61 protein-coding genes, 1 CRISPR repeat array and 1 riboswitch (1 of these 63 running past the window's edge) are annotated in these 55886 nt (G+C 53.8%); of the genes, 38 read left to right on the top strand and 23 right to left on the bottom strand.

From position 1 onward, the window contains the following. The 23 genes from rplP to yegQ all read left to right on the top strand — a co-directional run. Positions 1-76, top strand: partial view of a 50S ribosomal protein L16 gene (gene rplP / locus HP566_RS19410; protein ID WP_007112000.1) — the final stretch only. The gene continues 338 nt to the left of window position 1, outside the view; only the last 76 of its 414 coding nucleotides appear in the window; the start codon falls outside the window, past its left edge; it ends in the stop codon at positions 74-76. Beyond that, positions 76-267, top strand: a complete 192-nt coding sequence (gene rpmC / locus HP566_RS19405; protein ID WP_016915779.1) for a 50S ribosomal protein L29 — start codon at positions 76-78, stop codon at positions 265-267. Before rplP ends, rpmC begins: the two co-directional genes overlap by 1 nt. A gap of 1 nt (position 268) precedes the next feature. Then, positions 269-529 carry a 30S ribosomal protein S17 gene (rpsQ, locus tag HP566_RS19400; RefSeq protein ID WP_009099001.1) on the top strand — a complete coding sequence of 87 codons (261 nt, stop codon included), beginning with the start codon at positions 269-271 and terminating at the stop codon, positions 527-529. Between the two features lie 50 nt (positions 530-579). After that, positions 580-951, top strand: coding sequence for a 50S ribosomal protein L14 (gene rplN / locus HP566_RS19395; protein ID WP_009723896.1), 372 nt, complete (start codon positions 580-582; stop codon positions 949-951). Between the two features lie 14 nt (positions 952-965). Beyond that, a complete protein-coding gene (rplX, locus tag HP566_RS19390; RefSeq protein ID WP_009723895.1) occupies positions 966-1280 on the top strand; it encodes a 50S ribosomal protein L24 in 315 nt (104 codons plus the stop codon). Between the two features lie 18 nt (positions 1281-1298). Then, positions 1299-1838 carry a 50S ribosomal protein L5 gene (rplE, locus tag HP566_RS19385; protein WP_249978950.1) on the top strand — a complete coding sequence of 180 codons (540 nt, stop codon included), beginning with the start codon at positions 1299-1301 and terminating at the stop codon, positions 1836-1838. Positions 1839-1848: 10 nt separating this feature from the next. Next, positions 1849-2154, top strand: coding sequence for a 30S ribosomal protein S14 (rpsN, locus tag HP566_RS19380; protein WP_009099007.1), 306 nt, complete (start codon positions 1849-1851; stop codon positions 2152-2154). A 32-nt stretch (positions 2155-2186) separates the two neighbouring features. Continuing rightward, positions 2187-2579, top strand: a complete 393-nt coding sequence (rpsH, locus tag HP566_RS19375) for a 30S ribosomal protein S8 (protein WP_016915783.1) — start codon at positions 2187-2189, stop codon at positions 2577-2579. 9 nt (positions 2580-2588) lie between these two features. Next, a complete protein-coding gene (gene rplF, locus HP566_RS19370) occupies positions 2589-3119 on the top strand; it encodes a 50S ribosomal protein L6 (protein WP_249978949.1) in 531 nt (176 codons plus the stop codon). 9 nt (positions 3120-3128) lie between these two features. Then, positions 3129-3479 carry a 50S ribosomal protein L18 gene (gene rplR / locus HP566_RS19365; RefSeq protein ID WP_018917724.1) on the top strand — a complete coding sequence of 117 codons (351 nt, stop codon included), beginning with the start codon at positions 3129-3131 and terminating at the stop codon, positions 3477-3479. A gap of 11 nt (positions 3480-3490) precedes the next feature. Then, entirely contained in the window at positions 3491-3991 is a 501-nt protein-coding gene (rpsE, locus tag HP566_RS19360; RefSeq protein WP_007111990.1) for a 30S ribosomal protein S5, read from the top strand. A gap of 6 nt (positions 3992-3997) precedes the next feature. Further along, positions 3998-4180, top strand: a complete 183-nt coding sequence (gene rpmD, locus HP566_RS19355; RefSeq protein WP_249978948.1) for a 50S ribosomal protein L30 — start codon at positions 3998-4000, stop codon at positions 4178-4180. A gap of 3 nt (positions 4181-4183) precedes the next feature. Further along, positions 4184-4618, top strand: coding sequence for a 50S ribosomal protein L15 (gene rplO, locus HP566_RS19350; RefSeq protein ID WP_249978947.1), 435 nt, complete (start codon positions 4184-4186; stop codon positions 4616-4618). Next, positions 4619-5950, top strand: a complete 1332-nt coding sequence (secY, locus tag HP566_RS19345; protein WP_016915787.1) for a preprotein translocase subunit SecY — start codon at positions 4619-4621, stop codon at positions 5948-5950. Positions 5951-6001: 51 nt separating this feature from the next. After that, entirely contained in the window at positions 6002-6115 is a 114-nt protein-coding gene (gene rpmJ / locus HP566_RS19340) for a 50S ribosomal protein L36 (protein ID WP_008959154.1), read from the top strand. Between the two features lie 121 nt (positions 6116-6236). Further along, complete coding sequence (gene rpsM / locus HP566_RS19335; RefSeq protein WP_249978946.1) at positions 6237-6593, top strand: 30S ribosomal protein S13; 357 nt, start codon at positions 6237-6239, stop codon at positions 6591-6593. Between the two features lie 39 nt (positions 6594-6632). Continuing rightward, positions 6633-7019, top strand: coding sequence for a 30S ribosomal protein S11 (rpsK, locus tag HP566_RS19330; protein ID WP_009723883.1), 387 nt, complete (start codon positions 6633-6635; stop codon positions 7017-7019). Positions 7020-7031: 12 nt separating this feature from the next. Continuing rightward, entirely contained in the window at positions 7032-7652 is a 621-nt protein-coding gene (gene rpsD / locus HP566_RS19325) for a 30S ribosomal protein S4 (RefSeq protein WP_249978945.1), read from the top strand. A gap of 125 nt (positions 7653-7777) precedes the next feature. Then, positions 7778-8773 (top strand): DNA-directed RNA polymerase subunit alpha, encoded by a 996-nt coding sequence (locus HP566_RS19320; protein WP_009099031.1) that lies wholly within the window; start codon positions 7778-7780, stop codon positions 8771-8773. A gap of 39 nt (positions 8774-8812) precedes the next feature. Beyond that, a complete protein-coding gene (gene rplQ / locus HP566_RS19315; protein ID WP_249978944.1) occupies positions 8813-9199 on the top strand; it encodes a 50S ribosomal protein L17 in 387 nt (128 codons plus the stop codon). Positions 9200-9390: 191 nt separating this feature from the next. After that, positions 9391-10758 (top strand): D-alanyl-D-alanine carboxypeptidase family protein, encoded by a 1368-nt coding sequence (locus tag HP566_RS19310; RefSeq protein WP_249978943.1) that lies wholly within the window; start codon positions 9391-9393, stop codon positions 10756-10758. A 101-nt stretch (positions 10759-10859) separates the two neighbouring features. Next, positions 10860-11735, top strand: coding sequence for a DMT family transporter (locus HP566_RS19305; RefSeq protein ID WP_249978942.1), 876 nt, complete (start codon positions 10860-10862; stop codon positions 11733-11735). A 129-nt stretch (positions 11736-11864) separates the two neighbouring features. After that, positions 11865-13235, top strand: a complete 1371-nt coding sequence (yegQ, locus tag HP566_RS19300; protein ID WP_249978941.1) for a tRNA 5-hydroxyuridine modification protein YegQ — start codon at positions 11865-11867, stop codon at positions 13233-13235. 99 nt (positions 13236-13334) lie between these two features. Here the strand turns inward: yegQ and thiE are convergent, their stop codons facing one another. From thiE to HP566_RS19285, 3 genes are all read right to left on the bottom strand, one after another. Then, positions 13335-13949, bottom strand: a complete 615-nt coding sequence (gene thiE, locus HP566_RS19295) for a thiamine phosphate synthase (protein ID WP_249978940.1) — start codon at positions 13947-13949, stop codon at positions 13335-13337. After that, positions 13939-14769 carry a hydroxyethylthiazole kinase gene (gene thiM / locus HP566_RS19290; protein ID WP_249978939.1) on the bottom strand — a complete coding sequence of 277 codons (831 nt, stop codon included), beginning with the start codon at positions 14767-14769 and terminating at the stop codon, positions 13939-13941. Before thiM ends, thiE begins: the two co-directional genes overlap by 11 nt. Before the next feature lie 25 nt (positions 14770-14794). Next, positions 14795-14887: riboswitch (TPP riboswitch) on the bottom strand. A gap of 60 nt (positions 14888-14947) precedes the next feature. Beyond that, positions 14948-15322, bottom strand: a complete 375-nt coding sequence (locus tag HP566_RS19285) for a DUF2237 family protein (RefSeq protein WP_249978938.1) — start codon at positions 15320-15322, stop codon at positions 14948-14950. Positions 15323-15481: 159 nt separating this feature from the next. Between HP566_RS19285 and gloA the strand changes: the two genes are divergently transcribed. After that, positions 15482-16015, top strand: coding sequence for a lactoylglutathione lyase (gloA, locus tag HP566_RS19280; protein ID WP_249978937.1), 534 nt, complete (start codon positions 15482-15484; stop codon positions 16013-16015). A gap of 2 nt (positions 16016-16017) precedes the next feature. Further along, a complete protein-coding gene (locus HP566_RS19275; RefSeq protein ID WP_249978936.1) occupies positions 16018-16383 on the top strand; it encodes a DUF6164 family protein in 366 nt (121 codons plus the stop codon). Here the strand turns inward: HP566_RS19275 and HP566_RS19270 are convergent. Further along, entirely contained in the window at positions 16364-17044 is a 681-nt protein-coding gene (locus tag HP566_RS19270; protein WP_249978935.1) for a cupin domain-containing protein, read from the bottom strand. The two genes, HP566_RS19275 and HP566_RS19270, sit on opposite strands and share 20 nt — an antisense overlap. A 99-nt stretch (positions 17045-17143) precedes the next feature. Then, positions 17144-18307, bottom strand: coding sequence for a class C beta-lactamase (ampC, locus tag HP566_RS19265; protein WP_249979044.1), 1164 nt, complete (start codon positions 18305-18307; stop codon positions 17144-17146). 177 nt (positions 18308-18484) lie between these two features. On the opposite strand from ampC, the gene HP566_RS19260 reads away from it, so the two are divergent. Beyond that, positions 18485-19363: a LysR family transcriptional regulator gene (locus HP566_RS19260; RefSeq protein WP_249978934.1), complete on the top strand. Its 879-nt coding sequence runs from the start codon at positions 18485-18487 to the stop codon at positions 19361-19363. Between the two features lie 88 nt (positions 19364-19451). Here the strand turns inward: HP566_RS19260 and HP566_RS19255 are convergent, their stop codons facing one another. From HP566_RS19255 to HP566_RS19235, 5 genes are all read right to left on the bottom strand, one after another. Next, positions 19452-20459, bottom strand: a complete 1008-nt coding sequence (locus HP566_RS19255) for a metal ABC transporter solute-binding protein, Zn/Mn family (protein WP_249978933.1) — start codon at positions 20457-20459, stop codon at positions 19452-19454. 33 nt (positions 20460-20492) lie between these two features. Further along, positions 20493-21383 (bottom strand): metal ABC transporter permease, encoded by an 891-nt coding sequence (locus tag HP566_RS19250; RefSeq protein ID WP_249978932.1) that lies wholly within the window; start codon positions 21381-21383, stop codon positions 20493-20495. Beyond that, the gene (locus HP566_RS19245; RefSeq protein WP_249978931.1) at positions 21367-22101 is read right to left on the bottom strand and encodes a metal ABC transporter ATP-binding protein; all 735 of its coding nucleotides are present in this window, start codon (positions 22099-22101) and stop codon (positions 21367-21369) included. The genes HP566_RS19250 and HP566_RS19245 overlap by 17 nt, the downstream gene beginning before the upstream one ends. Beyond that, the gene (locus HP566_RS19240; protein WP_249978930.1) at positions 22098-22247 is read right to left on the bottom strand and encodes a hypothetical protein; all 150 of its coding nucleotides are present in this window, start codon (positions 22245-22247) and stop codon (positions 22098-22100) included. Before HP566_RS19240 ends, HP566_RS19245 begins: the two co-directional genes overlap by 4 nt. A gap of 159 nt (positions 22248-22406) precedes the next feature. Beyond that, positions 22407-23072, bottom strand: a complete 666-nt coding sequence (locus HP566_RS19235; RefSeq protein WP_249978929.1) for a hypothetical protein — start codon at positions 23070-23072, stop codon at positions 22407-22409. Between the two features lie 155 nt (positions 23073-23227). Here HP566_RS19235 and cas1f point away from each other — a divergent pair, with 155 nt between their 5' ends. The 6 genes from cas1f to cas6f all read left to right on the top strand — a co-directional run bounded on the left by cas1f (position 23228) and on the right by cas6f (position 31931). Further along, positions 23228-24199: a type I-F CRISPR-associated endonuclease Cas1f gene (gene cas1f / locus HP566_RS19230; RefSeq protein ID WP_249978928.1), complete on the top strand. Its 972-nt coding sequence runs from the start codon at positions 23228-23230 to the stop codon at positions 24197-24199. Next, positions 24199-27543, top strand: coding sequence for a type I-F CRISPR-associated helicase Cas3f (cas3f, locus tag HP566_RS19225; RefSeq protein WP_249978927.1), 3345 nt, complete (start codon positions 24199-24201; stop codon positions 27541-27543). The genes cas1f and cas3f overlap by 1 nt, the downstream gene beginning before the upstream one ends. 427 nt (positions 27544-27970) lie before the next feature. Further along, the gene (gene csy1, locus HP566_RS19220; protein ID WP_249978926.1) at positions 27971-29356 is read left to right on the top strand and encodes a type I-F CRISPR-associated protein Csy1; all 1386 of its coding nucleotides are present in this window, start codon (positions 27971-27973) and stop codon (positions 29354-29356) included. Beyond that, positions 29343-30317, top strand: a complete 975-nt coding sequence (gene csy2, locus HP566_RS19215) for a type I-F CRISPR-associated protein Csy2 (protein ID WP_249978925.1) — start codon at positions 29343-29345, stop codon at positions 30315-30317. Before csy1 ends, csy2 begins: the two co-directional genes overlap by 14 nt. Before the next feature lie 15 nt (positions 30318-30332). Continuing rightward, entirely contained in the window at positions 30333-31358 is a 1026-nt protein-coding gene (csy3, locus tag HP566_RS19210) for a type I-F CRISPR-associated protein Csy3 (RefSeq protein WP_249978924.1), read from the top strand. A gap of 3 nt (positions 31359-31361) precedes the next feature. Beyond that, positions 31362-31931 (top strand): type I-F CRISPR-associated endoribonuclease Cas6/Csy4, encoded by a 570-nt coding sequence (gene cas6f / locus HP566_RS19205; RefSeq protein ID WP_249978923.1) that lies wholly within the window; start codon positions 31362-31364, stop codon positions 31929-31931. A 129-nt stretch (positions 31932-32060) separates the two neighbouring features. Beyond that, positions 32061-36706: a CRISPR direct-repeat array (repeat unit 28 nt; unit sequence GTTAGCTGCCGCCCAGGCAGCTCAGAAA). Between the two features lie 87 nt (positions 36707-36793). On the opposite strand, the gene HP566_RS19200 is transcribed toward cas6f, so the two are convergent. Both HP566_RS19200 and HP566_RS19195 read right to left on the bottom strand, forming a co-directional pair. After that, positions 36794-37111 (bottom strand): hypothetical protein, encoded by a 318-nt coding sequence (locus tag HP566_RS19200; RefSeq protein WP_249978922.1) that lies wholly within the window; start codon positions 37109-37111, stop codon positions 36794-36796. A gap of 74 nt (positions 37112-37185) precedes the next feature. Then, entirely contained in the window at positions 37186-38124 is a 939-nt protein-coding gene (locus HP566_RS19195) for an alpha/beta hydrolase (protein ID WP_249978921.1), read from the bottom strand. A 103-nt stretch (positions 38125-38227) separates the two neighbouring features. On the opposite strand from HP566_RS19195, the gene HP566_RS19190 reads away from it, so the two are divergent. Next, positions 38228-39253 (top strand): acyltransferase family protein, encoded by a 1026-nt coding sequence (locus HP566_RS19190; protein ID WP_249978920.1) that lies wholly within the window; start codon positions 38228-38230, stop codon positions 39251-39253. A gap of 77 nt (positions 39254-39330) precedes the next feature. Here the strand turns inward: HP566_RS19190 and HP566_RS19185 are convergent, their stop codons facing one another. Further along, complete coding sequence (locus HP566_RS19185) at positions 39331-39906, bottom strand: hypothetical protein (RefSeq protein ID WP_249978919.1); 576 nt, start codon at positions 39904-39906, stop codon at positions 39331-39333. A 543-nt stretch (positions 39907-40449) separates the two neighbouring features. Here HP566_RS19185 and glnA point away from each other — a divergent pair. From glnA to ntrC, 4 genes are all read left to right on the top strand, one after another. Beyond that, entirely contained in the window at positions 40450-41856 is a 1407-nt protein-coding gene (gene glnA, locus HP566_RS19180) for a glutamate--ammonia ligase (RefSeq protein ID WP_249978918.1), read from the top strand. 106 nt (positions 41857-41962) lie between these two features. Beyond that, positions 41963-42463, top strand: a complete 501-nt coding sequence (locus HP566_RS19175; protein WP_249978917.1) for a DUF4124 domain-containing protein — start codon at positions 41963-41965, stop codon at positions 42461-42463. Positions 42464-42652: 189 nt separating this feature from the next. Next, the gene (glnL, locus tag HP566_RS19170; protein ID WP_249978916.1) at positions 42653-43699 is read left to right on the top strand and encodes a nitrogen regulation protein NR(II); all 1047 of its coding nucleotides are present in this window, start codon (positions 42653-42655) and stop codon (positions 43697-43699) included. After that, positions 43692-45119 (top strand): nitrogen regulation protein NR(I), encoded by a 1428-nt coding sequence (ntrC, locus tag HP566_RS19165; RefSeq protein ID WP_249978915.1) that lies wholly within the window; start codon positions 43692-43694, stop codon positions 45117-45119. Before glnL ends, ntrC begins: the two co-directional genes overlap by 8 nt. A gap of 70 nt (positions 45120-45189) precedes the next feature. On the opposite strand, the gene HP566_RS19160 is transcribed toward ntrC, so the two are convergent. From HP566_RS19160 to HP566_RS19120, 9 genes are all read right to left on the bottom strand, one after another. After that, positions 45190-46158, bottom strand: coding sequence for a tripartite tricarboxylate transporter substrate binding protein (locus tag HP566_RS19160; protein WP_249978914.1), 969 nt, complete (start codon positions 46156-46158; stop codon positions 45190-45192). 49 nt (positions 46159-46207) lie between these two features. Beyond that, positions 46208-47725: a tripartite tricarboxylate transporter permease gene (locus HP566_RS19155; protein ID WP_249978913.1), complete on the bottom strand. Its 1518-nt coding sequence runs from the start codon at positions 47723-47725 to the stop codon at positions 46208-46210. 1 nt (position 47726) lies between these two features. Further along, complete coding sequence (locus HP566_RS19150) at positions 47727-48194, bottom strand: hypothetical protein (RefSeq protein WP_249978912.1); 468 nt, start codon at positions 48192-48194, stop codon at positions 47727-47729. A gap of 310 nt (positions 48195-48504) precedes the next feature. Further along, the gene (locus HP566_RS19145) at positions 48505-49368 is read right to left on the bottom strand and encodes a ChaN family lipoprotein (protein ID WP_249978911.1); all 864 of its coding nucleotides are present in this window, start codon (positions 49366-49368) and stop codon (positions 48505-48507) included. A gap of 87 nt (positions 49369-49455) precedes the next feature. Beyond that, positions 49456-49983 carry a YqiA/YcfP family alpha/beta fold hydrolase gene (locus HP566_RS19140; protein ID WP_249978910.1) on the bottom strand — a complete coding sequence of 176 codons (528 nt, stop codon included), beginning with the start codon at positions 49981-49983 and terminating at the stop codon, positions 49456-49458. A gap of 5 nt (positions 49984-49988) precedes the next feature. Then, complete coding sequence (locus tag HP566_RS19135; RefSeq protein ID WP_249978909.1) at positions 49989-50123, bottom strand: entericidin A/B family lipoprotein; 135 nt, start codon at positions 50121-50123, stop codon at positions 49989-49991. A gap of 872 nt (positions 50124-50995) precedes the next feature. Continuing rightward, positions 50996-52441: a sodium/glutamate symporter gene (locus HP566_RS19130; protein WP_249978908.1), complete on the bottom strand. Its 1446-nt coding sequence runs from the start codon at positions 52439-52441 to the stop codon at positions 50996-50998. Between the two features lie 133 nt (positions 52442-52574). Then, positions 52575-53114, bottom strand: coding sequence for a phosphatase PAP2 family protein (locus HP566_RS19125; protein ID WP_249978907.1), 540 nt, complete (start codon positions 53112-53114; stop codon positions 52575-52577). Continuing rightward, positions 53077-54240: a glycosyltransferase family 4 protein gene (locus HP566_RS19120; RefSeq protein WP_249978906.1), complete on the bottom strand. Its 1164-nt coding sequence runs from the start codon at positions 54238-54240 to the stop codon at positions 53077-53079. Before HP566_RS19120 ends, HP566_RS19125 begins: the two co-directional genes overlap by 38 nt. 375 nt (positions 54241-54615) lie before the next feature. Between HP566_RS19120 and HP566_RS19115 the strand changes: the two genes are divergently transcribed. Continuing rightward, the gene (locus HP566_RS19115; RefSeq protein WP_249978905.1) at positions 54616-55617 is read left to right on the top strand and encodes a porin; all 1002 of its coding nucleotides are present in this window, start codon (positions 54616-54618) and stop codon (positions 55615-55617) included. A gap of 88 nt (positions 55618-55705) precedes the next feature. On the opposite strand, the gene HP566_RS19110 is transcribed toward HP566_RS19115, so the two are convergent. Continuing rightward, positions 55706-55886, bottom strand: a 181-nt coding sequence (locus HP566_RS19110) for a hypothetical protein (protein ID WP_249978904.1), incomplete at its 5' end; no start/stop codon positions are given.

Here is a 55886-nt window from a genome sequence, read left to right as displayed (position 1 = left end):
GGCCCGTGAAGCATTTGAACTGGCCGCACAAAAGATGCCCCTGTCCACCACCTTTGCGAAACGGACGGTGATGTGATGAAAGCCCAGGAAATTCGTGAAAAGTCCGTAGGAGAGCTCCAAGAGCAGCTCCTCGAGCTCCTCCGCGAGCAGTTTAACCTGCGCATGCAGAAGGCCACAGGCCAACTGAGCCAGACTCATCTGCTCAAGCAGGTCCGTCGGGATATCGCCCGCGTGAAGACTGTGCTCAACGAGAAGGCAGGTGATTGAGATGGCCGAAGAGAAAAAAGCACGTACGCTCACCGGTAAGGTGGTGAGCGACAAGATGGACAAGTCCATCGTCGTCATGATCGAGCGCCGTGAGCGTCACCCGATCTACGGAAAATACGTTAAGCGCTCCACCAAGCTGCACGCCCATGATGAGGCGAACCAGGCGAAGGCAGGCGATACGGTTTCCATTCAGGAGTGCCGTCCGCTTTCCAAGAAGAAAGCCTGGACGCTGGTCGAGGTGGTAGAGCAGGCCAAAGGTTAACCCCTGCGTCTGTCCAACCAGTGCAGTCAGATTAGGTTTGGAGAAAACCGATGATTCAGACTCAGACAATGCTGGATGTCGCCGACAACAGCGGAGCGCGCCGGGTGCAATGCATCAAGGTGTTAGGCGGTTCACACCGTCGTTACGCTCGCGTTGGTGACGTCATCAAAGTAACGGTGAAAGAAGCTATTCCGCGCGGCAAGGTCAAAAAAGGCCAAGTGCTGAAAGCGGTAGTGGTTCGCACCCGTAGTGGCGTCCGTCGTAGTGACGGTTCGCTGATCCGTTTCGATGGAAATGCGGCGGTTTTGTTGAATAACACCAACGAACAGCCGATCGGCACGCGTATCTTCGGGCCGGTAACTCGTGAACTTCGTAATGAGAAGTTCATGAAGATCATTTCCCTAGCGCCTGAAGTGCTGTAAGGAGCGAGGCGGATATGCAAAAGATCAAACGTGACGATGAAGTCATCGTCATCGCCGGGAAGGATAAGGGCAAGCGCGGCACCGTTAAGCGGGTATTAGAAAACCGTTTCGTGGTGTCCGGTGTGAACATGATTAAACGTCACACCAAGCCCAATCCCATGGCGGGAAATCAGGGCGGTATCGTCGAGCGTGAGGCTCCGATTCACGCGTCCAACGTAGCCATCTTCAATTCGGAGACCGGTAAGGCGGATCGCGTCGGCTTCCAAGTTAAGGAAGACGGTACCAAGGTACGTATCTACAAGTCGACGCAGACGCAGATCGACGCCTAACGCGAGTCGGGTAGCAAAATGGCGAACTTGAAAGAACGTTATCAAAACGAGGTGGTAGCTCAACTCAAAGAGCAGTTCAGCTACGCCAACGTAATGCAGGTGCCCCGGATCACGAAAGTGACTCTGAACATGGGTATCGGCGAAGCGGTCAGCGATAAAAAACTGATCGACAATGCCATCGGCGATCTGGAGAAACTCTCCGGGCAAAAGCCGCTGGTGACCAAGGCACGCAAGTCCATCGCGGGCTTCAAGGTGCGCGAAGGTTGGCCGATCGGTATCAAAGTGACTCTGCGCTCTGAGCGTATGTGGGACTTCCTGGACCGCCTGGTAAACATCGCGATTCCCCGCGTGCGTGACTTCCGTGGTCTCAACCCGAAGTCCTTCGACGGTCGCGGCAATTACTCCATGGGTGTGCGTGAGCAGATCATCTTCCCGGAGATCGAGTATGATAAAATCGATCGCGTTCGGGGGCTGGACGTCACTATCACTACTACCGCCAACACCGACGAGGAAGGTCGTGCGCTGTTGAGCGCACTGAACTTCCCGTTCAAGAAATAAGGGTTGGATCATGGCTAAGAAAAGTATGATAGAGCGTGAGCTCAAGCGTACTCAGCTAGTCGAGAAGTATGCGGCTAAGCGCGCAGAGCTCAAAAAAATCATCTCGGACGTGAACGCTTCTGAAGAAGATCGTTTCGAGGCGACGCTGAAGCTGCAGCAACTGCCGCGCGACTCAAGCCCGGTGCGTCAGCGTAACCGCTGCCGCGTGACTGGCCGTCCGCACGGTTTCTACAACAAGTTCGGCCTCGGTCGTAACAAGCTGCGTGAAGCCGCCATGCGTGGCGACGTCCCTGGTCTGAAAAAGTCCAGCTGGTAACGCCACGTAGAATCATCAGGAGCGCACATTAAATGAGCATGCAAGACACTCTGGCGGATATGTTCACCCGTATCCGCAATGCGCAGATGGCCACCAAGGAGACGGCTACCATGCCGTCCTCCAAGCTGAAAGTTGAAGTGGCCCGAGTGCTAAAGGAAGAAGGCTACATTACCGACTTTGCGGTGGCTGAAGGCGTTAAACCCGAGCTGACCGTTACTCTCAAGTACTTTGAGGGTAAGCCGGTTATAGAGCACATTCAGCGGGTTTCCAAGCCGTCTTTGCGCCAGTATAAGGGCAAGGACAACCTGCCTAAGGTCGCCGATGGTCTGGGTATCGCGATTGTCACCACCTCTAATGGTGTCATGACCGATCGTGCCGCGCGCCAAGCAGGCGTCGGTGGCGAAGTCATCTGCACCGTATTCTAGGAGGCTGGAATGTCCCGCGTAGCGAAATATCCGGTTAAAGTGCCCGCTGGTGTCGAGATTAAAATCGACGCTGGCCAGCTGACCGCCAAAGGCGGCCAGGGCACGCTGTCTATGCCCATTCACCAGGACGTGGTGATTGGTCAAGAAGATGGCCAGCTGACCTTCGCCCCGAGTGAGTCTGCCAAGAGCTGGGCAATGGCCGGTACTACCCGCGCCTTGGTTCAGAACCTGGTAACGGGCGTATCCGAGGGTTTCACAAAAACTCTCGAAATTGTTGGCGTCGGTTATCGTGCCCAAGCTAAGGGCCAGACGCTCAATCTTTCACTGGGCTTCTCGCACCCGGTCGACTATGAACTGCCTAAGGGTGTCTCAGCGGAAACGCCGAAGAACACCGTGATCGTGCTGAAGAGCGCGGACAAGCAGATGCTCGGCCAGTGCGCCGCGGAAATCCGCGCCTTCCGTCCGCCTGAGCCATACAAAGGCAAGGGTGTCCGGTACGCCGACGAGCAGGTGCGTCGCAAAGAAGCCAAGAAGAAGTAAGGCAGGGTTATGAACGCGAAGAAAGAATCTCGTCTCCGTCGTGCCCGCCGCGCTCGCGCCAAGATCCGCGAGCTGGGCGTGTATCGCCTGTGCGTCAACCGTACCCCGCGTCACATCTATGCGCAGATTATCTCGCCGGATGGTGGCAAAGTGTTGGCCAGCGCTTCTACGCTGGACAAAGCACTGCGCGAGGGTGCGACCGGCAACTCAGAGGCTGCCTCTAAAGTAGGTGCACTGATTGCCGAACGCGCTAAAGAAGCAGGCATCACCCAGGTGGCCTTCGACCGTGCTGGCTTTAAGTATCACGGTCGCGTCAAGGCTCTGGCCGACGCCGCTCGTGAAGGCGGCCTGGAATTCTAAAGGGTTTTACGATGGCGAAGAACGAACAGCAAAGCGGTGATCTGCAGGAGAAGTTAGTGCAGGTCAACCGCGTCGCCAAGGTGGTCAAAGGTGGTCGTATTTTCGGCTTCACCGCACTGACCGTCGTTGGTGATGGTAAAGGTCGTGTCGGTTTCGGTCGTGGCAAGGCGCGTGAAGTGCCGGTGGCGATTCAAAAGGCGATGGACCAGGCTCGTCGCAACATGGTCAAGGTTAACCTTGCAGGCCACACGCTGCAGTACCCGGTGAAAGCACGTCACGGTGCTTCCAAGGTCTACATGCAGCCGGCTTCTGAAGGTACCGGTATCATCGCTGGTGGTGCTATGCGCTCCGTATTGGAGTTGGCTGGTGTCCACGATGTACTGGCCAAGTGCTACGGTTCCACCAACCCGGTTAACGTGGTTCGGGCGACTGTCAAAGGTCTCTCCTCCATGCAAGCACCGGAAGACGTGGCCGCCAAGCGCGGTCTGTCTGTCGAAGCGATCACGGGGTAAGGCACCATGGCAGCAACGATCAAGGTTACCCAGATCCGCAGCACCATCGGCGTTTTGCCCAAGCACAAGGCTACTATCAAGGGCCTGGGTCTGCGTCGCATCGGTCACACGGTTGAGCTGGAAGACACCCCTGCCGTACGCGGCATGATCCACAAGGTTAACTACCTTGTGCGCGTTGAGGGAGAGTAATCCATGAAACTCAATACCCTGAGCCCGGCACCGGGCTCCAAGCACGCTGAAAAGCGCGTTGGTCGTGGTATCGGCTCCGGTCTGGGCAAGACCGGTGGCCGCGGTCACAAAGGTCAGAAATCTCGCAGCGGCGGTAGCGTCAAGCCTGGTTTCGAAGGCGGTCAGATGCCGCTACAGCGTCGTTTGCCGAAGTTCGGCTTTACGTCTGCCAAGTCGCTGGTATCTGAAGAAGTACGTCTGGCCGAACTTGCCAAGGTTGCCGGTGACGAAGTCACTATGGAAACCCTAAAGCAAGCCAACGTGCTGAAGGATGCAACGCTACATGCGAAGATCATCCTTTCTGGCGAACTGAACAAGGCGGTTATCGTTCGTGGTATCAAGGTCACCAAAGGTGCCCGTGAAGCGATCGAAGCCGCCGGCGGCAAGGTAGAGGACTAAATGGCCAAGTCAGGAAATATGCCGGCGATGGGCAGCGGTCTGAGTGAACTGTGGGCGCGTCTGCGCTTCGTGCTCCTCGCCATCGTGGTGTACCGTATTGGTGCCCACATTCCCGTTCCCGGTATCAATCCTGACCAGCTTGCTGCCTTGTTCAGGGAGCAACAGGGCACCATCCTGGGCATGTTTAACATGTTCTCGGGTGGCGCCCTGGAGCGCATGAGTGTCCTCGCCCTGGGTATCATGCCCTATATTTCGGCGTCGATTATCATGCAGCTCATGACTGCGGTCTCCCCTCATCTTGAACAGCTCAAGAAAGAGGGTGAGGCTGGCCGCCGCAAGATCAGCCAGTACACCCGCTACGGCACGGTATTACTGGCGTTTGTCCAGGCCACCGGTATGTCCGTGGGACTGGCTAGCCAAGGCATCGCTTACAGCGCTGACTTCAGCTTCTATTTCACCGCTATCATCACCTTTGTGTCGGGCGCGGTGTTTATGATGTGGCTAGGTGAGCAGATCACCGAGAAGGGCATCGGCAACGGTATTTCGCTGCTGATCTTCGCCGGGATCGTCGCTGGGCTGCCCAGTGCCGTAGGGCAAGCATTTGAGCTTGCCCGTAACGAAGGGGCCTGGAATGTTCTTCCGCTGTTAGCGCTGTCGGTGCTAGGTATTGCCACCGTGGCGTTCGTGGTTTTCATCGAGCGTGGCCAACGCCGCCTCAAGGTGAACTACCCACGGCGTCAGGTTGGCAATAAGATGTATGCAGGCCAAAGCAGCTATCTGCCTTTGAAAGTGAATATGGCAGGTGTCATCCCTGCTATCTTCGCCTCCAGCATTTTACTTTTCCCGGCCTCTATTGGTCAGTGGGTAGGTGCTGGCGAAGGAATGGAGTGGTTGCAGCGTGCATCGCAAGCGTTAGGCCCTGGCCAACCGCTTTACATCTTGCTTTTCGCGGCGGCAGTGGTATTCTTCTGCTTCTTTTACACAGCGCTGGTCTTCAACCCCAAGGACGTGGCTGACAATCTTAAAAAGTCAGGCGCTTTCCTGCCGGGCATTCGCCCCGGCGAGCAGACCGCTCGCTATATCGACAAAGTGATGACTCGTCTCACTCTGTTCGGTGCCTTGTATATCACTGCGGTTTCCCTGATGCCCCAGTTCCTGATCGTAGCGTGGAACGTTCCGTTCTTCTTTGGCGGTACGTCGTTACTGATTGTGGTAGTGGTCATCATGGACTTCATGGCCCAGGTGCAGTCGCATCTCATGTCGCATCAATATGACTCGGTGATGAAGAAGTCCAACCTGAAAGGCTACGGTAGCGGCGGCATCATGCGCTAAGGCGCCGTCCATTAAATTGGCGCGCCGCGAGCCGTTTTTGGAGAAAGAACGATGAAAGTTCGAGCTTCCGTAAAGAAGATGTGCCGTAACTGTAAGATCATTCGTCGCAATGGCGCTGTTCGCGTCATTTGCAGCGAACCGCGGCACAAGCAGCGCCAGGGATAATCCTGGGTTGTTTTAAGCGGGTGCCGGCATACCCCTTGCCTTAGGGCTTATAAAGGGGTATGCTGTTGCGCCTTTTGTAGATGATTAAACGAGCAAGCCGCTCAAATTTCGGAGTAAGCTGATGGCCCGTATTGCAGGCGTCAATATCCCGGACAACAAGCATGCGGCGATCTCGCTGACCTATATCTTCGGGATTGGCCGTACTCGTGCACAGCACATCTGTGCTGCTGCCGGTATCGCGCCGACTGCCAAGATCCAGGACCTGTCTAGCGATGAGCTGGATACCCTGCGTTCTGAAGTTGGTAAGTACACCGTAGAAGGCGACCTTCGCCGTGATGTCACGCTTAACATTAAGCGTCTCATGGACTTAGGCTGCTACCGTGGTCTGCGTCATCGTCGTAGTCTTCCGCTGCGTGGTCAGCGGACCAAGACTAACGCGCGTACCCGTAAAGGTCCGCGTAAGCCGATCCGCAAATAACACGCACGTTCTGGCGTAAAGACAGGAATAGACATCAACATGGCTAACCCGCGTAGTAACCGTAAAAAGGTTAAAAAGCAGGTAGTGGACGCCGTAGCGCATATCCATGCCTCTTTTAACAACACGATCGTGACGATCACAGACCGCCAGGGCAATGCTCTTTCTTGGGCTACTGCCGGTGGTTCGGGTTTTCGTGGTTCTCGCAAGAGCACCCCGTTCGCTGCTCAAGTGGCAAGTGAACGTGCAGCAACTGCTGCAGCCGAGTATGGTGTGAAAAACGTAGACGTGCTGGTCAAAGGCCCCGGTCCCGGCCGTGAATCCGCCGTGCGCGCACTGAATGCCGCCGGCTTCCGCGTGCAAAGCATCACAGACGCGACGCCCATTCCCCATAATGGTTGCCGTCCGCCTAAGAAACGCCGCGTTTAAGGAGACAGATTCATGGCTCGTTATATTGGACCGAAGTGCAAACTGTCTCGTCGTGAGGGCACCGACCTCTTCCTGAAGAGTGGTGTGACTCCCTTCGAGAAAAAGTGTAAATCCGAGCAGATTCCGGGTGTACACGGCCAGCGTCGTCAGCGTCTTTCCGACTACGGCTTGCAGCTTCGTGAGAAGCAGAAAGTACGCCGTATGTATGGCGTACTCGAAAAGCAGTTCCGCAACTACTACAAAGAAGCCGCTCGCCTGAAAGGTGCGACGGGTGAAGTATTGTTGCAGTTGCTTGAATCCCGACTGGATAACGTCGTCTACCGTATGGGCTTCGGCTCGACGCGCTCCGAAGCGCGTCAGCTGGTCAGCCACAAGGCGATTGCCGTGAATGGCCGCACCGTTAACGTTGCTTCCTATCAAGTGAAGCCGGGTGACGTTGTTGCTGTTCGCGAAAAGGCGAAGAACCAAGCTCGTATTCAAAACGCGTTGACCATTGCGGCCAACCGTGGCGACATCGCTTGGATCGAAATCGACGCCAAGAAGATGGAAGGCACTTTCAAGGCTCTGCCTGAACGCGGTGACCTGACTGCCGACATCAACGAAAACCTGATCGTCGAGCTGTACTCCAAGTAAGCAGTTTGATTTACGTTTCTGCTTCTTGAGGCCTGGGCGGGGTAGCAAAGCTAACCGCCCAGATGCTCTTGAGTATCGTGCTTTAGAGTACTCAGTATCCGTTTGGCAGCCTGAAAGGTGTTCATATGCAGCGTTCAGTGACAGAGTTTCTTCGCCCCCGCGACATCAAGGTCGAAGAGATCAGCGCACATCATGCCAAAATCGTTCTCGAACCGTTCGAGCGCGGCTTTGGTCACACCCTGGGGAATGCACTTCGTCGCATTCTGCTTTCATCCATGCCCGGCGCTGCCGTGGTCGAGGCTGAAATCGCCGGTGTAGAGCACGAATACAGTGCACTCGAAGGGGTGCAGGAAGATGTCATCGAAATCCTCCTGAACTTGAAAGATGTTGCGATTAAGATGCACAGCCGCGATGAGGCGGTGCTCTCGCTGAACAAGCAGGGCCCAGCCGTCGTCACCGCTGGTGACATTGCGCTTGATCATAGCGTCGAAATCGTCAACCCGGACCATATCATTGCTCACGTTAATGAAGGTGCCGAGCTGAAAATTCAGCTAAAGGTAGCGCTGGGTCGTGGTTACGAACCGGCTGACGCCCGTGGCTCTGATGAAGAGACCCGTGCTATTGGCCGCCTGCAGCTGGATGCCACCTTCAGCCCTGTTCGCCGCGTTTCCTATTCGGTTGAAGCCGCTCGTGTTGAGCAGCGCACCGACCTCGATAAGCTGATTATCGATCTGGAAACCGACGGTACCCTGGATCCGGAAGAGGCTATCCGTCGCAGTGCGACCATTCTGCAAGAGCAGCTGGCCGCCTTCGTCGACCTCGAAGCTGATAAAGAGCAGGAAGTCGAAGAGGAAGAGGATCACGTTGATCCAATCCTATTGCGCCCCGTAGACGATCTTGAGTTGACCGTTCGCAGCGCGAACTGCCTAAAAGCCGAGAATATTTACTATATCGGTGATCTGATTCAGCGTACTGAAGTTGAGCTGTTGAAGACCCCGAACCTCGGTAAAAAGTCTTTGAATGAAATCAAGGATGTTTTGGCGGCGCGCGGCTTGTCCCTCGGCATGCGGTTGGAGAATTGGCCGCCGGCTAGCCTGAAGGATGACAAGGCCTCCGCGTGAGTGTCGACTCGAGTCCCAGTTTGGTAAGGAATTACAACCATGCGTCATCGTAAGAGTGGTCGTCATCTGAATCGCACCAGCTCGCATCGTCAGGCCATGTTTAAGAACATGTCTGTCTCGCTGGTCGAACATGAAGTGATCAAGACAACCCTGCCCAAGGCCAAGGAACTGCGTCGCGTTATCGAGCCGCTGATCACCCTGGCCAAGCAGGATAGCGTTGCAAACCGCCGTCTGGCATTTGCTCGTACGCGCTCCAAAGAAGCCGTCGGCAAACTGTTCAACGAGCTGGGTCCGCGTTACGCCGAGCGTCCGGGCGGTTACGTCCGTATCCTCAAGTGCGGTTTCCGCACTGGCGACAACGCGCCTATGGCGTTCGTTGAGCTAGTTGACCGCCCGGTTGCTGAAGAAGCAGCGGCAGAAGAGTAAATTTCTGCTGCTTTCCAGGCAACAATGAAAACCGACCCCCGGGTCGGTTTTTTTATGTCTGCCTGTTTTACATCACGTTATATACTCCTCAGGAAGCGTTAATTTGCGAGCTACCGTGCTAGTCTGGTGATATAGAGTCTGGCAGGCTGACAACGAACAGTTAAAGCACGTCGAATAAGCAAGGGGCATGTATGACAACAAGGGGAATGTATGCGCGAATAGCGTCACTGTGGTGGCTGATGCTATCCCTGCTAATGCTGGGTGCCATTAACAATGCACAGGCAAACCCACGGTATGCCGGTATTGTGGTTGACCTGGAAAACGGTGAAGTACTCTACTCTGAGAATGCGGATGACCCGCGTTATCCCGCTTCGCTTACCAAAATGATGACGCTTTACCTCACGTTTGAAGCGATTGAAAACGGTGAGCTGACCCTGGATCAGGCATTGCCTGTTTCTGCCCAGGCGGCTGCTATGCCCGCCACCAAACTATGGCTTTCAGCGGGTAGTACCATTCCTGTGGATACGGCAATTCGTGCTCTGGCTGTCCGCTCAGCCAATGATGTAGCGGTAGTTGTCGCTGAAGCGCTGGGAGGCAGTGAGCAACGCTTTGCCCATCTGATGACGGCCAAGGCCCGCGAACTGGGTATGAATGCGACGACCTTTCGTAATGCTTCCGGTCTGCCAGATGATCAGCAGATCACAACTGCACGGGATATGCTGACCTTGTCGGTCCGTGTTATGCAGGACTTCCCTCAGTACTATCATTACTTTGGGCTGCAAGAGTTCACTTACCGGGGTACCCGCCATACCAGCCATAACCGCCTGGTGCGCGATTACCCAGGCGCCGATGGTTTGAAAACCGGCTTTATACGCGCCTCTGGTTTTAATGTGGCAACCACCGCCATGCATGATGGGCGCCGTATGGTGGCCGTGGTGATGGGTGGCTTTAGTGCATCCTCTCGTGATACCCATATGGCTAATCTGTTAGACCGTAGCTTTGGCCGTGCTTCGTTGCGTGACCAGAGAACATGGTTGGCCAATACCAATTTTTCGCGTGAATTTATGGGGTTTGCAGGCTCTTCCCAGCCATTGTCTCCCCCTCCTGTTCAGCAACCTGCGCCCAGTCGCCCGATGATGGCCAGTATCGAAACCACTACGCGCTCCTCAGCTACGGCAGCGGCTGTTGTTGAAGAGCAGCTTTCTCGTTCAGTCGACCAGGACGAATCCCATGCTGTGTCTGAACAAGACCCTCTACGGGCATTGATTGAACGGGAACGTGAACTGGCTTCCATGACCCAGGAGCCAAGGCCCATTGGCGGCTGGGGGATTCAGGTGGGAGCATTTAGTCAAGCCTCCCAGGCTGAGCAGCACGCCCAGCAGGCGGCTCAGCGATTGCCCAACGATGTGGGCGGCCGGGTCGCTATCGATACTCTGGAAGGCCAAACGCCGGTCTTTCGTGCCAGGGTGGTAGCGCTGGATGAGGCACGCGCCAGACAAGCCTGTCTGGCGCTCCAGGCCCAGGGCATGGACTGTATGGTGGTGAACGCCAGCTTATAACCGCTGTTCCGCTTTATCACCCCGCCAATGCCCCATTGGCGGGGTTTTTTATTCTCTGTCAACGTCCGGCTGATGCAACCCGGCGAGTATAGGAGACCATCATGACTACCTCGTTGAAAGGCATACTCAGTATGTGCCTGGGGGTGCTGTTTTTGGCGTTAGGCGATGCCATTTCGAAGTGGCTTGGAGAGGTGCATTCTCCATTGCAGATTATTTTCTTCCGTACCCTGGTATCACTGCCGCTGATAGCATTGTTGGCCTATTTTTCAGGTGGGCTGCGCAAGTTGCGTACCAAGCGCCCTGGTATGCACCTGATACGCGGTTTGATTTATACCGCCACCATGATCTGTTTTGTCTGGGGACTGACGCTACTGCCATTGGCGGAGGCCACTGCTATTGCGTTTGTGGCGCCATTGTTTGTCACGCTACTGGCTGTGCCGTTACTGGGTGAGCGGATTGATTTGCCTGTTTTAATTGCGTCGCTGACAGGCTTTGTGGGAGTGCTGATCGTGGTGCGCCCCGGTGGAGATGCGTTTCAGTTAGGTGCCATGACCGTGTTAGCAGCGGCGGTGTTCTATGCGCTAATGATGATTACCGCCCGCCGTTACGGTGCCCGTGAGCACCTGTGGGCGATGATATTTTATATGACTCTGGTGCCGCTGATATTAACGGCGCTTAGCTTGCCCTGGGTGTGGCAAACACCCCAGCCTTGGCACTGGCTAGGGTTTTTGGTGTCAGGCGTGCTGGGCGTTGGCGCGACAGCGTTTATAACGCTGGCGTTTCGTTATGCCCCCGCCGCGATTGCCGCGCCATTTGACTATACCGCCATGCTCTGGGCAATACTGCTGGGTTGGTGGTTCTGGGGTGAGCTGCCCGACTTATGGGTATGGTTGGGTAGCGCGCTGATCATGCTCAGTGGCCTCGCGATCGCTTACCATGACCGACGTACGACGTTAAAACGTCGCCCAACGGCGTGAATATACTTCCTGGTTGATCCAGGTCAGCAAAGTGGCAGGCTTACCAAAGCATGGTGTTTGAGCGGGCTATAATCCGGCCCTTTCAACACCGCGTATTACGCGCCATCGTCCTGATAACGGTGATTGTTTATGCAAGCTCCTGAACTGCTTTCTCCTGCCGGTACCTTTAACAATATGCGCTACGCCTTCGCTTATGGGGCGGATGCCGTTTACGCGGGGCAACCGCGCTATTCGTTGCGAGTGCGCAATAACGACTTCAATGTTAACAATCTTCACCGTGGTATTGAGTATGCCCATGCGCGAGGTAAGCAGTTTTACGTTGCTTCTAACATTGCACCCCATAATAGCAAGTTGAAAACCTACCTGCGGGATATGGAGCCGGTGATTGAAGCAGGGCCGGATGCGCTGATTATGTCTGATCCTGGTTTGATAATGATGATCCGGGAGCGTTGGCCTGAACAGGTGATTCATCTGTCGGTGCAGGCAAATGTGGTGAACTGGGCGGCGGCTAAGTTCTGGCAGCGCCAGGGAGTTAGCCGCATCATTTTGTCCCGTGAACTCTCTCTGGATGAGATTGCGGAGATAGGTGCTGAGTGCCAGGGCTTAGAGATCGAAACCTTTGTGCATGGTGCGCTCTGCATTGCCTATTCAGGGCGTTGCCTACTGTCTGGCTATTTCAATCATCGCGACCCCAACCAAGGCACCTGTACCAATGCATGCCGCTGGAAATATAACACCGTGGCAGCGGCACATGACGATACGGGTGATCTGGTGCCCGCTGCAGAAGGCCGTGGTGTGTCGATGCAAGGGCAGGACGAACTCTCCGCACTGATTGAAGATGTCACTCGGCCTGGGAAGCTGATGCCCGTCTATGAAGATGAGCATGGTACCTACATCATGAATTCCAAAGATCTTCGCGCCGTACAGCACGTCGCGCGTCTGGCGGAAATGGGGGTGGCATCACTGAAAATTGAGGGGCGCACCAAGTCCCATTACTACGTGGCGCGCACAGCCCAGGTGTATCGACGGGCAATCGATGATGCCGTTGCTGGCCGACCCTTTGATATGAACCTGATGGATGAGCTCGAAAACCTAGCGAACCGAGGCTATACCGAAGGCTTTTATCGTCGTCATGTACACGATGAGTTCCAGAATTACGAGCGAGGTCACTCTATCGGCGTACATCAGCAGTTTGTAGGTGATGTGCTCGGTTACGATGTAGCCCGCGGGCAACTGGATATAGAAGTAAAGAACCGCTTTGAGGTAGGTGACAGCATGGAGCTGATGCTCCCCGGCGGTAACCGCCGTTTTATGCTTAAGTATATTGAGAACGGGCGCGGCGAGTCTCAGTGCGCCGCGCCCGGCTCAGGGCATCGGGTTCGCATCCCGCTACCGGGCGATGCTATCCACTCTGACCAGCTTGAGTTTGCATTATTGATGCGCGATCTCACACCTTCCAGAGTGGCTCAGCCCCGTTCATTAGGTGTAGCCATCAGCTAAGACATGACCAGCACAGGTGCTTGACGTTAGGGCGCTTGCTAACGCTGCTACTCATCGCTTCATGCGGGTACCGCTAACCCGTTCGTACGTGGAGTGGGATTATGTGGCGACAAAGGCCTGTGCGGCCGCGCACGGGTCTGGCTGGCCGCAAATGGCGGAAATCACCGCAAGGCCTTGGGCTCCGGCGGCTTTAACATGCTCAGTATGCTCCGCTTTTAAGCCCCCAATCGCTACGCTGGGCAGCGGGCATACCCTGGCCAGTGTCGCCAGCCCCTTAAAGCCAATCGGCTGAGCGTGGTCGTGCTTGGTGACCGTTGCGAAGACCGGCCCCAGGCCCACGTAGTCCAGCAGCGCCATGGGTGCTGCCTGCAATTGCTCTGGTGTATTGATCGACAGGCCAATAATGGCATCTTCACCCAAGGCTTGACGGGCCTCTTGAACGGCCATGTCACTTTGTCCGACGTGCAGGCCATCAGCCTGGCTGGCTACGGCGACGCTTAGGCGGTCATTGATAATCAGAGGAACCCCACTGCCAGCAAGCAGCCCTTTTAAGCGCTTGGCCTGGGCAATCATCTGCTCATCGCTGGCGTGTTTATCGCGTAGTTGAACGATGGTGACCCCCCCCTGTATCGCCGCTTCCACGGTCTGTTCAAGGCCATAGTCGCGGCATAGTTCGGCATCGGTGATGAGGTAAAGCGATAGATCAAACGGCATGCACCGCCTCCAACTGAGCTAGGGTCGATAGGTTGTTGGGAGTAAGCTGGTAGAGCGCATCCAATAGTGCTACCTCAAAGCTGCCCGGCCCTGTGGCGTATTGCCCTGCCTGACTGCCCGCAACCGCAAAACAGGCCAGCGCAGCGATACATGCTTCAAAAGGGTGTGCCTTTTCAGCTGCTACAAATCCTGCCACCAGCGCGCTTAGGCCACAGCCCAAAGCCGTGATCCGCGGCATCAGTGCATGTCCACCCTTTAGGTAGTAGTGGTTGGTGCCGTTGGTAATAAAATCTTTCTGGCCTGTCATTGCCACGATGCAGCGATGTTGTCGGGCAAGTGCCACCGCTGCGGTGGTCGCGCTTGTGTCTTGGGTGCTTGCCGTGGTGTCAACGCCGCGCCCTTGGCTGCTTAGGCCATTTAGGGTCAGAATTTCTGATGAGTTGCCACGGATAACCGTTGGCTGGTGTGGCAGCAGCTTGGCGCACAGTGTTTGCCGAAAATGAGTAGCGCCCACGGCGACCGGGTCCAGTACCCAGGGAATCCCTTGGCGATTGGCCGTGCTGGTGGCCATGAGCATGGCTTCCGCCCAGGGGGTCGATATGGTGCCAATATTGATGGCAAGCGCACAGGAAATAGCCGCAAACTCGGCTGCTTCCTCTTTCGCATGCAGCATCGCAGGGGACGCGCCCGTGGCGAGCAACAGGTTGGCGGTACTGTTCATGGCCACGTAGTTGGTTATGCAGTGAACCAAGGGGGTCATTGCGCGCAGCGCAACAAGATAGTCGCCTAATGGGTGCTCATTAAAGGAGCGTAGCGTCATAACATCCTCCCGGCAGGGAGGTGGTGATAGGGGCACCACGACTCCCTACGCCGGTATTAGCCGGTTCAGGTTCAAAGGGTGCTTCTCAGCCATCGGTATGGCGCCCCTGTCGTGGGCTTACTATCCGTGTCTTGAGGACAGATGTAAAGCGTGGTTGGTTGGCCCTGATCAGGTTCGCTCAGTGCACAGCATCCAGCGCATGTTGTTGCAGTATCACCAATGGAATGACTTCCAAGGTTTTCTCATTAGTGCCCGACAAGATAACCGGCGGTGCCAGGCCCACGGCTTCCGCCTGCTGCCATCGGCTGGCGCATAAACACCAACGATCGCCCGCTTGTAAGCCAGGAAAGCCAAACGCCGGGCGCGGTGTTAGCAGGTCAGTACCCTGGGCTTTTGAAAATGCCAAAAACTCTGCGGTAACGACGGCGCATACGGAGTGAACGCTGATATCATCTGGTCCCACACGACAAAAACCATCGCGGTAAAAACCGGTTTTTGGTGTATGGCAGCAGGGCGTTAGCGGTTCACCCCATACATTACGGTCACGTGACATATAACCTCCTTGTACGCTAAGGCTGGAATTATCCAGCAGCCGCCCTCATGGTAAATATCAAGTAACCGAGGCGCTGCCCATCCATAGGAAAGTAGTTTAAAGCCTTGTACAAAGTATCAACTTCGTCAAAGTCTCCACGCTCAATAGAGGAAAATAGCCATGAGTTTCCAAGGTGAACAGCATCCAGGCGTTGCCCCCGTTGCACCACAAACACAAGGGTTTCGCTTAAACCATCTGATGCTGCGCGTGAAAGACCCTGAGCGTGCGCTGGCCTTTTATTCACGAGTGTTTGGTATGCAAGTGCTGCGCCGCCTGGATTTTGAAGAGATGCAGTTCTCGCTCTATTTCCTGGCCAATGTTGAAGCCGATGAGAGCGTGCCAGAAGACCCCCAGGCCCGTACTACCTGGACATTCAGCCAAAAAGGACTACTGGAGCTGACCCATAACTGGGGAACGGAGAGCCAGCCAGATTTTGCCTACCACGATGGTAATGCCGAGCCTCAGGGCTTCGGACACATTTGCTTTAGCGTACCCGATTTAAGTGCCGCCCAAGCGTGGTTTGATGAGCATGGGGTAACCTTCGTGAAGCGTGCGGATCAGGGCAAAATGAAAGATGTTATTTTTGTCAAAGACCCCGATGGTTACTGGATTGAAGTGATTCAGGCAGATCTTCTCGCGGCAATGGGCGATTGATCATGGCACATTTGCTGTTTAGGCTTCGCCATGTGACGGATGAAGAAGCGTTAGAGGTTCGCCAACTACTGGACGAGCAGGGCTTTGATGTCTATGAAACCCATGCAGGTTTTTTTCGGTTAGGCGTTGATGCCATCTGGCTGCGCAACCCACAGCAAAAGGAAGCCGCAGAGGCCACTCTGGCCGAGTACCAGACGAAGCGTCAAGCCCAGGCGCGTCGTGAGCACGACGAAGCCGTATCGAGAGGAGAGGCGCCAACATTATGGCGCCGTTTAGCCGCGCATCCTCTTCAAGTCATTCTGGTACTGGCTGCGGTTGTCATGATTGTGCTGGTGACGCTGATTCCGTTTATTGGTCTGGCTGGCTAACTGCTGCCAAATGTCCTCGCTTCAGGTATAGCTGTACTCCATCACTACCTGCCTGAAGCTGAGGCGCTGCGCCTGCGGGATAACGGCACCAGCTTCCCTTGAGGTACTCGATGCCGTTATCCTGTAGCGAACCTTCTAGTATCAAGATTTCCAACCCTCCACCGAGGATGGGGTAAGTAACCTGCACCCCGGCTTCCCAGCGTTCCAGGCTTACCCGCTCCTGACCAAAGGTGTGCAGCATTTTGTAGCTGATGCCAGGACGCCTATCGGGCTGCCAAGGTAAACGGTGGGCGGGAATGGCGAGTCGGAGCAGGTCGTTTTGATCAAACTGGTACAGTTTGACGAGAATTAATGCTCCCTCTTCGCCTATTTGCGGTGTATGGCCAGTACCAATCGGGTTGCGTAGGTAACTCCCTGCCGGGTAGCGGCCATGTTCATCGGCGAACACGCCTTCAAGCACTAAAATCTCTTCACCGCCGCCATGAATATGGTGGCTAAACTGGCTATTGGGCGCATAGCGCACCAGGCTTGTGGCCCTGGCGACTTCATCGCCAATACGGTCCAGCATCATACGCTCCACACCCGCGCTCGGGGAGGCAACCCATTGGTACTGCTCGGGCGTAACACAGGCAAAGTGGCTAAAATCGGCATTCAGGCGCATGGCGTTGGCTCTTTGCAGTGGACAGAACGACGTAGCCAAGTCTCCTTATCCCTAGGCAAAAATGCAACGCAAAAAAGTATCGCCCGTAGGCGGCGCCTCTTAGTGTGTCTTGTCTAGCGCTGTCAGGATGTGGTGTGCTGCCTGAATGCGTGCCTGATTCGGATAGTTTCGGTTTGCCAGCAGGGCGATGCCTACCTGCTGGCTGGGCACAAACGCCACATAAGCACCAAAGCCGTTGGTCGAGCCGGTTTTGTTGAACAGTGCCTCTTCTCTGGAGGGGAGCGGTGGTTCAAAGCGTTCCACTTGATTGGCTTCCAGGACGACCTCAACTGAATTACCTTCCAGGAGCTGATCAAGACTTACCGGATAGTCATAACTTTCCCACCCCAGCCCCTGAACCATACCGCCTAGGCCAACGTAACCCATTCGGGTGGTTGCCAACGCCTGGTGCAGAGGTTCTACTGCTACGGCTTCCGCCATCTGCGCTTCAATAAAGGCCAGAACATCCGCTGCGGTTGCCTTTAATCCGTAGGCCTCAGCATCCAACACGCCTGGGTTTACCCTGATGGGGACATTATCTTTCGAGTAACCGTAAGCATAGTTCGCCTGTTGGGACTCGGGTACTGCATAGTAGCTATGCTCCAGCCCCAAAGGAGCAAAGATCTGGCTTGCCATCAATGTCTCGAAGGGCTGCCCCAGGCTTTGGGCCGCCAAATAGCCGAACAGGCCAATACTGGGGTTGGAGTACAACCGGTGGTTCCCTGGGGGGAAGTCCGGCTGCCAGTGGCGATAGTAGTCCATCATCTCCTCTTTGTTTGTCACGTCTTCCGGGAACTGTAACGGGAGGCCTCCAGCTGTGTAGGTGCCAAGCTCCAGCAGGGTGATTTCATCAAAGGCGCTGCCTTCGAGACTGGGGAGATGTTGGCTGGCGGTATCTGAAAACGAAAGTGTACCGCTGGATTGGGCATACGCTGCCAGTGCGGCGGTGAATACCTTGCTAACGGAGCCAAGCTCAAACAGGGTATCAGCCGTTACGGGAATATTACCCTCTTGATCTGCAAGCCCATAATTAAAGTAATACTGTGCTCCATTAACACTGAGTGCGATTGCCATACCTGGGATGTGGTGCTCCGACATCATGGGGACGATCGTGCTTTCCACCACTGCTTCAATACGTGCGCTATCCTGTGCTTCAGTAGCCCCGGCAAAACTACTAAAAAACAAAGAGCCTGCGATGATCAGACCGCAGTTGGTTGCGAACATCTTTTTCATGCTTCGATCCTATGACGATGTAGTGACATGATGCCCGTGGTGATGCATGGCCTTTTCATTAACTGCATAGCGCTGAGGGCATGTGCAGCCGCTTAAATTAAGGTGCGCTGTTTGAACTGACAAACGGTGTTATTTTGTACGAGCCATTAGAAAAATTTGGGGTTATGGATGACGCATCCCTATCTGCCGCTGAAAGCATTACGCGCCTTTGAAGTCTCTGCTCGGCATTTGAGTTTTACACGTGCAGCGGACGAGCTTTGTGTAACGCAGGCAGCGGTGAGTCATCAGGTTAAGCTACTCGAACAGCAGCTCAAGGTGCCATTGTTCACGCGGCTACCACGTGGACTGATGCTTACCCAAGAGGGAGAGTTGCTGCTCCCGGTACTGAACAATGCGTTTGATCAGATTTCGCACATACTTGAACGGCTCGGTGAGAGCCGCTACCGCGAGGTCTTAAACGTAGGTGTTGTGGGAACCTTTGCTATTGGCTGGTTATTACCCCGCCTAAAAGACTTCCACGAGCAGTATCCGTTTGTCGATTTGCGCCTTTCCACCCACAATAACCGCACCGATATTGCCGCAGAGGGGCTAGATTTTGCGATTCGTTTCGGTTCCGGGGCCTGGCACGGCCTTGTCGCACAGCCACTGCTGCCTGCTACGCTATCAGTGATGTGTATTCCCGCTATTGCGGCACGACTGAAAACACCCGCCGATGTGCTGGGTGAAACCTGGCTCCGCTCTTATCGCGCCGATGAATGGACCGAGTGGTTATTAGCCGCCGGACTGCCACGTAGCCTGCCAGCAACGAAAAGTATAGTTTTTGACTCTTCAATTGCCATGATGGAAGCCGCGCTGCAAGGGGCAGGGGTAGCGTTGTCGCCAACACAGATGTTTTCGCGTCAGTTAAGTAGTGGTGCACTGGTCCAGCCGTTCGATACCGCTGTCAGCTTGGGAGGGTATTGGCTGACACGCTTACAGTCGCGTACAGAAACTCAGGCCATGACCAGTTTTCGCGAGTGGCTGATGGCTGCGGTGGCCGAAGCCTGAGCCGAAAGAACCAAGGGCTGATGACCTTCCATGGCCATCCAGCGGTACGCTCGTACTTCATGAGCGCCAGACGTTTTGCAAAGCTCGTTTAGTGGGTATGCTCACTGTGGTCGTGGTCGTGGTCGTGGTCGTGGTCGTGGTCGTGGTCGTGGTCGCTATGCTCCGGCTCACCCAGAGCATCATGCAGTACCTTGGCATTGTGGCGCATCATACCGAGATAAGTACTGGCTTCTCCTTCGCGGGCTAACGCGTCGGCATACAGCGTGCCTGCAATGGGCAGGCCAGTCTCTTCGGCCAGTTGTACAATGATCGACTGGTTGGTCATGTTTTCATGAAACAGTGCTTGAACATTTTCCTGCTCAATCACGTCTACCAGGGCGGCCATGCTGGCACCACTGGGGTCGGCTTCAGTGGAAAGACCAACTGGGGAGAGGAAATTCACTCCGTAGGCGTTAGAGAAGTAGCCAAACGAGTTATGCCCTGTAATCACGCTTGCAGAGGCCGGTATTTCGCTGATCAAAGCACGAATTTCAGCATCCACTTCGACTATTTCAGCTAAGTAGCGCTCTGCATTTGCCTGGTAAGTGTTGGCATTTGCGCTGTCCGCTTCAATCAGTCCATCCCGAATGTTGGCCACATATGTCCTGGCTTGGGCCATATCCTGCCACGCATGTGGGTCGTCATCGCCATGCCCGTGGTCATCATCACGCCCATGGCTATGATCATGGTGGTCGTGGTCGTGGCTTGCATATGAAAGCGTATCAATACCATCGGTAGCGGTAACCAAGGCCCCTGAGTAATCGCTTGACTCAATCAGGCGCTCCATCCAGCCCTCAAACAGCAGGCCATTAAAAACCACTACATCGGCACCCGCCAATGCGCGGGCATCACCAGGACGGGGAGAGTACACATGGGCGTCGCTATCTGGGCCTACAAGTGATGTGACCGCAACGTGCTCTCCACCAATGTTTTCGGCCATATCCGCCAGAATAGAAAAGCTGGTGACGACCTGGATGCGCTCATTGGCAATAGCAGCAGGCAGCGCCAGCATGGCAGCAATACCGACCAACCAGCGTGATGAAGAGGATAACGACATGCAAACACTCCTTAACGATTTAAAAAGCAGGGGTTATGGTTCCTGTTCCAGAGCCAGCGGCGATGTTTTACGCCTCAGCTTGGCGGTCAGGCTGTGGTAGCGGCCGCACAGGGCTGAAAAAAGGTATCCTGTGCCGGCCAGTAAAATGATGCTTGGCCCAGAGGGAATATCCAGGTGGAACGACAGCAAGAGGCCGCCCGTGCTTGCCACCATTGCCAGTACAATGGCAATACCAATCAAGCCTTCCAGGCGTTTACTCCAAAATCGTGCGGACGTGGCGGGTAGCATCATTAACCCTACCGCCATCAGCGTGCCTAGCGTTTGGAAGCCAGCAGTTAAATTAAGTACCAGCAGCCCTAAGAAAACGCTGTGAACCCAGCCACTGCGGCGGCTTTGGCCGCGTAAAAATAATGGGTCCAAACACTCCACCACCAGTGCACGGAAAATAAAGGCCAGTGTCACCACAATGAGCGTGCTAATAGAGGCAATCAGCAGCAGCGCGGTCGAGTTAATGGCCAGAATCGAGCCAAACAGCACATGAGTGAGATCTACGCTGCTGCCGCCGATAGAGATCAATAACACCCCTGCGGCCAGCGAGATAATAAAAAAGCTTGCCATGGCGGCGTCTTCCCGCTGGCCACCCATTTTTGAAACAGCCCCTGCCAGCAATGCGACCAAAAGGCCAAACAGCACCCCTCCCATGCTCATTACCGGCAGCGAAAACCCTGCCAACAAAAAGCCCAGGGCTACGCCAGGCAATATCGCGTGGGCCATGGCATCGCCAATCAGGCTCATGCCCCTTAACACCAAAAACACGCCAAGCGGGGGTGCCGCTAGCGAAAGTGCCAAGCCACCCACCACTGCGCGACGCATAAAGCCATAATCAAACGGTGCCAATAACCACGCATCAAGCAGTGCCAGCATAACGTCCTCCCAGAGTGAACGGCACTATCTGTGCAGATGAATGCTGGTGACTAAGCGAGCTTGGTGCGACCCAGCGGGCATGACCACCACTAAGCATCAACACTTCATCTGCCAGGCGGCGCAAATGATCCATGTCATGGAGCACAATGATAATTGTCACGCCCTCATCAGCCATCTGCCGCAAAATACGAATCAAAATATCGACGGTATCGCTATCCACATTGGCGAATGGCTCATCCAGCAGGAGCAGCTCGGCCTCCTGCATTAAAGTACGGCCAATCAGCGCCCGCTGGCGCTGCCCACCAGAAAGCTCCCCTAGTGGGCGGTGAGCCAGGTGTGAAATGCCCAGGCGGGCCATGATCTCGCGGCCTTTACGGTAATGAGCCGCGCAGTACCCCTTTAAAGAACCATGGCTTGGCCAACTGCCGGTCATCACCAACTCCTCTACACTCATTGGAAAGGTGAGATCCAAGGCCAGCTGTTGGGGTAGCCATGCCCGGCGTGCTTTATCAACCGTGCAAACCACCTTGCCGCTGATCGGGCGCAGCTCTCCCATAATGGCTTGAATAAGCGTACTTTTGCCGGCGCCGTTGGCGCCAATCAGGGCGGTGATGGCGCCGGGACTAAATTCGCCATCCACATGCTCCAACACTGTGCGGCGCCCCTGGGCAAGGTGCAAATCGTGTAGCTGCAAGCGTGAAGGGACGCGCTCGCTCATAGCGGCCAGCCCCCTGCCCAGAACACCAACCCCCATAATGCCAGTAGCGGCAGAGTTACTAGCCCCAGACGCTTAGAGGCGGAAAGCGACATCAATGAAAAATGACAAGGGCCTTCCTTATTATGGCGGTGCATATGTTCGCTCATAGCGTATCCTCACTAACGAATAAATAGGTTATAACATAACAATTTGTAAAGCAAAAAAGTGCCGGGTATTTTACGCGTTCCCACCGTGCTGACAACGGTCAGTCTGCTGGTAAAACTCGCCTGACAGAGCAGGCACCGTCAGTAGCAGGGGCAAGGGGGCTAATAGCGCCATGTTGCGCCGATCTGCTGGGGAGAAACCAACAGTGCATACTCGCCATTCACCGTAATAGGCCCAAGCGACAGGCTGGCAGGCTGGAAACGATTAATAGCGTGTGATGCCTGGTTGGGTTGCGTCCAGATTTGCAATTCATTGATCAGCATGCCGGTAGCAAAGTTAATCGCACCATCCCGCTCGCGACCATCGGCAGCAATGACTGCCCCTGCGACACTATTGACGACCAATGAGCTGACGCGAGCTTCCCATCCGCGACGCTCACGTTCGGCTTGAGCCAATTCCAGCCCCAGGGTTTGTACGCCGCTCAGCTCTCCGCGTGCCTTCAAACGTTCATACTCCACCAATGCTGCATGATGAGGCTGACGGTCAAGCAACATCCCCCCCAGAGCCAAGGCTGATTTCACTGCACCCACCCGCGCATCAAAGCGGTCGTCACGGCTGCTAGCCTCACTCGACTGGTAAATATCCACTGCCAAGCTGGCTGCATAGATGCCTGTCCAGCCCGTATCCCACCATGTTGCATGACGGGCACCATTTTCAAATACATTATCATAAGCGGCCCAGTCAGCATTGGTTTGCGCCTGTGCCGGAAGGGCAAGCAGCACCGCAGTGATGGTCAGCACACGGCATGACATACGAATTAACAGCATGGCAGAGCACCTCAAGATGACAGGAATTGGCTAAGCGTAGCACGGAGTAGGAGCAAGGTTAGCGTGGAATCAGAGTGGGCTAAGTATGACTAAGGTCAGTGGTGTTGATGGGGTAAAGAATGGTTAGATGGGGGATATCTCCAAGGAGTGTGACTATGGATGATGTTTCCCCCTCTGACCTTAAAACCATCCTGCATTCCAAGCGGGCAAACCTTTATTACCTTCAACACTGCCGCGTATTGGTAAATGGTGGGAGGGTTGAATACGTGACCGATGAGGGTAGTAAATCCCGCTACTGGAATATCCCTATAGCCAACACCACCTCGATACTGTTGGGCACTGGCACCTCGATAACCCAAGCGGCCATGCGCGAGCTTGCCAAGGCAGGGGTGTTAGTAGGGTTTTGTGGAGGTGGCGGTACCCCACTGTTTGCTGCGAATGAAGTGGATGTGGATGTTGCCTGGTTAACCCCGCAAAGTGAGTACCGGCCCACGGAGTATCTCCAATACTGGGTGCGCTTCTGGTTCGATGATGTAAAACGCCTGGGCGCCGCCCGTGCGTTCCAGCAGGCACGCCTAGCGCGTATTGAGGCGCTGTGGACAAGCCGAGTGATGAAGGACTCCGGCTTCAGTATTGCTACCGATCACCTGAGTAGTGCCCTTGCCTACCATCGTGAAGCGATTCCCAAAGCCCCCAGCACTATTGATCTACTCACTCTAGAGGCGCGTTTAACCAAAACATTGTTTAAGCTGGCAGTGAATGCTGTTGATTACGGTGAATTCACCCGCGCCAAACGCGGCGCAGGCACTGATCCCGCCAACCGCTTTCTTGATCACGGTAACTATCTAGCCTATGGCATAGCCGCAACCGCAACCTGGGTGTTGGGAATTCCCCATGGGCTTGCGGTACTCCACGGTAAAACCCGCCGTGGCGGGCTGGTGTTTGATGTGGCAGATCTGGTGAAAGACGCGGTGATTCTGCCCCAGGCATTTATTTCAGCCATGCGCGGTGATGAAGAGCAGGAGTTTCGCCAAGCCTGTATTGAGCGCTTAACCCGCACTGAATCCCTCGATTTCATGATTGATACGCTCAAGGAAGTCGCCCAAGAACTGGGGAGTGGCGAGTAATGAACGTGCTGCTGATTTCCCAGTGCAATAAAAATGCCCTCAAGGAAACACGCCGCATACTTGACCAGTTTGCCGAACGCCGTGGCGACCGCACCTGGCAAACGCCGATTACCCAGGCAGGACTGGATACACTGCGTAAACTGCTGCGTAAAAAAGCTCGCAAAAATACCGCCGTCGCCTGCCACTGGATTCGTGGCCACGACCACAGCGAACTAATGTGGGTGGTGGGGGATGTGTCGCGGTTTAATATCAATGGCGCCGTGCCAACCAATACTACCGCCAGAGATATCCTTCGCCGTCGCGATGAAAACGACTGGCACAACGGTGAAGATATTCTATTGCTTACTGCGATGGCTGCGTTACTCCACGACCTGGGAAAAGCCTGCGATGCCTTTCAGCAGCGGCTAAAAGGTAAATTGGAAGGGCGCAACTTATACCGCCATGAGTGGATATCGCTACGCCTGTTCCAAGCGTTTGTAGGAAGTGACGGCGACGTTGCCTGGTTGGCGCGCCTAGCCGAAGGCGACTATCAAGCGCAGGACTGGCTGGATGGATTAGAGCGCGACGGGATAGATACCCCCACCTCAGCGGTGTTCAGCCGTTTATCCCCGTTGGCTGCCGCGCTGGGTTGGCTAGTGCTTAGCCACCACCGGCTACCTTTAAAACCGCCGGAAAACGATGGCGAAAATGAAAGGCGCTGGGGCAGAGGAAATGCACCACTTCAGGCAGAACAACTGGGCGGATTGTTTGCTTCTATTTATGCCGAGTGGAACGAGATTCCCGAGACCCAAGACCCTAAACGCATCGCGCCCTACTGGCAGTTCAAGAGCGGATTGCCTGTTAGCACGCCACGCTGGCGCGAGCGCGCCGCTAAGCTTGCCACGCGGTTACAGGCACGGCTGAAAAATGGTTATCACTGGCTGGAAAGCCGCTACGTCATGCACTTGGCTCGGCTTAGCTTAATGCTGGCCGACCACCATTACTCCAGCCTGGAAGAACTCCAGCATCGCGTGCGCGGTGAGCCTAACTACCCACTGATTGCCAACACTGTGCGCAAAACCGGCAAGCCCAACCAGCCGTTAGACGAGCATATTTTAGGGGTTGAGAAACACGCGGCGGCGGTTGCCCGTGCGCTACCCAGTGTAGATAGCCACTTACCCCGTTTAGCGCGCCATAAAGGCTTTCGTAAGCGCAGTAGCCACCCACGGTTTCGCTGGCAGGATAAAGCTTTCGACCTGGCGCAATCGCTTAGAGAGCGCAGCCAGCGCCAAGGCTTTTTTGGCATTAACATGGCGTCTACCGGCTGCGGTAAAACCCTCGCCAATGGGCGCATTATGTACGCCCTGGCCGACCCTCAGCAGGGCGCGCGCTTTAGCATTGCGCTAGGGCTGCGCACGCTAACCCTGCAAACCGGCCAAGCTTTACGTGACCGTTTGCATCTAGGTGAAGACGAACTCGCCGTGCGGGTAGGTGGCAGTGCTAATAAAGCCCTGTTTGAGCACTACGAGCAAGAAGCCGAGGCCAGCGGCTCGGCGTCGCAACAGGCGCTGATTGAAGAAGATGCCCATGTGGTGTTTGACGGCAATTTTGATAGTCACCCAGTGCTTCGCCGTTTATGCGATGAGCCGGGCACCCGCGCGCTTATCGCCGCCCCCATTTTGGTATGTACCGTTGATCACCTTGTGCCCGCCACGGAGAGCACGCGAGGCGGGCGGCAGGTCGTGCCCATGCTGCGCCTAATGAGCAGTGATTTAGTGCTTGATGAAATCGACGATTTTGATATCAACGACTTGCCCGCGCTTACCCGGCTCGTCAATTGGGCTGGGCTGCTAGGTTCACGGGTGCTGCTTTCATCGGCCACCTTGCCGCCTGCGCTGGTGGAGGGTTTGTATGAAGCCTATCGCAGTGGTCGTGAAGCCTTCCACCGCCACCGTGGCGAACCGGGTTTGGCAACGGATATTTGCTGCGCTTGGTTCGATGAGCACGACCGCCAGCACCATGATTGCGCCAGTAGCGAGACCTTTAAGGCCGCCCACCACGCCTTTGCCAAGCGTCGGTTAGAGCGCCTCGCCAAAAGCCCGGTACGCCGCCGCGCGGATATTTTAGCGTTGCCATTACTGGGCAAACGCCCTGAAGAGATAAGGTCCGCCATTGCGACCCTGCTGAGTGAGCATGCACTAGTGCTCCACCAACAGCATCACTCTGTTGATCCACACTCAGGCAGCCGCGTCAGTTTCGGCTTGATTAGAATGGCCAATATTGACCCATTGGTGGATGTGGCCAGGGCGCTATTTCAGCAGGGCGCCCCTGAAAATGTGCGCATTCACCTGTGCGTCTACCATTCCCGACATCCGTTGGTCATGCGCTCAGAAATTGAGCGCCGGTTAGACAGAACTCTGCAACGGGCTGAGCCAGATTGCGTTTTCCAGCAGCCGGATATCCGCCGCCTGCTGGATAGCAGCGAAGAAAGCGACCACTTGTTTATCGTGCTTGGCTCGCCGGTAACGGAGGTGGGCCGCGACCACGACTATGATTGGGCCATTGTAGAGCCATCGTCTATGCGCTCAATTATCCAGCTAGCGGGTCGCGTATGCCGACACCGCGAGCAGGTTTGTGAATCTCCCAATATTTTGCTGCTCGATACCAATCTCAAGCATTGGGAGCAGCCTGGAAAGCCTGCCTTTCACAAACCTGGTTTTGAAACAGATCTTCAATGGCGGTTAAGTAGTCACTCTCTTAGTGAGCTGTTAACGGAAGATGAGTACAAGGTGATTGATGCCCGCCCCCGTGTGCTGGCGCGGGAAACGCTGCACGCCAAAGATAGCCTGGTAGACCTGGAGCACGAGCGGCTGCACCAACTGATGATCGAACAGCCCGCCGAGCCGTTAACCAAAAAAGAGATACGGATAGGGAAAACACCCAAGCCACCGCCGTTAGGCGCCTATAGTTGGCATGTGATGCCGCAGCTGCATTTAACCGGTGTGTTGATTCAACGTGACCCGTTTCGTAAGCAGCTCGAACCTGAAATAACGCTAGCGCTGCTGCCCGATGAGGGCGGTGAAACCTGGACGCTACACCGTGTAGACGATGGCGCAAGGCGTGGTGAAAAGCTCTATGTGCCAGTGGAAGAGAGCCTGCTGGTTCGGGTAGACCTAGCAAAAGAGCAGGGCGAGCGGATACAACCCTGGGGCGCAAGCGACTACTTAACAGCACTAGCTGACTTAGCGGAAGACCTGGATATCTCCCTTGACCGCGCAGCCCGTACCTTTGGCACGGTGACGGCTTCGGCTAGAAGCCCGCAGTGGGGATACCACCCCGTATTGGGGTTTTGGCGGAGCAAATGAGGGCCGGTGATAGACAGTGGCCCGCTGCCTGTGCGGCAGATGATTATTAATGAATAAAGCGAATGGTGATATTTCTGAGCTGCTTTTCCAGCAGTCAAGATCATTATTTTACAAAGGTATTTTATAGATTTTTTAAGGATAGTGCTGCTAGTTAATGTGTGAATTAAAAAGTGAATGTTGATAGGGATTTATTTTCATGTGAGCTAAGTCTATGCTTGAAATCACTCGGCAGCTGGCACTGCCGAGTGGTGAGGCAAAAATCAGACTGGTAACTGCGGAAAGCAGAAAAGGAGGTGAGAGAGTGGCTGGCTATTGCTCCGTTAGAAGAGTTTAGCGTTTTTCCAACACGTCCCGAGGTATCTTGCCTCGGGGCATATATTGGCACGAATTATCGTGTTCCCCAAATATGAGTTTGAAAGGATGTGTAATGCCTACCATTCCTAGCGGAAGCCGTCAGCAACTTCGAACATTGATCGAAGTCTTCCTAAAAGAGCGCTTCGATACCAAGGCGGAAAAGCTAGCTCCCGACGATCCAAAATACCAAGCGCTGGTTGAGCAGTTCCAGTTCGATACTTGGATCAACGATGCAGCAAGGCGCGTTGGTCAACTGCAAGTGGTTACCCACTCCCTCAAGCCTATCCACCCCGATGCTAAAGGCTCCAACCTTTACGCGCCACCTGAATCACTAAACAACCATCATCTTGTTGGCAGCCATACACTACCCGTTGATTTTTCGGGCGATGTCGTGGGAAACGCCGCCGCCTTGGATGTTTATAAGTTCTTAAAGCTAGAATTTGAAGGTAAATCGCTACTTGAGCGGGCACTGGAGAATGACGATGACCTGGCAAAAGCGTTAAACGATAATCCTGAACAAGCTCAGGCGTGGATTGGTGCCTTTGCTTCGATTACCGAACCACGTGGTGAGCACGCCTCACATACCCGAGGCAAACAGCTCTACTGGCTGGTGGGGGATGATGCCGCAGACGTAGAAAATGACGCTGAGAACTTTCATCTGCTAGCACCGCTCTATGCTACCTCGTTGGCGCACCGTGTTTTTCAAACTATTAACCATGACCGCTTTAGCGAAGAGGCCAAAGAAGCACGTAAAGCCAAGCGGGAAGGTAAATACGCGGAACAGACAGTACATAGCTATCCCAACCTAGCCGTACAGAAAATGGGCGGCACTAAGCCGCAAAATATCTCACAACTGAATAGCGAGCGGGGCGGTAGTAACTATTTGTTGGCCTCAATGCCACCGAGTTGGAATGTGCGTGATATTCGCCCGCCTCTGAAAGTGGATTCAGTATTTTCGCATCCTGGGGTGTTTGGTCGCCGTAGAGAAGTGTGGACGCTGGTCTATGACCTAAAGCAGTTCCTAGAAACTAACCCTTCTACCACTATGCACTCTCGTGACCTGCGCGATGACTTCACTGCAATGCTGATGGATGAGCTGATGCTTTTTGCCATGCAAATGCATAGCTTACCAGCTGGATGGAGCGCGGATGAAAATTGCCGTTTAGTGCAGAATGAGATCTTTTGGCTAGACCCTGGACGCGCCGAGGAGGATGTTATTTTTTGTGACGCCAGAAACAGCACTGATTGGGCAGATGGCGTCCGCCACAGCTTTGCTAAATGGCTCAATGACGCCCTAGGCGGAAAGCTGCCCTTTGGCGATGTGGAATATCGCCACTGGAAAAGCGAATTAGCGAAAGATGCGACCCATCAACGCTTATTGGATCGTGATCGCCGCTGGATGGAAAACCTAATGGAAGACTTAACCAACCTGCCAGGAGGAGGTGATGATGATGAGTAAAGTGAAAAACCTCCTGGTTCTACCGCGCTTGCGGGTACAAAACGCCAACGCGATTTCGAGCCCAATGACCTGGGGCTTTCCCTCTATGAGTGCTTTTGTGGGCTTGATGCACGCCCTGGAGCGTAAGTTAGCAGATGTGGGGCTTCCTGTTGCACTGGGCCACGTGGGGGTTATTTGCCACGACTTTGAAGCTCAGGCCACTGAAGGCGGCTACATTCGAGGCTTTCACCTGACCCGTAATCCGGTGGATAAAACTGGCGGCACGGCAGCGATTGTAGAAGAAGGGCGCGCCCATCTGGATATCACGCTGATCTTTACAATTGATACCGGCGCTGTAGAAAGCGAGCATGAGAATATCGCTAAACAAATCGGAGAGATTGTATCGGGCATGCGAATTGCCGGTGGTAGCGTAGTGCCTAACCGCAACGTACCAAGCCACAAGCAGCGTCCGCAATGGGTGGCGCTGGATGACAAAGAAGATGAACGCTACAAGCAATTCGCACGCCTGAAGCGCCGCTGGCTGCCGGGCTTTGCGCTCACACTGCGTGATGATTATCTAACCGAACACCTCAAAACGCTGCAACAGCACAACCCCGAAGCCAGCTTGCTGGATGCGTGGTTAGACCTTTCCCGTCTTAACCATTACTGCACGTTAGAAAATGAAGGCGAACCCAACGAGAAGCCCGTTTGGCAGGCGCAGCGACCCTATCGCGGCTGGCTGGTGCCAATTCCGGTGGGTTATGGCGCTATTTCCGATCTTTTCCAGCCTGGAGAAGTGGCGAATGCCCGCGATACCAAGACCCATTTCCGCTTTGTCGAAAGCCTCTACTCCATTGGCGAATGGGTTAGCCCGCACCGCATGAAGCAACCTGAAGACCTGCTTTGGTACGTTGATAACGACGAAGAAGCGGGCCTCTACCGACTTAATAACGACTATCACCTTCGCGCCTCAGTACAGTAAATAAGGAGCTTTATCATGGCTAAAAACGATACCCTTAAAACCGCTTCTGTCCTCGCTTTTGAGCGCAAGCTCGACCCTTCCGATGCGCTGCTGTACGCCAGCAGTTGGGATAAGCGGCAAGATGAACAGCAGTGGAAACCGGTTGAGGTGCGTGAAAAATCGGTACGCGGCACTATTTCCAACCGCCTGAAAGCCAAAGACCAAGACCCTGCTAAGTTAGATGCCGCGATTGAAAATCCTAACCTTCAAACGGTGGATGTCGCCACGCTGCCCCACGATTCGGACACCCTGGTAGTGCGCTTTAGCCTGCGCGTCCTGGCAGGTGCCGGAACGCCCTCCGCCTGCAATAACGCCGAATACCAAGCCAAGCTGGAACAAGCCGTCGCCGATTATAAGCAAGCGCAAGGCTTCGGCGAGCTGGCCCACCGGTACGCCAATAACCTCGCTAATGGGCGTTTTTTGTGGCGCAACCGTATGGGGGCAGAGCAAGTAGAGGTAAGTATTCGCCAACTGGCACAGGGCAAAGCCACTAAAGAGTGGAACTTTGATGCCCTATCGCTCTCGTTGCGGGCTTTTGAGGGCACTGCTGATCTTAAAGAACTTGCCAGTGTTATCGCGGCAGCGCTGGCGGGTGAACAGCACTTACTGCTTGAGGTAGTTGCCTATGTGCGTATGGGTAGCGGCCAAGAGGTGTTCCCGTCCCAAGAGCTGATACTTGATCGGGGTCGAGGCGATAAGAGCAAAACGCTTTATCACGTCAGCGATATTGCCGGTATTCACTCGCAGAAGCTGGGTAACGCCATTCGTACCATTGACACTTGGTACCCCAATGAAAACGATGAAGATCTGGGGCCTATTGCTGTCGAGCCTTATGGCTCAGTGACGACTCAAGGCAAAGCCTATCGCCAGCCCAAACAGAAGGCTGATTTCTACTCGTTACTAGATAACTGGATGGTTAAAGATCAAGTGCCGCCAACAGAGCAGCAACACTTTGTTATGGCAACATTGATTCGCGGTGGTGTATTCGGCGAAGCGGGGTAAGCCATGGACCACTATATTGATATTCGCCTAAGGCCCGATCCTTATTTTGCTCCTGAAATGTTAATGGGTGCGCTGGTTAATAAGCTTCACCGAGCGTTGTTTGATTTACAAGCAACCAACGTAGGCATCTGCTTCCCAGCCCATAAACATGGAGTACGAGCACGCACATTGGGGAACCACCTACGGCTGCATAGCGAACAAGCTCAGTTACAGCAGTTAATGAGTGGTGAGTGGCTGACCGGTATGCGTGACCACGCTCAAGTCAACGAGCTGCTTGCGGTGCCTGATAATGCCCAGCACATCAATGTGGCGCGTAAGCAGTTCAATACGGGTAGCCCAAGCCGTGTAAAACGTTACGCCAAACGGCATAACATTTCGGAAGAAGAAGCGAGGGAAATTTACGCCAAAGTGGCGGGCAAGTGCATTGAATTACCGTTTGTGACGATTAATAGCCGCTCTACCCAGCAGCGTTTCAGCCTGTTTATTGAACACGGCAAGCTCCAGGAAAAACCGGTAGTGGGCCCGTTTAATCACTATGGCTTAAGTCCTAACGCCACAGTGCCTTGGTTTTGACCCTTTTTTCTAGCATGAAAATAGGCGACCAATAATCAATCGCTTAGCGGTATTGCACATAAAAGGGTGATACCGCTTTTTTCGGCTAAAGTTCTTTAACAATCAGCACATTATTTTTGATATGCTCTTGTTAGCTGCCGCCCAGGCAGCTCAGAAAACCAAGGGCCGATATGGCCGCAGATAGAGAAGGTTAGCTGCCGCCCAGGCAGCTCAGAAACTGCTAAGTTGAAATATTTGGCTATATTTCTGCGTTAGCTGCCGCCCAGGCAGCTCAGAAAAGTATCGCCGCCACCAGTATCGCCACCACCAGGTTAGCTGCCGCCCAGGCAGCTCAGAAATTCTACGGGCAAGCCTGGGGCGGCTCCTGATGGTTAGCTGCCGCCCAGGCAGCTCAGAAATCGCTGGAGCGATTCTAGAGAGTAACGATTCCAGTTAGCTGCCGCCCAGGCAGCTCAGAAAACCACCTGAGTCGCCACCACCTGAGTCGCCACGTTAGCTGCCGCCCAGGCAGCTCAGAAAACCGTGTGTACGTAAAGTACCACCGCCTGCTAGTTAGCTGCCGCCCAGGCAGCTCAGAAAATCGGGGAATTAAGGGGGATAGAGAACGGTAAGTTAGCTGCCGCCCAGGCAGCTCAGAAAAGAGCTACCACCACCGGAGTCATCACCTGAATGTTAGCTGCCGCCCAGGCAGCTCAGAAAGCTTCAAAATCTCGCCATGCACTTATTAAAGAGTTAGCTGCCGCCCAGGCAGCTCAGAAACTGAGGAAACCGTGTGGCGTATCGAGCTGCGTTGTTAGCTGCCGCCCAGGCAGCTCAGAAATACAACCCATTCACCTAAGGGCTTAATCTCAGGTTAGCTGCCGCCCAGGCAGCTCAGAAAAACAACATCAGAACCAGAAGACGAGCCATACCGTTAGCTGCCGCCCAGGCAGCTCAGAAAAAAAAGCTGCGCTATTTTCCTCATTCATCACAGTTAGCTGCCGCCCAGGCAGCTCAGAAAAGGCGTGCGGAGCGGTTGCCTGCAATCCAGCCGTTAGCTGCCGCCCAGGCAGCTCAGAAATGATCGATCCCGCATGGCAAGTCATGCAGGATGTTAGCTGCCGCCCAGGCAGCTCAGAAAATAGCGCGGCGTCACAAGGGTTCTCTAGCTTGGTTAGCTGCCGCCCAGGCAGCTCAGAAATGACTGATAAGCTGGCGCGTGCAGAAGAAACCGTTAGCTGCCGCCCAGGCAGCTCAGAAAGAAGAACCTGCCGATAAACTTTGGCATAAAGAGTTAGCTGCCGCCCAGGCAGCTCAGAAACTTAGCTAGCATCGTTACTGCCTGCTTGGCGCGTTAGCTGCCGCCCAGGCAGCTCAGAAAAGGCTGGCGTCTCTCGTCGCCTCCGGCTCAGCGTTAGCTGCCGCCCAGGCAGCTCAGAAATCCCAGAGCGAGTAGGCGATCTTTAATATGGAGTTAGCTGCCGCCCAGGCAGCTCAGAAATGGAAGAACTCGTCTAGCTGGTGATCAGGCACGTTAGCTGCCGCCCAGGCAGCTCAGAAATGAACGTTTCATCTGTACGACTGCAGTTATCGGTTAGCTGCCGCCCAGGCAGCTCAGAAATATTCGTGAGTTTGTTAGGGTTTATTCATCTTGTTAGCTGCCGCCCAGGCAGCTCAGAAATTTAGGAAACTCACGAGAGACTAACAAACACTGTTAGCTGCCGCCCAGGCAGCTCAGAAAAGAGAGCACCACAGGCCGTACAGTAAGTCCCAGTTAGCTGCCGCCCAGGCAGCTCAGAAATTTTGACGCACCTATTACTTTTGAACCGCAATGTTAGCTGCCGCCCAGGCAGCTCAGAAATACCCAAGAAGGCGTTGAGGTCGCTAGCCGTTGTTAGCTGCCGCCCAGGCAGCTCAGAAAGGATCAAGGAGAGCCACCTGCGCACGTATCTAGTTAGCTGCCGCCCAGGCAGCTCAGAAAACCTCATCCGTCTCAGCCGCCCTCACCGCTTTGTTAGCTGCCGCCCAGGCAGCTCAGAAAGACAAGAGAAGACGAGGCGGCGGACGATGTGCGTTAGCTGCCGCCCAGGCAGCTCAGAAAAACTGGTCAACGATAGCAGAGCCTCACGTATGGTTAGCTGCCGCCCAGGCAGCTCAGAAATGTTCCAAACGAGGGACGCGAACCCGGATTTCGTTAGCTGCCGCCCAGGCAGCTCAGAAACTGAAAGAGGCGCGCGACGAAGCGCTAAAGCGGTTAGCTGCCGCCCAGGCAGCTCAGAAAAAGAATGGCGCGGCGCACCACATCGGCCTTGGGTTAGCTGCCGCCCAGGCAGCTCAGAAATTTCCTGACCGCCGCTACAAGGAGGGTAAGGCGTTAGCTGCCGCCCAGGCAGCTCAGAAATTACCGCAAGTGGTACGCTCGGGTAATGGGGAGTTAGCTGCCGCCCAGGCAGCTCAGAAAATTCAATGATGCGCTCAACACTAGTGCGCAGGGTTAGCTGCCGCCCAGGCAGCTCAGAAACGGCGATGCGTGAGCCCGTGGCACGGCCCAGTGTTAGCTGCCGCCCAGGCAGCTCAGAAATAGTAGCAGTGTTTGGCCGGAACGTATCTGAAGTTAGCTGCCGCCCAGGCAGCTCAGAAAGTTGAGCGGAACACGCGCGGTATGACGGCGGAGTTAGCTGCCGCCCAGGCAGCTCAGAAAAGACTCAAATCAGTGACCGGTGCCAAGCCTTCGTTAGCTGCCGCCCAGGCAGCTCAGAAAAAGAATCAGCGGGCGCCCTTAACAGTTTAAGCGTTAGCTGCCGCCCAGGCAGCTCAGAAATGACTCAGTTCCGCTACATGGAAAAAGTAGAGGTTAGCTGCCGCCCAGGCAGCTCAGAAAAGTACGCCGGTTAACTCGCCCACGGCCAACGGGTTAGCTGCCGCCCAGGCAGCTCAGAAACGCCAGCGTGGCGCGACACTGATTGACGGCTGGTTAGCTGCCGCCCAGGCAGCTCAGAAATTTTCGGCCAAGGCGAATAGCGCAAGACTTAGGTTAGCTGCCGCCCAGGCAGCTCAGAAAAGAAGCTAGACTTTTTGGAAGCATTACTACTTGTTAGCTGCCGCCCAGGCAGCTCAGAAATGTGAGCCAACTAATCGCCCGCGCACCCACCGGTTAGCTGCCGCCCAGGCAGCTCAGAAATTCATAGCGCCGTAGCCACAATGCATTTTCCCGTTAGCTGCCGCCCAGGCAGCTCAGAAATAATCGACCGGCGGGTGCTGTCCATCCAAGGCGTTAGCTGCCGCCCAGGCAGCTCAGAAAGCGTAGCCACTTACCAATTTTCCAAGGCTCGTGTTAGCTGCCGCCCAGGCAGCTCAGAAATACACCGGACATATGAACGGCGGACTGAAAAAGTTAGCTGCCGCCCAGGCAGCTCAGAAAAGTATGGCGATGAACCTCTAGCGCTCTAATGTGTTAGCTGCCGCCCAGGCAGCTCAGAAATCAGACAGCGTAAAAAGCGACACAATATTGGCGTTAGCTGCCGCCCAGGCAGCTCAGAAATTCTCTGTCGATCGCGCCCCGCGTTGGTTCACGTTAGCTGCCGCCCAGGCAGCTCAGAAATCGGTTGTCTCTGATTTCGATGTTCAGCGGCCGTTAGCTGCCGCCCAGGCAGCTCAGAAAAGAAGCACGCCGAACGTGAACATGCTGGCCAACGTTAGCTGCCGCCCAGGCAGCTCAGAAACTAATATTCTGACGCTCTCCGGTAGTCAGGGCCGTTAGCTGCCGCCCAGGCAGCTCAGAAATGGAGCAGTACGTGTAGGTTGGTGCGCTGAGTGTTAGCTGCCGCCCAGGCAGCTCAGAAAAAGAATAACAAGCTGTTCAGCTTCGCGGTTATGTTAGCTGCCGCCCAGGCAGCTCAGAAATACGGGAACTCCCTTTGCCGTCGCCTCTACTGGTTAGCTGCCGCCCAGGCAGCTCAGAAAACCCCTCGTCGTCGGTAATACTCTGCGAGGTCGTTAGCTGCCGCCCAGGCAGCTCAGAAAGGTGTCGACGTTGCAGGGGATGCCTTGGGCGTGTTAGCTGCCGCCCAGGCAGCTCAGAAATCGCTCATTTCCTCTTCGCTCATTTCCTCTTCGTTAGCTGCCGCCCAGGCAGCTCAGAAAATGACCAGGCGCACCTCCGTGCCGTATTCAACGTTAGCTGCCGCCCAGGCAGCTCAGAAAACACGAAAGGCAGCAGTAGCCACTTTGATAGCGTTAGCTGCCGCCCAGGCAGCTCAGAAATATTTGGCAACCGGTATAAAGCCTTTGCTAAAGTTAGCTGCCGCCCAGGCAGCTCAGAAATGATCGATCCCGCATGGCAAGTCATGCAGGATGTTAGCTGCCGCCCAGGCAGCTCAGAAAACGTCCAGGTTCATGATGTCGACCAGGGAGACGTTAGCTGCCGCCCAGGCAGCTCAGAAATTCAGGTAATGTTAAACGCCGTGGATCGCGTCGTTAGCTGCCGCCCAGGCAGCTCAGAAATTTACAATGAAAACCCGCAAGCTGCGGAAATTGTTAGCTGCCGCCCAGGCAGCTCAGAAAACCCCGAGCATATCCGTCAGCGACTGCGGCCAGTGCGCTGCCGCCCAGGCAGCTCAGAAAATCGTCCTCGGCCGGCGCCTGGCGGATGCGCTGCCGCCCAGGCAGCTCAGAAAAGCTAGAAGCCGAGATCCTCAGCAACACCCACGTGCGCTGCCGCCCAGGCAGCTCAGAAAAACACGCTGGAGCTGCTCGATCGTATCGCGGAGTTAGCTGCCGCCCAGGCAGCTCAGAAATACTCTTTGCGATAGCTTTCCAGGTAGCTACTAAGACCAACCCCATCACTGAACCTTGGCTCTTTTTTGCGGTAATTATTGACGTAGCTACTCTTTCTCATCTTCTTCCTCCTCTTCCCAGTGCTCCAGGGCGCGCTTGTCATCGGGCAGCCGCACAATATCGCCTATGTTGATTTTCTGATGCGATTTATAACGATGGCCGTGTTGGTCGAGGATGGCCGCCACACTGCCGATGCTGACGGCATCTTCCTCTCGATAGGCTTCCACCTTGACGCGCACAATTCTGCCTTGATAGCGGGCCGAGAGGATGGCGCCTGGGTAGGGAGCGGTGTGGTCGGGATCATCTTTAAAATACGCTGCTACGCTGGCGCTGCCGGGCTCATCCCATTCGATATGCTGGTGCATCGTCAGTGTCCTTACGGTCGTTGGTATGAATTGGTTTGATGCCTTCAGTGTAGTTTGCCTAATCCAGCCATGCCTTATTCTGTTGCTGTGGCATTGGGGTTGCCCACGTACTGAAACATAAAGTTAAGTGCTGCTGGCAGGCTTGCCCGCCATACACGCCATGTGTGGCCGCCTGGGTAGAGGTCTAACCGCACCTCGCCTGGTTGAATACGCTCCATCGCCTGGCGCAACAGGCGGGCGTGAAACTCGGCATCATAGACATCGCTGCGTCCTGCACTGATGTATAGCGGCACGGGTGGTATATCACTTGTTTCGGCATTGGGGCGGGGCGTTACATTGATACGGTACTCTTCCAGGTGGGCGGTGTAGTTGAGTCGTCCCCATACATCTCGATCAAACTGACCCTGTTCGTTTAAAAAGGCGGGGTGGCGGGTGGCAGAGGAGTTGGTAGGAGGCAATGGTATATAACTGGCGGGGCTGAGTGCGGCGACGGCGGCAAACATATCTGGGCGCTCCAGAGCAAAGTTAAGTGCCCCAAACCCTCCCGCAGATAGCCCGGCAACGCCCCTTAACTGGCGTGTTGTGCCTACATTGTAAGTGCTTTCTATATGAGGAAGCAGGTTATTGAAAAAGGCGCTGCGAGCTGGCTCGTTATACCCATCTACCCACCAACTGCGGCTTCCGGGCATGACAAATACCGCTGGGGGAATATGCCCAGCACTTATCAGGCGATCAGCAACCTGGGGGAGGTTGCCCCGCGTGGCCCAGTCCCGCTCATTGCCAAAAGAGCCGTGCAATAAGTAAATAACCGGGTAGGGGGTAGACGCATTGTCGTCATATCCCTCCGGTAAATAGATTGTATAGGGGTAGTCGTAACCCAGTATGGGTGAGAAAAACTGCTCCCGGGAAATCTCGCCAGCTAAGGTATGGCTACTCAGCGCAAACCAGCCTATCAAGGCAAGCAAACGTCCAGCAAAGGACTTGAAACGTAGCGATAACAGCGTGGAGAGCACATTACCTCCGGGAATTTAATTGCTTTACATGGGTCGGACAACGCAACAGGCGCAGTTGTTCAGCATGTTCTTAGGGTAGCGTGACATCACGGCGGGAGACCTGATGCAGAAGGTTGAGGAAATATACTGGTTGCGGGCATACGGCTGTATAGCCGTATTTTTATTCCATTGGCTCGATCACCTGAATCAGCGCGTTGATAATCTGGTTACCGATTTAATGCGAATCCCGCTGGTATTGGGCACGCCTATCTTCCTGTTTATTTCCGTCTTTGTATTTGCCGTTCGCTACGATAAGCAGGTACCACCTGGCTTTCTTTTGCAGCGTATTAAGTATGTGATGTTGCCTTATCTGGTTTATGGCTTTATCTACTCAACGGCTGAGTGGATCCGTCTGGCGATGAGCGATGAACCGATGGGGTTTGTCCGCAATGCGGCGGAGTATTTTATCTTTGCGGGCTGGCATGGTTACTTTTTAATCATTGCCATGCAGTTTTATGCGGCGTACTGGCTGTTTACCCGCTGGCAACTATGGCGCTTTAACCCTGTGCCCTGGCTATGGGGAAGTTGTGTGGTGAGCATGGCTTATTGGGGTCTGGCGTATTGGCTAGAGGTGGAGCCTCCTGGCTATTTACTGTGGATTGCGCCGTTGGGGTGGATCTATCTGTTTTTCCTGGCGCTGGTTCTGGTGCGTTACTATCCTTTGTCGCCCCAGGCAAATTTAGCGGAACGACCCGTTTGGATGAAAACGCTATCACGGCCAGTCTGGCTGGCTGGATTTACTGCCCTTATTGTGATGGCAACCTTTGCCGGATGGCTGGCCTTCTCTTCCAAAGAAGTATGGGTCATTCCTTTCTTTGTACTGTTTACACTGTGGGCCATGCGCTATTTAAAAGGGCACCAGGCGCCTGGTTGGGTGCGTTATATCAATGCTTACTCGTTTGGTATCTATTTGGCTCACCCAATGTTCTTTGCGATAACGGATTTTATGATTGGGCCTTCGACGTTTCCTGTTCTGGTATACGCAGCGTTGCTGATTGTTATAGGAAGTGTGGGGTCTATTTTATTGAATAAATTAGTAAATACTACGAATATAGGTGCCATGTTATTTGGTAAGCGGTTGAGGATGTAGCCAGGCTGAATATTGGTGCGCAAGTGGGTTAAGGACTCGGCTGTGGGGAGTGATGAGCCGAGTAGGAATAAGCTTAATCAGATGGTGAGCCCCGGGTTATGCGCACTGTAAGCGCTGCTAATGGTTCTAATGCGTGTTGGGCACGCGTAAATTCGCTGTAAAAAATCCACTAATGCCGATTCATCCAACTCAGGGTCGAACCCACCCAAACGCTCCAGCCATGACCACCGAATTGCAATATAGGGCGGTATTGTCACTGTTGAACCTAGAAAATGCTGTAGCAGACGTTCAGAGAAGCGTCGTGGGTCGCTACCAATCATCAATGCATCCAATGCATAAGTATCCAGCTGTGGATAAAGCTCAATCCATAGCGGTGCTGCCATGGGTGTTTTGTGTAGTGCGATCAGCAGCCACTCTGACTGGCTGATATAAGCAGCCTGATTAAGCCGGGCGCCAAGGGTGAGGGGTGGGGTGATCAGGCCATGAACATGGTATCGCTGTTCAAGCAGTGCCAAGCGTGCATCGGTGCAAGTATTGGTAACAATAATGGGCACTAGGTGGTCGGGAAGACCTGACTGGCGAATAGAGCGCAGATGGCGTGGTAGCTGGGCTCCTGTTAGTAGCGCATCGACTATAAAACAGGCCATACCCATGAATCGGCTTCTTTTGTTATGAAATATGCCTGATTGTAATTTATTGTAGATGTCGGTTTCTTTTAGTAGCAAGAGAAAATTTTGGGATGCGCAGATCTCATTGAGCAGTCTTTTGCACTAAATAAGTGCATATGTATTTATTTTTGTTCTTTTATAGTGCATTGAAGTGGCTTGGAGCTAGCTTGAATCACTTGAGGGAGAGGCCATGCAACATGAGGATGCATTGGGTAAGAATTTTAGTGTTTTAAAAACAATGTGTTGCTGTTTTGCTATACCATATTGGTGCAAAGTTGGCATGTTCTGTGCTTTATGTTTGGCAGCGGCTAGCGGGTCGTAGGCAGATGCTTCTCGGCGTGCTACAACAATAGCCGGTTGGAATGATCGCTGGACGGTTTGTTATCCACTAACTCAGACAAACGTTAAGCGAATAAGTAATGATAGCTGTGCCACATGCCTCTGGCGTGTGTAACGGTTTGTCGAATAACACTTTTATCGTTAGCTTACTGATTCAAGCTTTAAGCCACGCTCATACCGGAGGACTCTATGTCAGCCAAGACACTCGCGCTAATCGAAGAACATGATGTTAAGTGGGTAGACCTGCGTTTCACAGACACGCGCGGTAAAGAGCAGCACGTTACCGTACCGGCACGGGATGTGAATGAAGAGTTTTTTGAAAATGGTCAAATGTTTGATGGTTCCTCCATCAACGGCTGGAAGGGCATTAACGAATCTGACATGATTCTGCGTCCGGAAGACGGCTCTGGCTTCCTGGACCCCTTCACCGAAGATGCTACTCTGATCCTGCGTTGCGACATCATCGAGCCTGCTACTATGCAGGGTTATGATCGCGATCCGCGCTCTATTGCCAAGCGTGCAGAAGCTTACCTGCAGTCCACTGGCCTGGGCGACACCGCATTCTTCGGTCCTGAGCCTGAGTTTTTTATCTTCGATGAAGTGCACTGGAAGTCTGACATCCAGGGGTCCATGTACAAAATCACGTCTGATGAAGGTGCCTGGGCAACCGACAGTCAGGTCGAAGGCGGTAACCTGGGCCACCGTCCTCGTGTGAAAGGTGGTTATTTCCCGGTTCCCCCGGTTGATAGCTTCCACGATATGCGTGGCGCTATGTGTAATACTCTGGAAGCGATTGGTCAGACCGTGGAGGTGCACCACCACGAGGTTTCCAATGCAGGTCAGAATGAAATCGGCGTTAAGTTCAACACGCTGGTGAAGAAAGCTGACGAAGTCCAGGAAATGAAATATGTGATCCACAACGTGGCCCACGCCTATGGCAAAACGGCGACTTTCATGCCGAAGCCGCTGGTAGGCGACAACGGTTCAGGTATGCACGTACACCAGTCATTCTGGAAAGATGGTCAGAACCAGTTTGCCGGCGACGAATACGCTGGCCTGTCTGAAATGGCACTGTACTACATTGGTGGCATCATCAAGCACGCCCGTGCGCTGAACGCCTTTACCAACGCGTCTACCAACTCTTACAAGCGTCTGGTACCTGGTTTTGAAGCACCGGTAATGCTGGCCTACAGTGCCCGTAACCGCTCTGCATCCATTCGTATTCCGTATACGGCCAGCCCGAAAGGTAAGCGTATTGAAGCTCGCTTCCCTGACCCGACCGCTAACCCCTACCTGGCATTTTCTGCCATGTTGATGGCTGGCATCGACGGCATCAAGAACAAGATTCATCCTGGCGATGCCATGGATAAAAACCTGTATGACCTGCCACCAGAAGAAGGCAAAGCAGTACCTACCGTGGCGCACAGCCTGGATCAAGCGCTGGAAGCTCTCGACGCTGATCGTGCGTTCCTCACTGAGGGTGGCGTATTCACTGACGAAATGATTGATGCTTACATCGAACTCAAAATGGAAGACGTTGAGCGTATCCGCATGACGACTCATCCGATTGAGTTTGATATGTACTACAGCTGCTAATATCACCTTTTGCGGTGTAATTGGCCTAAAACCCCGCTCCGGCGGGGTTTTTTATTGGAGCTGATAGAGTATGAAAAACGCGTGGCCAACGTTTTGGTACGTCAGGATGAGCAGGTGGGTCGCCGGTATGTTGGTATTAAGCGCGTGGTGGCATATTGCTCAGGCGCAAACGGTGTATCGCGTAGTGGATGCCCAGGGAAAGGTGACATTCACCGATAATCCTGAACGTGGAGGGGAGGCGGTTCAATTGGCGCCTTTGCCGAGTATGGCTCCACGCACGGAGGCGCCTCTGTGGCCTCCTCAGGCCAGACCAGGGCAACCCTTTATGCCCTATGATCGATTTGTGATTAGTACCCCTCAGGCAGGCACCTCTCTTCCTGATGGCATGACCGCTGTTGAGCTGCATGTCTCGCCCCCTTTGCGGGAAGATCATCAGGTACAACTCTTGGTAAATGGTGAAGTAAGCCAGTCAGCACTGCATAGCGATGTGTTCTGGTTAACGGGCTTGTCTGAGGGGTATCACCAGCTTCAGGCCGAGCTATTGGATAGCAGCGGGCGGGTGCAGCACCGCACTCAACCAGTGAGTATCATCGTCGCTGAAAACTAGATTTGCACTATAATGGTGCGTGCGTGGCAATTAAAAAAGATCAAGCTGCGCTAAAACGTTTCGTTATGCCCCGTGATCTTGCTCCTAAGCCGTGCATATAAACGTTTACCCATAATTGGCGCGCTTTTTGCAGTTCCTCTTGCAAATGGAAGGCAGCGTGACTTTTCAGGTGATTCTTCAGGACAAGCCATGTATCAGCGCTTACTAGAACATCTCACTACGGCGGTGCTGCTGCTGGATGGTGAACTCCGGGTTCGGTGGATGAATCCTGCTGCTGAAGCATTGCTGGCGGTGAGCTTTAGCCGTGTGCAGGGGCTTAGTCTGGATACCCTACTCGGTGGTGATGAAAGTATTGATGAAGTGCTGGCCAAGGCGAGGGATGCATTTCACCCTTATACACAGCGTGAAGCGCGCATTACGCCGCTTAACAGTGAGCCGTTGACGGTAGACTACACCGTTACGCCGTTGTCGGAAGACGAGCTTCTGCTAGAGGTAGAGCCTCGTGACCGCTTAATGCAAATTTCCCGGGAAGAGGCGCTGACCACTCGGCAAGAGACGATCAAGGTGTTGGCGCGAGGCCTTGCACATGAAGTAAAAAACCCCCTTGGCGGTATTCGCGGTGCTGCTCAGCTATTAGAGCGGGATCTTGATGATCCGGCGTTGCGCGAATTTACCCATATTATTGTGGAAGAAGTAGACCGACTGAGGGATCTAGTTGATTCCATGCTGGGGCCAAATCGTATCGTCAAACATGAACCCGTCAATATTCACAAGGTGCTTGAGCGGGTTCGGGCGCTGTTAATTGCCGAACATCCCCACGTGACCGTCAGCCGCGACTATGACCCCAGCCTGCCGGATCTTTCTGGCGATGAGTCACAAATGATTCAAGCGGTACTGAATGTCGCTCGCAACGCCGTTCAGGCCATGAGTGATGCAGGTACTGAAGCGCCTGAGTTAACCCTGCGCACTCGCGCCAAACGTCAATTTACTCTTGGGGCCGAACGCCATCGTCTGGTTAGCGAAGTGGGAGTGATTGATAACGGCCCAGGCATTCCAGATGCACTACGCGAAACGCTTTTCTATCCCATGGTTTCAGGGCGCGCGGAAGGGAGCGGCCTGGGGCTATCGATTGCTCAGTCGATTTTGCACCAACATCAAGGTTTGATCGAATGCGACTCACGACCCGGACATACCGAATTTCGTTTACTGATTCCGTTGGAGAAGCGTCATGACTGAGGCGATACGTACTGATGTTGCTCGGGTGGTCATTGTCGATGATGACCGTGCCATTCGCTGGGTGCTTGAGCGTGCCCTGGCCCAGCCAGACCTGCAAGTCGAGTGTATTGAGCGGGCAGACACTGCACTTGCCCGTCTATTAGAAAGCCCCCCTGACGTGCTGGTCACCGATATTCGTATGCCCGGTATTGATGGATTAGACCTGATGTCCCGGGTGCGCGATGCCCATCCCGATTTACCGGTTATCGTGATGACGGCCCATTCAGACCTGGACAGCGCCGTCGCTTCCTATCAGGGAGGCGCTTTCGAGTATCTGCCTAAACCATTTGATGTGGATGAAGCACTGGCACTGGTGCGCCGAGCCGTGGCCCATGCTCGTGAGCGCCAGCGCCCTGTTAGCGTACCAGAAGGGTTGAATGCGGAAATTATCGGTGAAGCACCGGCCATGCAGGAAGTGTTTCGTGCGATAGGCCGTCTTTCCCACTCCCATATCACGGTACTGATTAATGGCGAGTCGGGCACCGGTAAAGAGCGCGTTGCCCAGGCACTACACCAGCATAGCCCCCGGGCGGGCAAACCCTTTATTGCCCTTAATATGGCCGCTATTCCCCGTGATCTGATTGAGTCCGAGCTGTTTGGCCATGAAAAAGGCGCCTTTACCGGTGCGGCTGCCCAGCGTCAGGGGCGCTTTGAGCAGGCCAACGGCGGTACACTGTTTTTAGATGAAATAGGTGATATGCCCGCCGAAACGCAAACGCGATTGTTACGGGTATTGGCTGATGGAGAGTTTTATCGTGTGGGGGGGCACACACCAGTAAAAGTGGATGTACGCATTATTGCTGCCACCCACCAAAATCTGGAGTCGCTGGTTGACGAAGGGCGCTTTCGGGAAGATTTATTTCACCGTTTAAATGTCATTCGTGTCCATTTGCCGCGTTTGTCTGAGCGCCGGGAAGACATTCCCCGCTTAACTCGCCATTTTCTTGCTGAAGCGGCGAAAGAGCTTTCAACAGATATCAAAGTGTTAACGGCAGAAACGGAAGCACACCTGACACGTTTGCCATGGCCGGGCAATGTGCGGCAGTTAGAAAATATCTGTCGCTGGTTAACGGTGATGGCATCTGGGCGTGAAATCCTGGTGGAGGATTTACCGCCAGAGCTGCGCTCGGTGAGTGCTTCTGAAAGCAGTGTGCATGGCGATTGGCGCTCGGCATTCCGGGATTGGGCTGACCATGCATTGGCAGAAGGGCATACCCATTTGCTGGAAGAAGCCGTGCCGGATTTTGAGCGTATTTTGATTGAAACAGCACTTAAACATACCGGTGGCCGGAAAGGGGAAGCAGCAGAGCTACTCGGCTGGGGGCGCAATACGCTTACCCGTAAGCTGAAAACCTTATTGCCCGCCTTGGCCGACGAATAGCCTTTTTCCACCTGCAAAAAAGTGCCCGCTGCCATAAGGCAGCGGGCACGTTAGTTAAGGCCAGTTGTGCTTATTCGTCAGCGTCTGGTACGCCACCCAACTCCTCAAGCAAAGCTTTATAGCTTTCAGTTTGTGAGCGTAAGGTTTCGGTTACTTCCTCTTCAGGCAGGTAAACGACCGGCATCAGAATGCGCTCTTCGGTAATCTCGATAAAACGCTCATCCTGTGTCGCTGCTTCAAGCGCCACTGCCAGACGTTCCACATGGCTATCAGGCGTGTTTTGCGGCACCATCACCACACGAATTTCGGCTGGGTTGATATCGTAACCAGCTTCGCGCAATGTCGGTGCCTCAGGGAACGCTACCAAACGGTCTTCCGCCAGACTGAGCAATACCGGCATCTCGCCTGACTCTGCATAACCAGAGTGGGTGCCGCCACTGTAAGCAAAATCAACGTCACCTGAAAGGATCAGTGGTGCCATACCGGCTCCCCCCGAGGTGGGGACAATGCGCAGATCCAGCTCTTCCTGCTGGGAAATATACTCAATGATCATGCGGTCAAGAGCGGTTTGGGTGGCGTAACTGGTGCCAGGGTTCTCACGTGCGTACTCAATAAGGGACTCCCAGCTGTCGCCAAAGGGGCGGCCTTCACCGGTCACGATCGCGGATTGCCCCAGGGTGACGCCAGCCACGTAACGAAAATCATCTGGCTGGTAGGCAGTTTCGGTGGCCAGCGGTCCGTAGGTGATGGTCATGGAGGTGCCGAAGGCAAAAGTATAGCCCTCATCTTGGCTATTGGTCAGGCGAGTGAGTGCGACACCTCCCCCCGCGCCAGGCTGGTTAACAACGTTAACTGGTTGGCCTAACTCCTCTTCCAGCACGTTGGCCAATACCCGTGCTTGAATATCTGTGCTGCCGCCAGCGCCAAAGCCAACGACCAGGGTAAGTGGTTTGCTGGGAAAGTCATCCGCCTGAGCGGTGCCAACACCTACGGTCAGTGCCGCAGCAAGTAGAGCCGTGTGAAGTCGAGTGTTTTTCATGATTAAGTTTCCTTGATGGTTTTTTTAGTAAATGGCATACAACAGGCTGTCATGATGACAATAAACGGCGACGCTGGCGGTAGAGGCGGTAGCTGCTCCACATCAGATGCAGCACCATCAGGCCTGTCGCGATGACAAAAAACAGCGCAATAGGTCGCTGCAGCAAAATACCGATATCCCCGCCTGAAAGAATGACCGATTGGCGAAGATTCATTTCCAGCATAGGAGTAACGATGAAAGCTACCAGGAAAGTGACGAACGAATAGTCAAACTTTTTCAGGAAATAGCCAAAAATGGCAAAGCCAAACACAACCAATAACCCAAAAGTGCCATAGCCCTGCACCTGAATGCCAGCCAGGCAGAGAAAAATAACCACAGGAATAACAATGTGTTGTGGCACATCGGTAACCTTGGCAAAAAGACGTAAGCCATACCATCCAATAGCCAGCATGACCAGGCTGGCGATGACCATGCCCGCAAACAGGGTAAACAGCATTTGCGGATGGTCACGCAGCATTAACGGCCCAACCTGAATGCCATGAATCATAAAGGCGCCCACCAATAGCGCAGCGGACACGCTACCGGGAATACCTAACCCAAATAGTGGGATGTAGCTGGCGGGGATTACCGCGTTATCGGCAGCTTCCGCTGCGGCAATCCCATTAGGGTTACCTTTGCCGAAACTATCGGGGTCTTTGGCTCCCCGCTTGGCCAGCCCATAGGACATAAATGAGCCAACTGAAGGGCCAAGGCCAGGCAACGCCCCCACAAAGGCACCGACCCCGGTACTTTTAAAAATAGTGGGTAGTGTTTTTTTGAATTCGCTGAACGAGAGGTCGTCATCGGGATTGTTGCCAAGACGCACGGAGTTACCGCCTTTGGTGCGGCGGTATTCATCCAACTGCACGAACATTTCAGAAAGCGCCAGCGTACCAATCACCAATGGCAGAATAGGTACGCCCTCCATTAGTTCGGCATACCCGAAGGTAAAGCGCATGGCCCCGGTTTCAGGGTCAAGCCCTACAGTACCCAGAATAACGCCCATCCCGCCTGCTGCCATGCCTTTTAAGAAAGAGCCTCCAGCCATACCGGCGATAAACACAAGCGCAAAAATGAGGATGGCCGCAAGCTCATAGGGGCCAAATTTTAGCGCGATAGAAGCAAAGGGAATGACCACCACGATAAGTAACAGCGTGGATAATAGATCACCTATCACTGAGGCCAGCAGCCCTATTTTGAGCGCTTTGCGCGGCTGGCCACTTTTAGCCATGGGGTAGCCGTCCAAGCAGGTGGCGGCAGAGGATGGCTCACCGGGCGTATTAAGCAAAATAGCCGATACGGCACTCCCGGCGGCTGTTCCCTTGGAGAGACCAATCAGGAAGGCGATGGCCGCATAGGCAGACATATAAAACGTCAATGGAATCGCAATCGCAATCGCGACCGAACGGTTTAGGCCAGGAATAACGCCGACCAGATAACCTAATAGCACACCACCAAAAATAATGCCGATGGAGTGAAGGGTTAAGGCATCACCAAACGCACTGGTAATGGCACTAAGCTCTGGCATATCAAACCACTCCTATGCGCATAAGATGAACGGTTAATAGATAAAGTGCAGCTGTGGGAATAGCTGCGGTTAACAGAACAATGTACCAGCGTCGTTCCCCGAGCATCACGACCAGGGTGCCTACAATAAAAGGGGCTAGCCAGGTAAGAGGCAGGAAGATGACCAACGAGATAAAAAATAAGACATACAAAAATGGCCATGCCTGGTGCCAAACAACGGTGAGAGAAGGGGCCTTGATCAGCGGTACGCGCTGCTTTTTAAGTTGAATCAGACTAATGATGGCTAGCGCAGCGGCACACAGAAACATTACCCAGGCGCCTAATGTGGCCAGCCGTTGGGGGTGCATGCCAAAGGAGATGCCTGATCCACCGTAACGGGGAATGAGCCATACCAATAGCCAACTGGCAAAGAGTGTGACTCCCAGTCCAGACCATAGATTTTTACGCTGCAGGTGGGGTTCAGGCGTCATAGGAGTTTTAATCAATATGAAGAGGAGTTAACTACCCTATGAGTCGCGCTGCTATTGATCAATCGTTAACCAGACGATGATTTAACGCGACAATCAACGCTAATATCTGTATAAAAAAATAAACTTTTTTGCAGGCTAATTATTAGTCTGCGTCATATTGTTTTCTACATGAAATAAAAATCGCTGGATTAGCTTGATGGCACAGGCCAGCATCCAGGGCGGGCCACGTTGGCCCTCATCTAATGGTGATGAACAAACAAGGGTTTTGTCAGCAGTCCCCGTCGAGATCGCTATTTTAGCTAATCATGTTTTATTGGCTACGTGTTGGACCTTCCTCTGGTAAAGGGCTCAGGATAAATACTGCATCGGCCAAATAAGCATCCGGCACTTCACAATCCTGTTGTTCCCAGGGCAGTAGGCTGAAGGTGCGTTCTATGTTCATCCCACTGAGCTGATGTGGTACCCCCTCGCTATAGGTGATATGACCCATACCCATTAGGCCTACTGCCAGGGTGCCGTTTTGTGCAGCATTAGCTAACTCGTGGGCCATTGCCACATCCCAGCTCAGCTGGGCGTCGATAAAACGATTCAGCCGCTCCGGGTCATCCTGGTCCATAGTATCATGTCGCGCAAACACCTCTGCCAGCCTTGCCTTGTAGCTGTCATCAGGAGGTACCGGAGCGGGAATATGATAACGCTGCTCGGCAGGAACATTTTCAAAGCCCTCTTCAACCAAACGTTGGCGAAGGGCTGGGGTAATGTTGAGGGCGATTAACGGTATGTGGTGTAAACGTGCGAAATGAAGGATGGGTAAGTATAGCTCAGGGTCAAACCCCCACACCTCTTGCCATTGTGTTTGTTCTAGCAGCTCTTGCTCACTGAGTGAGCCCGTTATCCAGCTATCCAAAACCGGCTGGGTGCTACGGGGCAGCATTTCCAAGCCAATAATCATATCGTCGCGCAGTGCATATAACCCTGCCAGAGTACTAAGCTGCCAGCGATGGTGATCAACGACAACATGCTGCTCGCCTAACAAGACCACCTGTTGCTGGGCCGCTTGGGCGAGCAAGTCGCTATTTGAAATAGCGAGCTGTGCTTGCCACCACTCGCCGGGTGCCGGGCAACCACTATGTGCGGCAAGCGGTAAACCTCCGCAAATGGCTAAAGTTGCCACTATAAATCGATGGTGTATCAACATGGTACCTAATGGGTTATGTTGGAAGCCGTCTCTCTGAGCAGAGGATAGCGGCGGTTGCTTGAGTTAGAAAGGCGTGACGCTAGTGCTGCACTGGATGAGAAAACGCTCGAAATCGTGAAGAATGATATCAAGACTGTCATGTAAGCGGTGATCGTCGTCAACCATACGCAGCGAGAGGCGCTGCACCCGGGCGCGCTCAATTACCGATTCGGGCGGTATCACATCGTCCCGCCAACCATGGATGATATGGGTGTGCTGAGCCTGAATGGTAGGTGACGTTTCAGGGTGGCTGGCTAAACCCAGCGCTGGCGCTAGTAAAAAGCAGCCCAGTACCTGTTGCTGTGCACTCACCGCAGCGCTTAGCCACCCGCCAAGGCTAGAGCCGGCCAACACGCAGTTGGCCAGACTATCGTTGCGGGAAGAAATCGTTGCCAGAAGGTGGCGAAAACGCTGCTGTGGCTCCGCCATGCCCCGGTAATCCATGATGACCGGCTCACAGTCATCCAGTTGTTCAGCAATGCCTTTCAGCGCCTGGACCTTTAACGCCCCCGGCCCGCTTTCCAAGCCGTGGGATAGATAGACGGTCATCATGATGGTTAATTGCTCGCTGAGCGCTGGATCGCTTCGCCACCTTGTTCAATATCTTCTCCCATACCGCGAATCGTATTACATCCGCTGACCACCAGTAGCGTGGCTAACAGTAATACGACAAGAGCAAGTGAACGTTTCATTGTGAACTTCCTTCCGAGGTCATCATGCCCAACAGGGCAACGTGGTTCATTTAGTAAAATAATCGCTGTTGTGTGCGGGTGCCAGTTGTTTCACGCGCCAGGCCGTCATTGGCGATGCGCTTTTGTCGCATGTGTCAGTTATATACATTGAGTTATACGGTTTTGACTCACTTTTAGCGTAATATCAATTATTGATTTTATTTTTAAAGTGTTGTTTTAATTTGTTTTATTTCGATTTATTTGTTGTTGGCCTGTTTGCTGCAACATACTGGTAAAGGCTGGTAAGGATCAGTACAGCAGGCTCTCCAACCTATTGTAAAAAGTGTGAGCAGGCTGACAGGCTGTAATGGAAGGCATGGAGCCTATTAAGACAAAAAGGATGTAAAAGGACACTTAGCCTGCTCACGCCTATCAATGCAAGGAAGCGTTGGTCATCCGGGCCAGGGAGTGGCAGCGGTGCGAAATAACCATCTCGTTTATGCGAGGTGGTTTTTTTGCGTTAATGGCTGTCTCATAAGTGATTGATATTAGTATGAATAAAATTATACATGGTGGTGATGTGCCGCTTTTGTAAAGCTGAGCATGGAATTTTGGTCTATCCTTTCGTGTAAACCAAATTTTAGCGGTTAGAAGACGTCAACGCAGCAACCGCACTCTTCAGGGACAAGCACTATGGCAATGGTATTGATGTTATGCATGTTCGTGTTGTTTCTCGGTTTTTCGGGTGTTGGGTTATATATGATGTTCAGAACGTCATTTATGGCCGCTATAGAAGAGCGTGACGATATGCCCCCTGATACATAAGCCAATCATTTAAATCAGATAAACGCCCGCTATTGTGGGCGTTTATCGTTAAGGAACGCTACCGAGGGCTAGCGCTGATGCCACCTTCCCCTGCCCCGTTCCGGTACCATGCGTCCGAAGTAGAGTAGCCCAAACGCCAGCCAGCCAACGGTCAGCAGGCCAGTAAAAATGAGTACGGCTACAGGGCCGAATTCGGCAATCAGCGGCAGTGCCGCGGCAGTGAAAAGACCACCGCCAACAATGGGTTCAAACATTAATTGTTTATACCCAAAGCTTTCCAGCGCACCTGATTTGTTTTTGGGGTCTGCCATTCTCATTAACAACAAGCCCGTAACAGTTACCCCCATTGACTGGCCAAAATCGCCAATACCACGTTCAAACCAGTTTTCGGGAATCACCCTTGGGGCAATCACAATTAGCACAAATAAGCCCCAGGCAATACCCGCCAGAGAGAGCAGCAGGAAGGGGATAAAGTAGTCGCCCAGTGTTGTGAGTGACAGCGTGGCAAGCGCCGCCACAATCGTAAAGTCAAGCGCAGTGCCCGCAATGCGCGACATCGTTCTGGTGGATACATGACGCTCCAAGCGAAAACGCATTACACATAGCTGGACAATCACCCCGCCAATCATGGCCATGGGGAACAGCGGTACGTGGGCAAGAATTTCCAAACCATCGTTGCGTGCCCAGATGACCTGCTCGATCCACTGTAAGCCTGAAAGGAGTAGCCAGCCTATGACAATGGCGATTCCCACCAGGCCAATATGAAGACTAAGTGGGTCAGTGGTGCCCGCTTCTTGAACCAGGTCCTTTTTAAATTCACTAAACTCCTCGGTCGAAGGGCGCTCTTCATCCCGCATGGTTTCATCGGGGACATCGTCTTCATTGCTCGGTGCGACCACGCCACGGCGTGCCGCGATATTGATCATTACCGTGCCGATCAATACTCCAGAAACAATACCCACTGTAGCAAGCCCCAAGGCGAGGTCGGCACCCTCTTCAAAGCCCAGGTCGGCAAAGGTATCTGCCATGCCTGCAGCTGTACCATGACCCCCTTCAAAGCCAATCTCAATCAGGGCACCCACCATCGGGTTCATATTAAAAATTGGCACTAACACCAATAACGCGAGCGTAAGACCCACTACATACTGTCCCCATGCCATGGTTTGCCCAACCACCACCTGCGGCCCTGCCCGCAGCCAAATGGTGCGTAAGCCTGGAATCGCCTTACCGATAAACAGGGCAGCAAAGACGACGTTGATTAATAATCCTGGCAATGCCGACCAGCTCTCCTGCACATAGGCGGGAAACAACCCAGGGCTGTCTTCAAAAAGCGTTGGTAGTAGCCGCCCAATAATATCGGGCCCAAGAAAGAGTAACAAAAGCCCGCCGATGACAGAGCTGGGCAGAAAGAGGCGTCGCAGCCAGGGGAGCCATAACCGTAATGCATTACTGATCAGCAAGACCAGTGCGATGATGACAAGCGCAATAAATAGCTCACCCACTGTCATGGACATCTCATCACTCCTTGATGAATTGCAGTTGCTGAGTGCAACCCGATCAGCATTGATAAAAACACGCTGGAATAATGTAAAGGTAGTGCCGAATCAGTGTAAGTGCTATTAATCCTGCGCTGGTAAACGCTCCTGTTCAGCCCATCCAATAAATACTGAGGAGTGCGAAGCCATAACCCAGCACGCCTCCTGCTAGCACATCGCTGACATAGTGAAGCCCAAGACCCACCCGGGAAATAGCGATCAGCAACGCAAGCGGTAGCACAACAGGCAGTAACCAGGGGGTATGCGCCGCTACTAATACACTGAACATGACCGCATGCATGGTATGGCCACTGGGAAAGCTATAACGATCCCGAGCGGGTTCACCGCAGTGGACGCCATTGCGATAGGTTATAAAGGGTCGCTCGCGGCAAAGACGTCGCTTCAGCAATCGATAGACGATGATGGCGATAAGCGCTATCGCGGTATATTGCACCATCCGCCACCCGTAATTGGGCTGTAACCAGGGCTGTGCGACGATTAAAAGCACCCATATTGGCCAATCTCCTAACCGGCTGGCTGCCTGCAGGGTTAGACGCCAGGGACGGTAAAGACTAAGCAGCGTGATGCGCTGGCAAAATCGCCACTCTAACAGGTCAAGACGATCGAATACGGCAAGTGGACGTGGGCGCATGATAGGCCTCCTGGGCTTGATATAGGTAGTGCATAAGCTGTTCAGCGATGCCTGACCAGCTCTGTTCCAGGGCTCGCAAGCGGGCAACACGGCCAAACCGTGCGTAATCAGCAGGGTGTTGGCATAGTTCAACTGCCGCCTGCTGAAAGGCGCGGCTGTCGCCTGGTGGAATGGTCAGGCCGTTAATGCCGCTTTGGATGAGTTCAGCGCTGGCCGCGTGATGGTAGGCGATGACTGCTAACCCGCTTGCCATCGCTTCTGTAACCACATTGCCCCAGGTTTCCGAGAGGGAAGGAAAGACAAAGAGATCAGCGCTGGCGTAGTGGCATGCCAGAGCTTGTTTATCCACAAATCCTGTAAAGCAGGCATTTGGCAGTGCTTTTTGCAGCTGTGTGCGGCCAGGGCCGTCGCCCACTATCACCTGGGCCATATCGGGGCGAACGTCGCGCATGGCCTCAAGTGTTTCCTGGAGTAGTGCCAGATTTTTCTCAGGTGCTAAACGTCCTACATAGAGCGCAACCGGTTGGTGCTCTGTCACACCCCATTGTTGGCGCAGCGTGTTATCCCGGTGCACGGGGGAAAAACGATCACCATCGATACCGCGAGACAGGATGTGAACGTTGTGGATGCCTTGTTGGTGAAGCGCCCTGGCCTGAAGCTGAGTGGGTACCAGCGTTAACGAACAGCCGTTATGGAAGTAGCGAAGGTAGCGGCGGGTCGCCGATGATAGCCATGGCACACCGTAGTCATGGCAATAGTGGTCAAAATTGGTATGCCAGCCTGCTACCAGTGGGATGGCGAGCTGCCGCGCTGCTTGCCGTGCCGCCCAGCCTAGCGGGCCCTGGGTAGCCAGATAGACAACATCAGGCCGGTGCTGGCGCCAAAAACGACGCAATTTTCCAGGGCTTGCCAGCCCAACTTGAACATCCGCATAGCCGGGTAGGGGGAGGCGTTGCACATAAAGTTCTTCAAGCACCCCTGCTGTCTGGCCAGGAACCTGGGGGTGAGGGCGTATCACATCCACTGCAACGCTCTGCCGGTGCAGCTCGCGACATAGCCTGCTCAGGGTATGAGCAACGCCGTTAATATCGGGTGACCATGTCTCACTGACGATACAGAGTCGCATGCGCGATTCTTCCCTTCATCATATTTAGTTATAGGTTGGGCTTTGATAGTGACACTGATGCGTCAAACAGATGAATAAGCGATGAAAGGTGGCTGATGCAGTGCACGCCACTATTTCTTCATTAATAGCCCGGTATAAGTTGAACCTCTTTTTATTTTTTCGTCCATCGTGTGATTTTTCATAGAAAAATAAAACTTTAAGAAGAGTGCAACATATCTCATTTAATGTGACGGCTGCTCACAGGGTTATCGTGAATACCAGGGTTAAATATGGTGGTTTGAAATGCCATATGGTGCTGGTGAAAGCATTGGATTCTGGTGGGCAGCCAAATCGAAAGTGATGTAAAAGCACTTCCAATATTCAATGGGAACAAACATGTTTAAAAAAACGATACTTGCTCTAGCGATTAGTGGTTTATTGGGTGTATCTGCGGCTCAGGCAGCCATGGTGTATGATCAGGATGGCACTACCCTGGATATCTATGGCCGTATTGCTATGGGGATAGAAGGGGGAGGCGTCAAAAATGGCGTTGATAATAGCGAAGAGTTCCGTAATTTCGGTTCGCGTCTGCGTATTACGGCGGGTCACCAAATCAATAGCGACTTACGCGGTATCGCGCGTGTTGAGTGGCGTTTTCGTGGTGACGAGCGCAGTAGCCCCGGTTTCGATGAAGTGCGTACCAGCTATCTCGGGTTGCAAAGTCAGCAATACGGTACCTTCATGGCGGGTAATTTCGATAGCTTCTTTGATAATTACGTGACCACGCCGTTTGATGTCTATGTGGAACGTGGTTACGAGTTTGCCGGTGGTGGTCTACAGGCGCGTGGCGATTCATTGGGCTATATTTCACCGAATATTGATGGTTTTCAGGCTGTTTTCGCCGCCAAGCACTTCTCCGAACGTGGTTTGACCGAAGCGCAGCAATCCAGCGAGGGCAATGTCATTGCCACTCAGGGGGGTGCGGTTTACGCGACAGGTCCGGTGCGCCTTGCACTTGGCTATGTGGAAGACACGGTACGCGGAGGTGGTAATGGAAAAGTTCGCTTTGGAGGCACCGCCACCTTTGCGATCAATGATGCCTTGTCTGCTCGTCTTGGTTATGAAACGCGCAGTGACAGCGATGAGTTTGGGGGTGGCTTCGACAAGGTGGGATTGGGGGCATCCTATGCTATTGATTCATGGCGCTTCCATGTGGACTACTACAACATTGATCTAGATAGTACCGATAGTGATCGTAATGCCTGGGCCGCAGCGGCTCATTATAGACTGACAACTAACTTCGATATGTTTGTCGAGTTGAATGATGCCAATCGCGATGCTGTCAATGATGTTGAAGAAGATGTTTACTATGCTGTTGGAGCCCGCTATCACTTTTAATTGAGTATTAGGTTTCTTAACGGTTTCGTGATTTTAAAGATCGTTTCGCCGATGTGTTTAATAGCACATCGGCTTTTTGGTTTTTAGGTTATAAGTTTGTAGTTGTTGGCTTAAGCACTGTAATACCATGATTATGGTTGTTCGTTGAGCCTGTAGAAAAACCCCGCTGACGGCTAAGTTTTGGTAGGATCGAGAAAACAGACGAGGAGTGGTCAGCATGCCGCGCTTCAAGCCTTATAACCACGATCAAAATGCCATGGTGGTGATCA

It is taken from the genome of Vreelandella olivaria (assembly GCF_023507745.1).
GTDB classification, from domain to species: Bacteria; Pseudomonadota; Gammaproteobacteria; order Pseudomonadales; family Halomonadaceae; genus Vreelandella; species Vreelandella olivaria_A.
Note: the sequence above shows the minus strand (reverse complement) of the source record. Positions and strands in the feature narration are given on the sequence as shown.

Coding starts and splice junctions, on each gene's coding strand:
- rplQ (WP_249978944.1), top strand. CDS start 8,813: ATGCGTCATCGTAAGAGTGGTCGTCATCTGAATCGCACCAGCTCGCAT.
- HP566_RS19305 (WP_249978942.1), top strand. CDS start 10,860: ATGACTACCTCGTTGAAAGGCATACTCAGTATGTGCCTGGGGGTGCTG.
- HP566_RS19235 (WP_249978929.1), bottom strand. CDS start 23,072: ATGCTGTTAATTCGTATGTCATGCCGTGTGCTGACCATCACTGCGGTG.
- rpsQ (WP_009099001.1), top strand. CDS start 269: ATGGCCGAAGAGAAAAAAGCACGTACGCTCACCGGTAAGGTGGTGAGC.
- rplE (WP_249978950.1), top strand. CDS start 1,299: ATGGCGAACTTGAAAGAACGTTATCAAAACGAGGTGGTAGCTCAACTC.
- cas3f (WP_249978927.1), top strand. CDS start 24,199: ATGAACGTGCTGCTGATTTCCCAGTGCAATAAAAATGCCCTCAAGGAA.
- HP566_RS19160 (WP_249978914.1), bottom strand. CDS start 46,158: ATGAAAAACACTCGACTTCACACGGCTCTACTTGCTGCGGCACTGACC.
- HP566_RS19125 (WP_249978907.1), bottom strand. CDS start 53,114: ATGCGCCCACGTCCACTTGCCGTATTCGATCGTCTTGACCTGTTAGAG.
- rpsE (WP_007111990.1), top strand. CDS start 3,491: ATGGCGAAGAACGAACAGCAAAGCGGTGATCTGCAGGAGAAGTTAGTG.
- HP566_RS19275 (WP_249978936.1), top strand. CDS start 16,018: ATGGCACATTTGCTGTTTAGGCTTCGCCATGTGACGGATGAAGAAGCG.
- rpmC (WP_016915779.1), top strand. CDS start 76: ATGAAAGCCCAGGAAATTCGTGAAAAGTCCGTAGGAGAGCTCCAAGAG.
- HP566_RS19200 (WP_249978922.1), bottom strand. CDS start 37,111: ATGCACCAGCATATCGAATGGGATGAGCCCGGCAGCGCCAGCGTAGCA.
- HP566_RS19285 (WP_249978938.1), bottom strand. CDS start 15,322: ATGTCACGTGACCGTAATGTATGGGGTGAACCGCTAACGCCCTGCTGC.
- rpsK (WP_009723883.1), top strand. CDS start 6,633: ATGGCTAACCCGCGTAGTAACCGTAAAAAGGTTAAAAAGCAGGTAGTG.
- cas1f (WP_249978928.1), top strand. CDS start 23,228: ATGGATGATGTTTCCCCCTCTGACCTTAAAACCATCCTGCATTCCAAG.
- rpmJ (WP_008959154.1), top strand. CDS start 6,002: ATGAAAGTTCGAGCTTCCGTAAAGAAGATGTGCCGTAACTGTAAGATC.
- rpmD (WP_249978948.1), top strand. CDS start 3,998: ATGGCAGCAACGATCAAGGTTACCCAGATCCGCAGCACCATCGGCGTT.
- ntrC (WP_249978915.1), top strand. CDS start 43,692: ATGACTGAGGCGATACGTACTGATGTTGCTCGGGTGGTCATTGTCGAT.
- HP566_RS19150 (WP_249978912.1), bottom strand. CDS start 48,194: ATGACGCCTGAACCCCACCTGCAGCGTAAAAATCTATGGTCTGGACTG.
- glnA (WP_249978918.1), top strand. CDS start 40,450: ATGTCAGCCAAGACACTCGCGCTAATCGAAGAACATGATGTTAAGTGG.
- rpsM (WP_249978946.1), top strand. CDS start 6,237: ATGGCCCGTATTGCAGGCGTCAATATCCCGGACAACAAGCATGCGGCG.
- HP566_RS19120 (WP_249978906.1), bottom strand. CDS start 54,240: ATGCGACTCTGTATCGTCAGTGAGACATGGTCACCCGATATTAACGGC.
- HP566_RS19135 (WP_249978909.1), bottom strand. CDS start 50,123: ATGAAACGTTCACTTGCTCTTGTCGTATTACTGTTAGCCACGCTACTG.
- HP566_RS19320 (WP_009099031.1), top strand. CDS start 7,778: ATGCAGCGTTCAGTGACAGAGTTTCTTCGCCCCCGCGACATCAAGGTC.
- HP566_RS19255 (WP_249978933.1), bottom strand. CDS start 20,459: ATGTCGTTATCCTCTTCATCACGCTGGTTGGTCGGTATTGCTGCCATG.
- HP566_RS19270 (WP_249978935.1), bottom strand. CDS start 17,044: ATGCGCCTGAATGCCGATTTTAGCCACTTTGCCTGTGTTACGCCCGAG.
- HP566_RS19245 (WP_249978931.1), bottom strand. CDS start 22,101: ATGAGCGAGCGCGTCCCTTCACGCTTGCAGCTACACGATTTGCACCTT.
- HP566_RS19310 (WP_249978943.1), top strand. CDS start 9,391: ATGACAACAAGGGGAATGTATGCGCGAATAGCGTCACTGTGGTGGCTG.
- rpsD (WP_249978945.1), top strand. CDS start 7,032: ATGGCTCGTTATATTGGACCGAAGTGCAAACTGTCTCGTCGTGAGGGC.
- rplX (WP_009723895.1), top strand. CDS start 966: ATGCAAAAGATCAAACGTGACGATGAAGTCATCGTCATCGCCGGGAAG.
- HP566_RS19155 (WP_249978913.1), bottom strand. CDS start 47,725: ATGCCAGAGCTTAGTGCCATTACCAGTGCGTTTGGTGATGCCTTAACC.
- HP566_RS19240 (WP_249978930.1), bottom strand. CDS start 22,247: ATGAGCGAACATATGCACCGCCATAATAAGGAAGGCCCTTGTCATTTT.
- rplN (WP_009723896.1), top strand. CDS start 580: ATGATTCAGACTCAGACAATGCTGGATGTCGCCGACAACAGCGGAGCG.
- rplO (WP_249978947.1), top strand. CDS start 4,184: ATGAAACTCAATACCCTGAGCCCGGCACCGGGCTCCAAGCACGCTGAA.
- cas6f (WP_249978923.1), top strand. CDS start 31,362: ATGGACCACTATATTGATATTCGCCTAAGGCCCGATCCTTATTTTGCT.
- gloA (WP_249978937.1), top strand. CDS start 15,482: ATGAGTTTCCAAGGTGAACAGCATCCAGGCGTTGCCCCCGTTGCACCA.
- HP566_RS19250 (WP_249978932.1), bottom strand. CDS start 21,383: ATGCTGGCACTGCTTGATGCGTGGTTATTGGCACCGTTTGATTATGGC.
- HP566_RS19190 (WP_249978920.1), top strand. CDS start 38,228: ATGCAGAAGGTTGAGGAAATATACTGGTTGCGGGCATACGGCTGTATA.
- ampC (WP_249979044.1), bottom strand. CDS start 18,307: ATGTTCGCAACCAACTGCGGTCTGATCATCGCAGGCTCTTTGTTTTTT.
- yegQ (WP_249978941.1), top strand. CDS start 11,865: ATGCAAGCTCCTGAACTGCTTTCTCCTGCCGGTACCTTTAACAATATG.
- rplF (WP_249978949.1), top strand. CDS start 2,589: ATGTCCCGCGTAGCGAAATATCCGGTTAAAGTGCCCGCTGGTGTCGAG.
- glnL (WP_249978916.1), top strand. CDS start 42,653: ATGTATCAGCGCTTACTAGAACATCTCACTACGGCGGTGCTGCTGCTG.
- HP566_RS19175 (WP_249978917.1), top strand. CDS start 41,963: ATGAGCAGGTGGGTCGCCGGTATGTTGGTATTAAGCGCGTGGTGGCAT.
- HP566_RS19185 (WP_249978919.1), bottom strand. CDS start 39,906: ATGGGTATGGCCTGTTTTATAGTCGATGCGCTACTAACAGGAGCCCAG.
- rpsH (WP_016915783.1), top strand. CDS start 2,187: ATGAGCATGCAAGACACTCTGGCGGATATGTTCACCCGTATCCGCAAT.
- rpsN (WP_009099007.1), top strand. CDS start 1,849: ATGGCTAAGAAAAGTATGATAGAGCGTGAGCTCAAGCGTACTCAGCTA.
- HP566_RS19130 (WP_249978908.1), bottom strand. CDS start 52,441: ATGTCCATGACAGTGGGTGAGCTATTTATTGCGCTTGTCATCATCGCA.
- secY (WP_016915787.1), top strand. CDS start 4,619: ATGGCCAAGTCAGGAAATATGCCGGCGATGGGCAGCGGTCTGAGTGAA.
- csy1 (WP_249978926.1), top strand. CDS start 27,971: ATGCCTACCATTCCTAGCGGAAGCCGTCAGCAACTTCGAACATTGATC.
- HP566_RS19140 (WP_249978910.1), bottom strand. CDS start 49,983: ATGATGACCGTCTATCTATCCCACGGCTTGGAAAGCGGGCCGGGGGCG.
- thiE (WP_249978940.1), bottom strand. CDS start 13,949: ATGCCGTTTGATCTATCGCTTTACCTCATCACCGATGCCGAACTATGC.
- HP566_RS19115 (WP_249978905.1), top strand. CDS start 54,616: ATGTTTAAAAAAACGATACTTGCTCTAGCGATTAGTGGTTTATTGGGT.
- rplR (WP_018917724.1), top strand. CDS start 3,129: ATGAACGCGAAGAAAGAATCTCGTCTCCGTCGTGCCCGCCGCGCTCGC.
- HP566_RS19260 (WP_249978934.1), top strand. CDS start 18,485: ATGACGCATCCCTATCTGCCGCTGAAAGCATTACGCGCCTTTGAAGTC.
- csy3 (WP_249978924.1), top strand. CDS start 30,333: ATGGCTAAAAACGATACCCTTAAAACCGCTTCTGTCCTCGCTTTTGAG.
- thiM (WP_249978939.1), bottom strand. CDS start 14,769: ATGACGCTACGCTCCTTTAATGAGCACCCATTAGGCGACTATCTTGTT.
- csy2 (WP_249978925.1), top strand. CDS start 29,343: ATGATGATGAGTAAAGTGAAAAACCTCCTGGTTCTACCGCGCTTGCGG.